53 protein-coding genes, 1 tRNA gene and 1 other RNA gene (2 of these 55 only partly in view) are annotated in these 56,086 nt (G+C 67.7%); 33 read left to right on the top strand and 22 right to left on the bottom strand.

The annotated features are described in order from the left end of the window. On the bottom strand, positions 1–1,025 hold the 5' portion of the coding sequence (locus BHE75_RS19265; protein WP_070936160.1) for an SAM-dependent methyltransferase. The gene continues 208 nt to the left of window position 1, outside the view; 1,025 of the gene's 1,233 nt are visible here — the first part of the coding sequence; it begins with the start codon at positions 1,023–1,025; the stop codon falls past the left edge of the window. 206 nt (positions 1,026–1,231) lie between these two features. On the opposite strand from BHE75_RS19265, the gene rimP reads away from it, so the two are divergent. The 12 genes from rimP to pnp all read left to right on the top strand — a co-directional run bounded on the left by rimP (position 1,232) and on the right by pnp (position 13,034). After that, a complete protein-coding gene (rimP, locus tag BHE75_RS19260) occupies positions 1,232–1,762 on the top strand; it encodes a ribosome maturation protein RimP (protein WP_070934882.1) in 531 nt (176 codons plus the stop codon). Positions 1,763–1,771: 9 nt separating this feature from the next. Next, positions 1,772–3,379, top strand: coding sequence for a transcription termination factor NusA (gene nusA, locus BHE75_RS19255; protein WP_015458265.1), 1,608 nt, complete (start codon positions 1,772–1,774; stop codon positions 3,377–3,379). Next, positions 3,366–4,169 (top strand): DUF448 domain-containing protein, encoded by an 804-nt coding sequence (locus tag BHE75_RS19250; protein ID WP_070934880.1) that lies wholly within the window; start codon positions 3,366–3,368, stop codon positions 4,167–4,169. Before nusA ends, BHE75_RS19250 begins: the two co-directional genes overlap by 14 nt. Positions 4,170–4,190: 21 nt before the next feature. Beyond that, the gene (infB, locus tag BHE75_RS19245) at positions 4,191–6,905 is read left to right on the top strand and encodes a translation initiation factor IF-2 (protein ID WP_070934878.1); all 2,715 of its coding nucleotides are present in this window, start codon (positions 4,191–4,193) and stop codon (positions 6,903–6,905) included. A 59-nt stretch (positions 6,906–6,964) separates the two neighbouring features. Continuing rightward, on the top strand, positions 6,965–7,393 hold the full coding sequence (gene rbfA / locus BHE75_RS19240) for a 30S ribosome-binding factor RbfA (RefSeq protein ID WP_070934877.1): 429 nt from the start codon (positions 6,965–6,967) through the stop codon (positions 7,391–7,393). A gap of 64 nt (positions 7,394–7,457) precedes the next feature. Beyond that, entirely contained in the window at positions 7,458–7,667 is a 210-nt protein-coding gene (locus tag BHE75_RS24205) for a hypothetical protein (protein WP_139181776.1), read from the top strand. Positions 7,668–7,677: 10 nt separating this feature from the next. Continuing rightward, complete coding sequence (locus BHE75_RS19235) at positions 7,678–8,259, top strand: thymidine kinase (protein WP_070934875.1); 582 nt, start codon at positions 7,678–7,680, stop codon at positions 8,257–8,259. Further along, positions 8,252–8,812, top strand: a complete 561-nt coding sequence (locus BHE75_RS19230; RefSeq protein WP_070934873.1) for a GNAT family N-acetyltransferase — start codon at positions 8,252–8,254, stop codon at positions 8,810–8,812. The genes BHE75_RS19235 and BHE75_RS19230 overlap by 8 nt, the downstream gene beginning before the upstream one ends. Before the next feature lie 33 nt (positions 8,813–8,845). Next, positions 8,846–9,283 carry a DUF6491 family protein gene (locus BHE75_RS19225; RefSeq protein WP_015458259.1) on the top strand — a complete coding sequence of 146 codons (438 nt, stop codon included), beginning with the start codon at positions 8,846–8,848 and terminating at the stop codon, positions 9,281–9,283. A 57-nt stretch (positions 9,284–9,340) separates the two neighbouring features. Then, on the top strand, positions 9,341–10,237 hold the full coding sequence (gene truB, locus BHE75_RS19220) for a tRNA pseudouridine(55) synthase TruB (protein WP_070934871.1): 897 nt from the start codon (positions 9,341–9,343) through the stop codon (positions 10,235–10,237). A gap of 5 nt (positions 10,238–10,242) precedes the next feature. Then, positions 10,243–10,512, top strand: a complete 270-nt coding sequence (gene rpsO, locus BHE75_RS19215; RefSeq protein WP_015458257.1) for a 30S ribosomal protein S15 — start codon at positions 10,243–10,245, stop codon at positions 10,510–10,512. A gap of 197 nt (positions 10,513–10,709) precedes the next feature. After that, entirely contained in the window at positions 10,710–13,034 is a 2,325-nt protein-coding gene (pnp, locus tag BHE75_RS19210; protein ID WP_070934870.1) for a polyribonucleotide nucleotidyltransferase, read from the top strand. 88 nt (positions 13,035–13,122) lie between these two features. On the opposite strand, the gene BHE75_RS19205 is transcribed toward pnp, so the two are convergent. The 3 genes from BHE75_RS19205 to mscL form a co-directional block, all read right to left on the bottom strand. After that, entirely contained in the window at positions 13,123–13,395 is a 273-nt protein-coding gene (locus tag BHE75_RS19205) for a hypothetical protein (protein ID WP_070936158.1), read from the bottom strand. Between the two features lie 318 nt (positions 13,396–13,713). Further along, positions 13,714–14,063: a transfer-messenger RNA gene (ssrA, locus tag BHE75_RS19200) on the bottom strand. Between the two features lie 35 nt (positions 14,064–14,098). Beyond that, positions 14,099–14,518 (bottom strand): large conductance mechanosensitive channel protein MscL, encoded by a 420-nt coding sequence (mscL, locus tag BHE75_RS19195; protein WP_015458254.1) that lies wholly within the window; start codon positions 14,516–14,518, stop codon positions 14,099–14,101. 99 nt (positions 14,519–14,617) lie between these two features. On the opposite strand from mscL, the gene BHE75_RS19190 reads away from it, so the two are divergent. The 4 genes from BHE75_RS19190 (at position 14,618) to purH (ending at position 19,350) form a co-directional block, all read left to right on the top strand. After that, positions 14,618–15,253, top strand: a complete 636-nt coding sequence (locus BHE75_RS19190) for an NUDIX hydrolase (protein ID WP_070934868.1) — start codon at positions 14,618–14,620, stop codon at positions 15,251–15,253. Between the two features lie 12 nt (positions 15,254–15,265). Then, positions 15,266–15,928 (top strand): ribulose-phosphate 3-epimerase, encoded by a 663-nt coding sequence (gene rpe, locus BHE75_RS19185; RefSeq protein ID WP_015458252.1) that lies wholly within the window; start codon positions 15,266–15,268, stop codon positions 15,926–15,928. Further along, positions 15,925–17,670 carry a heparinase II/III family protein gene (locus BHE75_RS19180; protein WP_070934866.1) on the top strand — a complete coding sequence of 582 codons (1,746 nt, stop codon included), beginning with the start codon at positions 15,925–15,927 and terminating at the stop codon, positions 17,668–17,670. Before rpe ends, BHE75_RS19180 begins: the two co-directional genes overlap by 4 nt. Before the next feature lie 90 nt (positions 17,671–17,760). Beyond that, positions 17,761–19,350, top strand: coding sequence for a bifunctional phosphoribosylaminoimidazolecarboxamide formyltransferase/IMP cyclohydrolase (gene purH / locus BHE75_RS19175; protein WP_015458250.1), 1,590 nt, complete (start codon positions 17,761–17,763; stop codon positions 19,348–19,350). A 116-nt stretch (positions 19,351–19,466) separates the two neighbouring features. Here the strand turns inward: purH and BHE75_RS19170 are convergent, their stop codons facing one another. From BHE75_RS19170 to ychF, 3 genes are all read right to left on the bottom strand, one after another. Then, a complete protein-coding gene (locus BHE75_RS19170; RefSeq protein ID WP_070934864.1) occupies positions 19,467–19,898 on the bottom strand; it encodes an OsmC family protein in 432 nt (143 codons plus the stop codon). A gap of 81 nt (positions 19,899–19,979) precedes the next feature. Continuing rightward, the gene (locus BHE75_RS19165; protein WP_070936156.1) at positions 19,980–21,233 is read right to left on the bottom strand and encodes an ectonucleotide pyrophosphatase/phosphodiesterase; all 1,254 of its coding nucleotides are present in this window, start codon (positions 21,231–21,233) and stop codon (positions 19,980–19,982) included. Positions 21,234–21,319: 86 nt separating this feature from the next. Next, a complete protein-coding gene (ychF, locus tag BHE75_RS19160) occupies positions 21,320–22,420 on the bottom strand; it encodes a redox-regulated ATPase YchF (RefSeq protein WP_070934862.1) in 1,101 nt (366 codons plus the stop codon). Between the two features lie 173 nt (positions 22,421–22,593). On the opposite strand from ychF, the gene BHE75_RS19155 reads away from it, so the two are divergent. Continuing rightward, positions 22,594–22,776, top strand: a complete 183-nt coding sequence (locus BHE75_RS19155; protein ID WP_139181775.1) for a hypothetical protein — start codon at positions 22,594–22,596, stop codon at positions 22,774–22,776. Between the two features lie 36 nt (positions 22,777–22,812). Here BHE75_RS19155 and BHE75_RS19150 read toward each other — a convergent pair whose 3' ends face one another. From BHE75_RS19150 to BHE75_RS19130, 5 genes are all read right to left on the bottom strand, one after another. Next, on the bottom strand, positions 22,813–23,415 hold the full coding sequence (locus tag BHE75_RS19150; protein ID WP_070934858.1) for a TIGR02466 family protein: 603 nt from the start codon (positions 23,413–23,415) through the stop codon (positions 22,813–22,815). Between the two features lie 10 nt (positions 23,416–23,425). Continuing rightward, on the bottom strand, positions 23,426–23,998 hold the full coding sequence (pth, locus tag BHE75_RS19145) for an aminoacyl-tRNA hydrolase (RefSeq protein WP_070934856.1): 573 nt from the start codon (positions 23,996–23,998) through the stop codon (positions 23,426–23,428). Between the two features lie 39 nt (positions 23,999–24,037). Continuing rightward, positions 24,038–24,478 (bottom strand): hypothetical protein, encoded by a 441-nt coding sequence (locus tag BHE75_RS19140; protein ID WP_015458243.1) that lies wholly within the window; start codon positions 24,476–24,478, stop codon positions 24,038–24,040. A gap of 134 nt (positions 24,479–24,612) precedes the next feature. Continuing rightward, positions 24,613–25,233: a 50S ribosomal protein L25/general stress protein Ctc gene (locus BHE75_RS19135; protein ID WP_015458242.1), complete on the bottom strand. Its 621-nt coding sequence runs from the start codon at positions 25,231–25,233 to the stop codon at positions 24,613–24,615. Positions 25,234–25,355: 122 nt separating this feature from the next. Further along, positions 25,356–26,264, bottom strand: coding sequence for a TraB/GumN family protein (locus BHE75_RS19130; RefSeq protein WP_070934854.1), 909 nt, complete (start codon positions 26,262–26,264; stop codon positions 25,356–25,358). A 122-nt stretch (positions 26,265–26,386) separates the two neighbouring features. On the opposite strand from BHE75_RS19130, the gene BHE75_RS19125 reads away from it, so the two are divergent. The 3 genes from BHE75_RS19125 to ppdK all read left to right on the top strand — a co-directional run bounded on the left by BHE75_RS19125 (position 26,387) and on the right by ppdK (position 32,256). Next, a complete protein-coding gene (locus tag BHE75_RS19125; protein ID WP_015458240.1) occupies positions 26,387–27,259 on the top strand; it encodes a glycine--tRNA ligase subunit alpha in 873 nt (290 codons plus the stop codon). Positions 27,260–27,377: 118 nt separating this feature from the next. Continuing rightward, positions 27,378–29,501, top strand: coding sequence for a glycine--tRNA ligase subunit beta (glyS, locus tag BHE75_RS19120; protein ID WP_070934852.1), 2,124 nt, complete (start codon positions 27,378–27,380; stop codon positions 29,499–29,501). Positions 29,502–29,589: 88 nt separating this feature from the next. Continuing rightward, positions 29,590–32,256 carry a pyruvate, phosphate dikinase gene (gene ppdK, locus BHE75_RS19115; protein WP_070934850.1) on the top strand — a complete coding sequence of 889 codons (2,667 nt, stop codon included), beginning with the start codon at positions 29,590–29,592 and terminating at the stop codon, positions 32,254–32,256. 48 nt (positions 32,257–32,304) lie between these two features. Here the strand turns inward: ppdK and BHE75_RS19110 are convergent, their stop codons facing one another. From BHE75_RS19110 to BHE75_RS19070, 9 genes are all read right to left on the bottom strand, one after another. Continuing rightward, the gene (locus BHE75_RS19110; protein WP_254684509.1) at positions 32,305–32,796 is read right to left on the bottom strand and encodes a hypothetical protein; all 492 of its coding nucleotides are present in this window, start codon (positions 32,794–32,796) and stop codon (positions 32,305–32,307) included. 57 nt (positions 32,797–32,853) lie between these two features. Beyond that, on the bottom strand, positions 32,854–33,621 hold the full coding sequence (locus BHE75_RS19105) for a class I SAM-dependent methyltransferase (RefSeq protein WP_070934848.1): 768 nt from the start codon (positions 33,619–33,621) through the stop codon (positions 32,854–32,856). 67 nt (positions 33,622–33,688) lie between these two features. Next, positions 33,689–34,681 carry a type II secretion system F family protein gene (locus BHE75_RS19100; RefSeq protein WP_015458235.1) on the bottom strand — a complete coding sequence of 331 codons (993 nt, stop codon included), beginning with the start codon at positions 34,679–34,681 and terminating at the stop codon, positions 33,689–33,691. Positions 34,682–34,697: 16 nt separating this feature from the next. Further along, positions 34,698–35,672, bottom strand: a complete 975-nt coding sequence (locus tag BHE75_RS19095) for a type II secretion system F family protein (RefSeq protein ID WP_015458234.1) — start codon at positions 35,670–35,672, stop codon at positions 34,698–34,700. A gap of 5 nt (positions 35,673–35,677) precedes the next feature. Further along, positions 35,678–36,952: an AAA family ATPase gene (locus BHE75_RS19090; protein ID WP_070934846.1), complete on the bottom strand. Its 1,275-nt coding sequence runs from the start codon at positions 36,950–36,952 to the stop codon at positions 35,678–35,680. After that, positions 36,952–37,581, bottom strand: a complete 630-nt coding sequence (locus tag BHE75_RS19085; RefSeq protein WP_015458232.1) for a CpaD family pilus assembly protein — start codon at positions 37,579–37,581, stop codon at positions 36,952–36,954. Before BHE75_RS19085 ends, BHE75_RS19090 begins: the two co-directional genes overlap by 1 nt. Before the next feature lie 23 nt (positions 37,582–37,604). Then, on the bottom strand, positions 37,605–39,158 hold the full coding sequence (locus BHE75_RS19080; protein ID WP_070934844.1) for a type II and III secretion system protein family protein: 1,554 nt from the start codon (positions 39,156–39,158) through the stop codon (positions 37,605–37,607). 1 nt (position 39,159) lies between these two features. Then, a complete protein-coding gene (gene cpaB, locus BHE75_RS19075; RefSeq protein ID WP_070934843.1) occupies positions 39,160–40,173 on the bottom strand; it encodes a Flp pilus assembly protein CpaB in 1,014 nt (337 codons plus the stop codon). 37 nt (positions 40,174–40,210) lie between these two features. Continuing rightward, the gene (locus BHE75_RS19070) at positions 40,211–40,681 is read right to left on the bottom strand and encodes an A24 family peptidase (protein ID WP_015458229.1); all 471 of its coding nucleotides are present in this window, start codon (positions 40,679–40,681) and stop codon (positions 40,211–40,213) included. A gap of 47 nt (positions 40,682–40,728) precedes the next feature. Here BHE75_RS19070 and BHE75_RS19065 point away from each other — a divergent pair, with 47 nt between their 5' ends. Continuing rightward, on the top strand, positions 40,729–41,688 hold the full coding sequence (locus tag BHE75_RS19065; protein ID WP_070934841.1) for an alpha/beta fold hydrolase: 960 nt from the start codon (positions 40,729–40,731) through the stop codon (positions 41,686–41,688). After that, positions 41,685–42,782, top strand: coding sequence for an NAD(P)/FAD-dependent oxidoreductase (locus tag BHE75_RS19060; protein ID WP_070934839.1), 1,098 nt, complete (start codon positions 41,685–41,687; stop codon positions 42,780–42,782). The genes BHE75_RS19065 and BHE75_RS19060 overlap by 4 nt, the downstream gene beginning before the upstream one ends. 3 nt (positions 42,783–42,785) lie before the next feature. Here the strand turns inward: BHE75_RS19060 and BHE75_RS19055 are convergent, their stop codons facing one another. Beyond that, a complete protein-coding gene (locus BHE75_RS19055; protein WP_015458226.1) occupies positions 42,786–42,959 on the bottom strand; it encodes a YegP family protein in 174 nt (57 codons plus the stop codon). A 153-nt stretch (positions 42,960–43,112) separates the two neighbouring features. Here BHE75_RS19055 and BHE75_RS19050 point away from each other — a divergent pair, with 153 nt between their 5' ends. The 11 genes from BHE75_RS19050 to BHE75_RS19000 form a co-directional block, all read left to right on the top strand. Further along, entirely contained in the window at positions 43,113–44,111 is a 999-nt protein-coding gene (locus tag BHE75_RS19050) for an NAD-dependent epimerase/dehydratase family protein (RefSeq protein ID WP_070934837.1), read from the top strand. A 104-nt stretch (positions 44,112–44,215) separates the two neighbouring features. Then, positions 44,216–44,662 carry a nuclear transport factor 2 family protein gene (locus tag BHE75_RS19045; protein ID WP_070936152.1) on the top strand — a complete coding sequence of 149 codons (447 nt, stop codon included), beginning with the start codon at positions 44,216–44,218 and terminating at the stop codon, positions 44,660–44,662. A gap of 225 nt (positions 44,663–44,887) precedes the next feature. After that, positions 44,888–45,784, top strand: coding sequence for a TIGR03619 family F420-dependent LLM class oxidoreductase (locus BHE75_RS19040; RefSeq protein ID WP_070934835.1), 897 nt, complete (start codon positions 44,888–44,890; stop codon positions 45,782–45,784). A 22-nt stretch (positions 45,785–45,806) separates the two neighbouring features. After that, a complete protein-coding gene (locus BHE75_RS19035) occupies positions 45,807–46,577 on the top strand; it encodes an SDR family NAD(P)-dependent oxidoreductase (protein ID WP_070934833.1) in 771 nt (256 codons plus the stop codon). Between the two features lie 5 nt (positions 46,578–46,582). Then, positions 46,583–48,292 (top strand): FAD-binding protein, encoded by a 1,710-nt coding sequence (locus BHE75_RS19030; protein ID WP_070934832.1) that lies wholly within the window; start codon positions 46,583–46,585, stop codon positions 48,290–48,292. Beyond that, on the top strand, positions 48,289–49,200 hold the full coding sequence (locus BHE75_RS19025; RefSeq protein WP_070934830.1) for a TIGR03619 family F420-dependent LLM class oxidoreductase: 912 nt from the start codon (positions 48,289–48,291) through the stop codon (positions 49,198–49,200). The genes BHE75_RS19030 and BHE75_RS19025 overlap by 4 nt, the downstream gene beginning before the upstream one ends. Positions 49,201–49,254: 54 nt before the next feature. Then, a tRNA-Gln gene (locus BHE75_RS19020) sits at positions 49,255–49,329 on the top strand. Positions 49,330–49,777: 448 nt separating this feature from the next. Next, complete coding sequence (locus tag BHE75_RS19015; RefSeq protein WP_070934828.1) at positions 49,778–52,105, top strand: TonB-dependent receptor; 2,328 nt, start codon at positions 49,778–49,780, stop codon at positions 52,103–52,105. 5 nt (positions 52,106–52,110) lie between these two features. Beyond that, on the top strand, positions 52,111–53,442 hold the full coding sequence (locus BHE75_RS19010; RefSeq protein ID WP_070934826.1) for a spinster family MFS transporter: 1,332 nt from the start codon (positions 52,111–52,113) through the stop codon (positions 53,440–53,442). Continuing rightward, positions 53,442–55,076 (top strand): carboxylesterase/lipase family protein, encoded by a 1,635-nt coding sequence (locus tag BHE75_RS19005; protein WP_070934824.1) that lies wholly within the window; start codon positions 53,442–53,444, stop codon positions 55,074–55,076. Before BHE75_RS19010 ends, BHE75_RS19005 begins: the two co-directional genes overlap by 1 nt. A gap of 11 nt (positions 55,077–55,087) precedes the next feature. Next, positions 55,088–56,086: the 5' portion of an AMP-binding protein gene (locus BHE75_RS19000; RefSeq protein ID WP_070934823.1), read on the top strand. It continues 561 nt past the right edge of the window; only the first 999 of its 1,560 coding nucleotides appear in the window; the start codon lies at positions 55,088–55,090; the stop codon falls past the right edge of the window.

The following is a 56,086-nucleotide window of genomic DNA, read 5'->3' as shown; positions in this document are numbered from 1 at the left end:
CGATCATACCAGATGTCGAGCGTCCAGGCATAATGGACGCGCAGCGTTTCGAGGTCGGAGAGGATCAGCTTGCTCCGCTCGCTGGCCGAAACCACTTCGGACAGGGCCGGGATATAGCCGCCGGGGAAGATATATTTGGCGGTGAAGGCATTGGTGGTCGAAGGCTTGCCCATCCGGCCGATGGTGTGGATCAGCATCACCCCGTCCTCGGCCAGCAGCGTGCGGCACTTGTCGAAGAAGGTGCGGTAGTGCGGCGGGCCGACATGCTCGAACATGCCGACCGAGACGATGCGATCGAACTGGCCCTGCACCTCGCGATAGTCGATCAGCTCGAACTTTACCCGATCGGCGACGCCGGCTTCCTGGGCGCGGCGGCGGGCGACGGCGAGCTGTTCCTCGGACAGGGTGATGCCGAGCACGTCGACGTCGGCGACGCGATGGAGGTAGAGCGCCATGCCGCCCCAGCCGCAGCCGATGTCCAGCACCTTCTGGCCGGGCTTCAGGTCCAGCTTGGCGGCGATATGGGCCTTCTTGTCGGCCTGCGCCTGTTCCAGCGAGTTGCCGGGATCGGTGAAATAGGCGCAGCTATATTGGCGGTCCTTGTCGAGGAAGAGGTCGTAGAGCCGGCCGTTCAGGTCATAATGATGGGCGACGTTGCGCCGGGACCGGCGTTCCCAGTTGATCCGGTCGAGCCGCGCGAGAATGCTTTGCAGCTGTTCGCGCCAGAAGCTGGCCTTCAGCTTGTCGCCGCCTTTCTCCCACGGCGCATTGCCGCGCAGCAGATCGATGAGGCCGCGGACATCGTCGCCCTCCACGGTGAGGCGGCCGTCCATCCAGGCCTCGGCGGCGCCCAGGCGCGGATTGCGGGCGATGAAGTTGGGCGCGCCCTTGTCGGTGAAGCGAATCCGAATCTCCGCCCAGCCGGGCGTGGCCGTGCCATAGGCCTTTTCAGTGCCGTCGGCGTAGGTGACGTGGAGCACCCCCCGCTTGACGATGCCGGAGAGCATCCGATCGAGTAACCACATCGGCAACCAGCCTCCTTCGCGGACCTTGGTAGGCGAATAGAGCCGCAAAACAGCCGATTATCAAGCGCGCGCAGGCATTGCCGACTCCGCTTGCCGAACGGTGGGCGATCGCCTATATCGCAGTCTCTCTCGACATTGGTGGCATTGGCGAGGTCGGCTCCGCTCCGGGGCCGGCGCCAGGGTCGCATGCTCGACGAAGGAGGCATATGGCGGACGCGGACATCGCCGCATTGACGAAGCTGATCGAACCCGAGGCGCAGGCGCTCGGGCTCGCGCTCGTGCGCGTCGCGATGTTCGGCGGCAAGTCCGATCCGACCCTGCAGGTGATGGCGGAGCGGCCCGACACCCGCCAGCTCGACCTTGCCGATTGCGAGGCCCTGTCGCGCCGGATTTCCGACGTGCTCGACGCCGCCGATCCGATCGAGGAGGCCTATCGGCTGGAGGTCAGCTCGCCGGGCATCGATCGGCCGCTCACCCGCCTCAAGGATTTCGAGGATTGGGCCGGGTTCGATGCGCGGATCAAGGTTGCGCCGCCGCTCGACGGCCGCAAGCAGTTCGACGCGCGCCTCGACGGACTCGAAGGTGAAACCGTGAAGGTGTATGCCGAACGGGTCGGCGAAATCGCGATCCCGTTCGGCCGGATCGCCAGCGCCAAGCTCATTCTGACCGATGCACTGTTAAAGGCCACCGCGCCGCTTTCGACCGAAGGCGCGGACAGGATTTCGAAGGAAGGATAGGACCAAGCCATGGCCACCGCCATTTCCGCCAACCGGGCCGAGCTGCTCGCCATCGCCGACGCCGTCGCGCGCGAGAAGCTGATCGATCGCGAAATCGTGATCGAGGCGATGGAGGACGCGATCCAGCGCGCGGCCCGCGCCCGTTACGGCGCCGAAAACGATATCCGCGCGAAGATCGATCCGCGCTCCGGCGACATGCGCCTGTGGCGCGTCGTCGAGGTGGTCGAGCAGGTCGACGACTATTTCAAGCAGGTCTCCGTCGCCGACGCGCAGAAGCTGCAGCCGGGCGCCGCGGTGGGCGACTTCATCGTCGATCCGCTGCCGCCGATCGAATTCGGCCGCATCGCCGCGCAGGCCGCCAAGCAGGTGATCTTCCAGAAGGTCCGCGATGCCGAGCGCGAGCGGCAGTATGACGAGTTCAAGGACCGCGCCGGCGAGATCATCACCGGCGTCGTCAAGCGCGTCGAGTTCGGCCATGTCGTCGTCGATCTCGGCCGCGCCGAAGGCGTCATCCGCCGCGACCAGCAGATCCCGCGCGAGGTGCTGCGCGTCGGCGATCGCGTCCGTTCGCTGATCCTGTCGGTGCGCCGCGAGAATCGCGGGCCGCAGATCTTCCTCAGCCGCGCGCATCCGGACTTCATGAAGAAGCTGTTCGCGCAGGAAGTGCCCGAAATCTACGACGGCATCATCGAGATCAAGGCCGCCGCCCGCGATCCGGGCAGCCGCGCCAAGATCGGCGTCATCAGCCATGACGGCTCGATCGATCCGGTCGGCGCCTGCGTCGGCATGAAGGGCAGCCGCGTCCAGGCCGTCGTGCAGGAAATGCAGGGCGAGAAGATCGACATCATCCCCTGGTCGCCCGACACCGCCACCTTCGTCGTCAACGCGCTGCAGCCCGCGCAGGTCGCCCGCGTCGTCATCGACGAGGAGGAGGAGCGGATCGAGGTGGTCGTGCCCGATGACCAGCTTTCGCTCGCCATCGGCCGCCGTGGCCAGAATGTCCGCCTCGCCAGCCAGCTGACCGGCAAGGCCATCGACATCTTGACCGAGGCCGACGCCAGCGAGAAGCGGCAGAAGGAATTCGTCCAGAACAGCGAGATGTTCCAGAACGAGCTGGACGTGGACGAGACGCTGGCCCAGCTGCTCGTCGCCGAAGGCTTCGGTAGCCTCGAGGAAGTGGCCTATGTCGAGGCGGACGAGATCGCCTCGATCGAGGGCTTCGACGAGGAACTGGCCGCCGAGCTGCAGAGCCGTGCGCAGGAAGCGCTGGACCGCCGCGAGCAGGCCAATCGCGACGAGCGCCGCGCGCTCGGCGTCGAGGACGATCTGGCCGATCTGCCCTACCTCACCGAAGCCATGCTGGTGACGCTGGGCAAGGCGGGCATCAAGACGCTCGACGACCTGGCCGATCTCGCCACCGACGAGCTCGTGCAGAAGAAGCGCGCCGAGCCGCGCCGCCGCAACGAGAATGCGCCCAAGCGCGCCGAGGACAAGGGCGGCGTGCTCGCCGAATACAACCTGACCGAAGAGCAGGGCAACGAGATCATCATGGCCGCGCGTGCCCACTGGTTCGCCGACGAAGCGCAGGAGGACGCGGCTGCGGATGGCGAGCAATGAGCATCCTAGCGCGATAGCGCCGACGCACCGTCCATCCCGCGCGAAGCCGAAGGGCGGGCCGCGGGCGGGCGGGAAGCATGTCGAGTCCGCACCGGACGCGGGCGGCGAGGACGTGGTCGATACCGGCCACGGCCCCGAGCGCCGCTGCGTCCTTTCGGGCGATCACGGGCCGCGCGACGGGCTGATCCGCCTCGCGCTCGGCCCCGACGGCACCGTCGCCCCCGATGTCCGCGCCAAGGCGGGCGGGCGGGGCGCCTGGATCGCGGTCGACCGGGTGGCGCTGGAAACGGCGATCGCCAAGGGCAAGCTGAAGGGCGCGCTGGCGCGTGCCTTCAAGACGGCCAGCTTCCTGATCCCGGACGATCTTCCCGCCCAGATCGAACGCGCGCTGGAACGCGCGGCGCTCGATCGCCTGGGGCTGGAGGCCAGGGCCGGCAACCTCGTTACCGGCAGCGAACGGATCGTCGATGCCGCGCGCAAGGGGACGGTGGCGCTGCTGCTCCACGCCCGCGACGCGGCAGCGGACGGCACCCGCAAGCTGGATCAGGCGCTGCGAGTCGGCCTCGACATGGAAGGCACGGACACGCGGGGACTCGTAATTCCCGCGAGCCGCGCCATATTGTCGATGGCCTTGGGACGCGAAAATGTGGTACATATCGCGCTTGTCGCGCCGGCTGCCGCCGCGCGCGTTTCCGATGCACTTGGCCGCTGGCGCGGTTTTATTGGACGGAATGGCAGCGCCGAGCCTTGCGATACACCTTCGCAAGGCCCATCGGCGCTACGGAATTGAAGTGAGGGGTTCGGGTACTCGATGAGCGATAACGACAAGCCGAAACTGGGTATGCGCGCGCCCCTGGGTCTCAAGCGCACGGTCGAGACGGGCAAGGTGAAGCAGAGCTTCAGCCATGGCCGCTCGAACACCGTGGTGGTTGAGGTCAAGCGCCGCCGTATCCTCGGCAAGCCCGGCGAGGCGGAAGCCCCGGTGCAGGAGGCGGCAACCACGCCGCCGCCCGCGCCCGCGGCTGCACCCGCCCCGGCGGAAGCGGCGCCCGTGGCCGAGGCTCCCGCCGCCGCGCCCGCGCCCACCCCGGCTCCCGCCCCCACGCCGGCCCCGGTGGCGGAGGCGCCCGCGCCTGCGCCCACCCCCGCGCCGGCCGCCAAGCCAGCGCCTGCCCCGAAGCCGGCCGCGCCGCGCGCCGCCGCGCCTGCGCCGACGCCGCGCCCGGCCTCGATGCGGCCGATGACGCCGCTCGAACGGCGCGAGATGCAGGAACGCCTACTGCGCGAGGCCGAGGAAGCGCGGATGACCGCGCTCGAGGAAGCGCGCCGCCGCGAGGAGCGCGAGAAGCAGGAGGCGACCGAAGAGGAGCGCCGCCGCGCCGAGGAGAATCGCCGCGCCGAGGAGGAGGCCGCCAAGGCCGCCGCCAGGGAGGCCGAGGAGGCCGCCGCGCGCGCCGCCAGGGAAACCGAGGAGGCCGCCCAGGCCGCGACTGCGGCGCCCGCCGCGGAAGCCCCGGCCGGCGAACGGGCGCCCGCTTCGTCCACCCCGCCGCCGCGTCGCTTCACGCCCGTCGTCGCGCCCAAGCGGCCCGAGCCAGCCAAGCCCTCGCGCGATCGCAAGGGCGATGACCGCCGCCAGTCGGGCAAGCTCACCGTCACCCGCGCGCTGGACGACGGCGACGGCGGCGCGCGTGCGCGCAGCCTCGCCGCGCTGAAGCGCGCCCGCGAGAAGGAAAAGCGTGCCCACCAGATGGGCGGCCCCGCCGCCAAGCAGGTGCGCGACGTGATCGTGCCGGAAACCATCACGGTGGGCGAGCTTGCCAACCGCATGGCCGAACGCGGCGCGGACCTGGTGAAAGCGCTGTTCAAGATGGGCATGCCCGTCACCGTCAACCAGTCGATCGACCAGGATACGGCCGAGCTGCTGGTCACGGAATTCGGCCATAACATCAAGCGCGTATCCGAAAGCGACGTCGACATCGTCACCGCCGACGATGTGGACGCGCCCGATACGCTGAAGCCGCGCCCGCCGGTCGTGACGATCATGGGCCATGTCGATCACGGCAAGACGAGCCTGCTCGATGCCCTGCGCGGCACCGACGTGGCCTCGGGCGAGGCCGGCGGCATCACCCAGCATATCGGCGCCTATCAGGTGACGGTGAAGGACGGATCGAAGATCACCTTCCTCGATACGCCCGGCCACGAGGCGTTCAGCGAGATGCGCGCCCGCGGCGCCAACATCACCGATATCGTGGTGATCGTGGTCGCCGCCGACGACGGCATCCGCCCGCAGTCGATCGAGGCGATCAACCACACCAAGGCGGCCGGCGTGCCGATGATCATCGCGATCAACAAGGTCGACAAGCCGGGCGGCAATCCGCAGCGCGTGCGCGAGGCCCTGCTGCAATATGACGTCCAGGTCGAAAGCATGGGCGGCGACGTGCAGGAGGTGGAAGTCTCCGCGCTCAAGCGCACCGGCCTCGACGAGCTGATCGAGAAGATCCAGCTCCAGGCCGAGGTGATGGAGCTGAAGGCCAATCCCGATCGCCCGGCCGAAGGCACGGTGGTGGAAGCCAAGCTGGACAAGGGCCGCGGCCCCGTCGCCACGATCCTCGTTGGCCGCGGCACGCTGAAGGTGGGCGACATCTTCGTCGTCGGCGCCGAAAGCGGCAAGGTCCGCGCGCTGGTCAACGACAAGGGCCAGCAGGTGAAGGAAGCCGGTCCCTCGACCCCGGTCGAGGTGCTGGGCCTTTCCGGCGTGCCGGGCGCGGGCGATCCGCTCTCGGTGGTCGAGAATGAGGCGCGCGCCCGCGAGGTCGCGGCCTATCGCGCCAGCGTCATCCACCAGAAGCGGACGACGGCGGCCCCGGCCAGCCTGGAATCGATGTTCTCGGCGCTGCGCGACAAGCAGGCCCAGCAATATCCGGTGGTGGTGAAGGCCGACACGCAAGGGTCGGTCGAAGCGATCATCGGCTCGCTCAACAAGATCTCGACCGACGATATCCAGGTGCGCATCCTGCACTCGGGCGTCGGCGGCATCACGGAAAGCGATGTCACGCTGGCCGCCGCCTCCAAGGCGCCGATCATCGGCTTCAACGTCCGCGCCAACGCCAAGGCGCGGGAAATCGCCACGCGGGATGGGGTCGCGCTCAAATATTATGACGTGATCTACGATCTGCTGGACGAGATCCGCGCCGCGATGGCGGGCCAGCTCGGGCCGGAATATTTCGAGACTGTCGTCGGCCGCGCCGAGGTCCGCGNGGTGTTCTCCGCCGGCAAGCATGGCAAGGCGGCGGGCCTGCTCGTCGTGGAAGGCTATATCCGCAAGGCGCTCCGCGCCCGCCTCACCCGCGACGACGTCATTATCTACAACGGCTCGATCGCCTCGCTGCGTCGCTTCAAGGACGACGTGCCGGAGGTCCGCGCCGGCCTGGAGTGCGGCGTCACGCTGGAAGGATCGACCGACATCAAGCCGGGCGACTTCCTCGAGACGTTCGAGGTCGAGGAACGCGCGCGCACCCTGTGATCGTTCGCGCCGGCCCGGTTCGCGCCGGGCCGGCGCCCAGCTTGTGAAAAGGCCGCGCCATGCGCCGCAACGAAACCCCCGAAGGCAAGTCCGTCCGCGTGCTCCGGGTCGGCGAGCAGGTGCGCCATGCGCTTGCCGACATCCTGATGCGCGGCGACGTGCATGACGATGTGCTCGCCAGCCACACCGTATCGGTGACGGAGGTGCGCATGTCGCCCGACCTGCGCCACGCCACCGCCTTCGTGAAGCCGCTGCTGGGCGCGGACGAGGAAAAGGTGCTGAAGGCGCTGCGCACCAACACCGCCTATCTCCAGAGCGAGGTGGCGCGCCGGGTGAACACCAAATATGCCGCGAAGCTCAAATTCCTGGCGGACGAGAGCTTCGACGAGGGCAGCCACATCGATGCGCTGCTGCGCCGGCCGGAAATCGCCCGCGATCTCGACCCGGACGATGCCGGCGGTGACGGCGAGGCCGACCGGGACGGCTGACCCGGCCCTTGCCCGGCCCCGTGCCCGGCGGTCAGCCGGTCACTGCGCGCCGGCGGCCCAGCCGATGACCACGCCGGTCGCGGTGATGATGAGCCGGATGCGGCGCGCAAGCTCCAACAACATCATGTCCCTTGCCTCCCTGTTCTTCGTCCCCGCGCCCTTCTGCCATGGCGGAAGGATAAGGATGATGACGGCGGGGTTGCAGTTTTGCGACGGACGGGCCGGGGCGGGACAGACCATCTGGCCGGTTTCGCAGGGGCGTAAACCGCTTTAAGGGCAGCGCGATGGCCAAGCTCTATTTCTACTACGCCTCGATGAATGCGGGGAAATCCGCCACGCTGCTGCAGGCCGATTTCAACTATCGCGAGCGCGGCATGGAAACCATGCTGTTCACCGCCGCGATCGACGATCGCTATGCGCTGGGCCGGATCAGCTCGCGGATCGGGCTGGAGGCGGAAGCCTTCCCCTTCGATGTCGCGACCGACCTGCGCGGCGAGGTGGAAAGCGAGCTGGCGCGCCGCCCGCTCGCCTGCGTGCTGGTGGACGAGGCGCAGTTCCTGACTCGCGATCAGGTGTTCCAGCTCGCCTCGATCTGCGACGATCTGGGCATTCCCGTGCTGGCTTACGGCCTGCGCACCGATTTCCGGGCGGAGCTGTTCGAAGGCAGCGCCCATCTGCTCGCGCTGGCCGATGCGCTGGTGGAGATCAAGGCGATCTGCGAGTGCGGCGCCAAGGCGACGATGAACCTGCGCACCGACGCCATGGGCCGCGCGGTGCGCGAGGGCGCGCAGACCGAGATCGGCGGGAACGACCGTTATGTCGCGCTCTGCCGCCGCCACTTCATGGAAAGGATGCGCAATGGCTGACGCCGCCCGCCTGCTGGTTCCCCTCGTCGAGGGCGATGCGCGGCTGGTGCCGCTGGAGGAACGCCACCGCGAGGCGCTGCGCGCGGCCTGCGCGGCCGATGCGGACATCTGGGCGATCTACAACGTCTCCTACGATCCCGATCATTTCGATGCGAGCTTCGATGCGTTGATGGCCAATCCGGCGCGGCTGGGCTTCGCCATCCTGCAGGACGATGCGGTGATCGGCATGACCGCCTATCTGGGCGTCGACGCGGGCAAGGGCCTGCTGGAGATCGGCAACAGCTATATCGCGCCCGCCGCGCGCGGCACCGGCCTCAACGGCCGGATCAAGCGGCTGATGATCGATCATGCGATCGCCTGCGGCTTCCGCCGCATCGAATTCCGCATCGATGCGCGCAACGGCCGGTCGATGGCGGCGGTGGAGAAGCTGGGCGGGGTGAAGGAAGGCGTGCTGCGCCAGGAACGAATCACCTGGAACGGCCATTTGCGTGATACCGTCCTCTACTCGATCCTCGCGGACGAATGGCGCGCCCGTTTCACCGCCGGTTCATGACGGCCGCGATAAGCGGGGCGCCGGAGGAAGGATATGACACGGCATCCTTGCACCGTCGCCCTGCTCGCGCTGATGCTGGCGTCCCCCGCCATGGCGGGGCAGGCGCCCGATCCGGAGGCGGCGCCTGCCGCGCGTGAGGCTGCCATCCCGTTCCTGGGATCGGAATCGATCAACGATTATCGGGTGGAAGGGCGCGATACGCTCTACATCCAGGATATACGGGGCCGCTGGTATAAGGCCGAGCTGATGGGCAATTGCCTCGATCTCGATCTGGCGGAGGTGATCGGCTTCGACACCGGCGGCACGAGCAGCTTCGATCGCTTCTCCACCATCGTCGTCCGTGGCCGGCGCTGTCCGCTGAAGAGCCTCGTCGCCAGCCCGGCGCCCCCGCCGGCGCGCGGGAAGACCCATGCGCACCATCATGGCGGCAAGGCGCCGCAAAGCGATCCGCCCGAGGACGATCAGGGCTGACGGCGCCAACCGCATTTTCCGGTCCCCGCGCGCGGAAAATGGTCTAGACGCCCGCCGATGGACGGATGGATCATAATCGACAAGCCGGTGGGCATCGGCTCCACGCAGGTGGTATCGGCGGTGAAGCGGGTGCTGCGCCAGGGCGGCTATGGCAAGCACAAGGTCGGCCATGGCGGCACGCTCGATCCGCTTGCCTCCGGCGTGCTCCCCATCGCGGTGGGCGAGGCGACCAAGCTTTCGGGGCGGATGCTGGACGCCGACAAGGCCTATGACTTCACCATCGGCTTCGGCACGGAGACCGACACGCTGGATGCCGAGGGCAAGGCGATCGCCACCTCTGACGTCCGGCCGCCGCGCGCGGCGGTGGAGGCGGTGCTGCCGCGCTTCACCGGCCCGATCGATCAGGTGCCGCCCGCTTTCTCCGCGCTGAAGGTGGATGGCGCGCGGGCCTATGATCTGGCGCGCGCCGGCGAGGAGGTGGTGCTGAAATCCCGCGCCGTCACGATCCACGATCTCCGGCTTTCGGCATGGGACGGGACGGGCGCCACGCTCTCGGCGCGCGTCTCCAAGGGCACCTATATCCGCAGCCTCGCCCGCGATATCGCTTATGCCCTTGATACCGTTGGCCACGTCACCATGTTGCGGCGGACCAAGGCGGGGCCATTCACCCTGGATCAGGCGATTTCGCTGGACAAGCTGGAGGAATCCGCTAAGGGCCACGCGCTTGAAGACATACTCCTGCCATTGACGGCGGGGCTGGACGACATCCCGGCTCTCGCGGTCAGTCCCGATCAGGCAAGGGCGCTCCGCGAGGGGCGGAAGTTGATCGGGATCGCCAAGCACCAAGGCCTTCATCTGGCGGTATCGGGCCAAGTCCCCGTCGCCCTCGTGGAGGTTTCCGGCCCGGAGATACGGGTGGTGCGCGGCTTCAACATTCGCGATGTCGAAGGATGAATTGAATGACGATTACCGCTGCACGCAAGGCCGAGCTGATTGCCACCCACGCCCGTGGCGAAGGCGATACCGGCAGCCCCGAAGTCCAGGTCGCGATCCTTTCGGAGCGCATCGCCAACCTGACCGAGCACTTCAAGACCCACGCCAAGGACAACCATTCGCGTCGTGGTCTGCTGATGCTGGTCAACAAGCGTCGCAGCCTTCTCGACTACCTCAAGCGGGAAGATGCGGGCCGCTACGCGGACATCGTCGCCAAGCTCGGGCTTCGCAAGTGAGCTGAAGCCACTGACCGGAACGGCCCCCTCGCGGGGCCGTTTCTCGTTTCGGGGATCAGGATTTCGCCCCGGAACATCCTCCCGGATCCGGCATACGGCCGTGATCCGGTTTCGGGCAGGACGCCCGACCATGGGGCCGGATGCCGGCCCCGCTACAGGCCCCGCCGGCATAGGGCCGGCGGCAGGAAGGAAAAGAGATGTTCGACATCAAGAAGCAGGAAATCCAGTGGGGCGGCCAGACGCTCACTCTGGAAACGGGCCGTGTCGCCCGCCAGGCCGACGGCGCGGTGGTCGCGACCCTCGGCGAAACCGTTGTGCTCTGCGCCGTCACGGCTGCGCGCAGCGTGAAGGAAGGGCAGGATTTCTTCCCGCTCACCGTCCATTATCAGGAGAAGTATTTCTCGTCGGGCCGCATCCCCGGCGGCTTCTTCAAGCGTGAACGCGGCGCGACCGAGAAGGAGACGCTGGTCTCCCGCCTGATCGACCGCCCGGTCCGCCCGCTGTTCCCGGAAGGGTTCTACAACGAGATCAACGTCATCGCCCAGGTGCTGAGCTATGACGGCGAGAACGAGCCCGATATCCTGGCGATGATCGCCGCGTCGGCCGCGCTCACCCTTTCCGGCGTGCCCTTCATGGGCCCGATCGGCGCCGCCCGCGTCGGTTACAAGGATGGCGAATATATCCTGAACCCGACCGACGCGCAGGTCGCCGAGGGCGATCTGGACCTCGTCGTCGCCGGCACCCACGATGCGGTGATGATGGTCGAATCCGAAGCCAAGGAGCTTTCGGAAGACGTGATGCTCGGCGCCGTCATGTTCGGCCATCGCGAGATGCAGAAGGTGATCGACGCGATCATCGATCTCGCCGAAGCCGCCGCCAAGGACCCGTGGGAACTGGCCGCCCAGCCCGATACCAGCGCCATGAAGGCGAAGCTCAAGAAGCTCGTCGGTAAGGATATCGCGGCCGCCTACAAGCTGATCAACAAGTCCGATCGCTCGAACGCGCTCAACGCGGCGCGCGCCAAGGCCAAGGAAGCCTTCGCCGATGCGAGCCCGCAGGACCAGATGGTCGCTTCCAAGCTCGTCAAGAAGCTGGAGGCGGAGATCGTCCGCACCGCGATCCTCAAGGATGGCCGCCGCATCGACGGCCGCGACACGAAGACCGTCCGCCCGATCGTGGCGGAAGCGCACTTCCTGCCGCGCGCCCATGGCTCGGCGCTGTTCACCCGCGGCGAAACCCAGTCGATCTCGACCTGCACCCTGGGCACCAAGGATGCGGAGCAGATGATCGACGGGCTGAACGGCCTGCGCTACGAGCATTTCATGCTCCACTACAACTTCCCGCCTTATTCGGTGGGTGAGGTGGGCCGCTTCGGCGCGCCGGGCCGTCGCGAAGTCGGCCATGGCAAGCTGGCGTGGCGCGCGCTGCACGGCGTGCTGCCGACCAAGGAGGAATTCCCCTACACGATCCGCCTGACGTCCGACATCACCGAGTCCAACGGCTCGTCGTCGATGGCCACCGTCTGCGGCGGATCGCTGGCGCTGATGGATGCCGGCGTGCCGATCAAGCGCCCGGTGTCCGGCATCGCCATGGGCCTGATCCTGGAAGGCAAGGACTTCGCCGTCCTGTCCGACATCCTGGGTGACGAGGATCATCTGGGCGACATGGACTTCAAGGTGGCCGGCACGTCCGAGGGCATCACCAGCCTGCAGATGGACATCAAGATCGCCGGCATCACCGAGGAGATCATGAAGGTCGCGCTCCACCAGGCGAGCGACGGCCGCGCCCACATCCTGGGCGAGATGGCGAAGGCGCTGGATCACACCCGCACCGAGCTTTCGGCCCATGCCCCGCGCATCGAGACGATGACCGTGCCGAAGGAAAAGATCCGCGACGTGATCGGCACCGGCGGCAAGGTGATCCGCGAGATCGTCGCCCAGACCGGCGCGAAGGTCGACATCGAGGATGACGGCACCGTCAAGATCAGCTCGTCCGACCTCGACAAGATCGAGGCCGCGAAGAACTGGATCATCGGCATCGTCGCCGAGCCGGAAGTGGGCAAGGTCTACACCGGCAAGGTGGTGAACCTCGTCGATTTCGGTGCTTTCGTGAACTTCATGGGCGGCCGCGACGGCCTGGTCCACGTCTCGGAAATCAAGAACGAGCGCGTGGCCAAGGTGTCGGACGTCCTGTCCGAAGGCCAGGAAGTGAAGGTCAAGGTGCTGGAAGTCGACCAGCGCGGCAAGGTGCGCCTGTCGATGCGCGTCGTCGATCAGGAAACCGGCGCCGAGCTGGAAGATACCCGCCCCGCGCGCGAGCCGCGCGAAGGCGGCGATCGCGGTCCGCGTGGCGACCGGGGTGATCGCGGCGATCGGGGTGATCGTGGCGACCGCCGCCGCGAGGGTGGCGATCGCGGCCCGCGCCGTGATCGCGGCGATCGCGGTCCGCGCCGCGAGCGGGACAATGATGACGGCCCCGCGCCGGAATTCGCGCCCGCTTTCCTGAAGCGCGACGACGACTGATCCACTTTCCCGGATCGGAATATGGAAAAGGGGGCCATCGGCCCCCTTTTCTGTTTCCGCCGGTCCGTTCCCGGAATTGCGGGGAAGGTTACAGCCCGTTGTGGGTGGCGGCCGCGTTCACATCGGCCGCGTCGATCGCGTCGGCCCGGTTATCGCCTTCCCGGCGAAGCGTGTCGGCCTGATCCTCGATGGCATCGGCCTGCGCGTCGTTGGTGGTGTTGTCCGCGATCGCATCGAGCTGGTCGGCCTGGTTGTCATAGGCCTGCTCGACATTGGCGGCCAACGAGTCATCGCCCTTGCCACCGCAGGCGGCAAGCGCGGCGAAAGCCGCGATGGCGGTGAGCTTGATCATGCGATTCATGCAAATCCCCTGCTTCGTCCCAGCGCGATTCCGGTTGCGCCTCCTGCAACGCGCAATCGCGACACCAAAAGTCCGAACGGGGCCGTCGGCCGCCGTTCGTTTCGCCGCGGCATCGTTGCGCGACGAAAGGATGTAAGCGTTGAAAGCGCGCGCAGTTCCCAGAATCGCGACGAAGCGTTGCGGAAAGCCGGATGGGGCGTTGACGAGCGCCAGCGAAAGCGCCGGGAGAGCCGCTGAAATATAAAGGGGAATCGGCGCGAGGAATGCCGCCGGATGGGAAGTGGGGAGCTTCTGTTGCCCGGCGCTCCCCGTGCCGCTGGATTCCGCTTCTGTTGCCCGGTGCGGACCGAACCGCGCTAAAGCTTTGTAACTTCGTCCGTGAGGACTAGGTTACGCGGCAATCGCGAGCGCCTCGTTGTCGTTGGCACTTGTAGGTTTGAACGGTTTTACGGCGCATTCAGGCCGGGCAAAAACATCGTCTTTGAACACACGTCGATCCTAGTTCGGCCCCGTCAGGAGCCCCTTGCCGGATCGGCGAGGGGTTTCTGGTGGAGCCGCCGGGTACCGCCCCCGGGTCCGCTGCATCTATTCCACGACATCATTTATCGCCATAGCCGGGCGAACCCGGCACCACCCATATAGTGCGGCGCGATGGCGTTGAGAAGGCCCGGCGGGCGGCAGGACTGGATTGTGCCGGCAGGCTTCAGGGCCGCTTCTTCAGCTCGTCGCGGATCTCCTTCAGCACCGCCACGTCGGGCGTGTCGGCGGGGCCTTCCAGCGGGATGGCGCGGTTCACGGCGCGCACGATCAGGAAGATGATGAAGGCGACGATCAGGAAATTGACGGCGACGGTGATGAACTCGCCATAGCCGAGCAGCGGCACGCCAGCCTTCTTGAGATCGGCATAGCTGTTGGCCGATCCGGCGAAATTGGCGGGAATCTCACCAAGGCGGATGAAATAGCCCGAAAAATCGAGCCCGCCGAAGAGCTTGCCGACGACCGGCATGATGATGTCGTCGGTCAGCGACGATACGATCTTGCTGAACGCGGCACCGATGATCACCGCGACCGCGAGGTCGAGCACGTTTCCGCGATTGATGAATGCCTTGAATTCCTTGAGCATGAACCCGTCTCCCTGCTGGTCGATCGACTTTCCCGTTTCGGTGCCGTCATGGCAAGGCCGCCGTTGCGACGGCATGGCCGCTCGCCTAACGATCGAAGCATGAATCACGATCCTGTCCAAAAACATTCTGCTGCCGGACATCCGCTGCCGGACGATGCCGATCAGCCCGCGGAAATCCTGTGGCAGGGCCGCTTCATCGAGGCGCGCCGCAAGGGAAAATGGGAATATGTCGGCCGCGCGCGGGGCATCGGCGCCGCGGTGATCCTGGCCGTGGACGACGGCCATGTGCTGCTGGTGGAGCAATATCGCGTGCCGCTGGGCGCGCCCTGCCTCGAACTGCCCGCCGGGCTGGTGGGTGACGATGTGGCCGGCGAGCCGATCGAGGCCGCCGCCGGGCGGGAACTGGAGGAGGAGACGGGCTATCGCGCCGGCCGGCTGGAGAATGCGGGCTGCTTCGCCGCCTCGCCGGGCATGGTTTCCGAAACCTTCACCCTGATTGTCGCGCGCGATCTGGTGCGCGTCGGCCCCGGCGGCGGGGTGGAGGGCGAGAATATCGTCGTCCACCGCGTGCCGCTGGACGAGGTCGCGGATTTCGTGAACGAACGCCGCCGCGCGGGGGTGATGATGGACGTGAAGCTGCTGTTGCTGCTTGGCGCCGGGCTGATCGGGTCAACCTTGCCGGATGGGCGGCAGGCGCCAGCGACGCCGCTTGCCCCGATGCTCCGGGGTCATTAAGCGAATATGCCCATGACCGCGCCTGTCCGTATCGCTCCGTCCATCCTGTCCGCCGACTTCGCGAAGCTTGGCGAGGAGGTCCGCGCCATTGACGCGGCCGGGGCGGACTGGATCCATGTCGACGTGATGGACGGGCATTTCGTGCCCAACATCACCATCGGCCCGGCGGTGGTGAAGGCGCTGCGCCCCCATTCGGCCAAGCCGTTCGACGTCCACCTGATGATCTCTCCGGTCGATGCCTATCTGGATGCCTTTGCCGAGGCGGGCGCCGATATCATCACCGTCCATCCCGAAGCCGGCCCGCACACGCACCGCACCGTCCAGCGGATCAAGGCGCTCGGCAAGAAAGCGGGCGTTTCGCTCAATCCCGCGACGCCGGCCAAGATGCTCGATTATCTGCTGGAGGAGATCGATCTCGTCCTGGTGATGAGCGTCAATCCCGGCTTCGGCGGGCAGAGCTTCATTTCCAGCCAGCTCCGCAAGATCGAGGCGATCCGCAAGATGATCGACAAGCTGGGCAAGCCGATCGACCTGGAGGTGGACGGCGGCATCGACGTCGGCACCATCCGGTCGGCGCGCGATGCTGGGGCCGATGTCTTCGTGGCCGGCACCGCCACCTTCCGGGGCGGGCCATCGGCCTACGCCTCCAACATCGCGGCGCTGAAGGCGGCGTGAGCAGGGCCGGCCCGATCGATCCGCCCGCGATCGACGGGCAGGACGGGATCGAACCCGGCAAGCGGCTGATCCGCGTGGCCGGTGATCAGGGGCTTTCCTTGGCAGAACGTCTCGCAAATCGCCTGCACAAGCTGGCGTGGCGCACGCCGCTCCACGCGCTCCGCCTGCGCGGCCGCTATCCGCTGAAGCTGCTGGCCGTGCCCGCCGATCCGATCGTGGGCGATGCCCATGCGGGCCAGGCGATCCTGGAAGGCGGCATCCTCCATCGCGGCGAGGCGATCGCGCTCGCCTCGCTCGATTTCTCCAACCTTGGCGTGTCGGCCGATTTCGCCGATCACATCCACAGCTTCGCCTGGCTGCGCGATCTGGCCGCCGCCGCCCCGCGCGAACGCGGCGCGCCGGTTGCGGAGCAGTTGCTGAAGCAGTGGCTGGCCGCCTTCGGCAACCATGTCGCCGAGCCCGCCTGGCGCGCGGACCTGTGGGGGCGGCGCATCCTGTTCTGGGCGTCCTACGCGCCCTTCATCCTTTCCAGCGGCGATCTGGTCTATCGATCGGCGGTGCTGAACAGCCTGGCGCGCGGCGCCCGCCACCTCGATCGCGGGGCGGACAAGGCGCCGCAGGGGCCGGCGCGGATCGCCGCCTGGTGCGGCGTCGTCGCGGCGGGCCTCCTCATTCCCGGCGGCGAGCAGCGGCTCGCGCATGGCGAGGCGGGGCTGGGCCGCGCGCTGGCGCAGGCGCTCTATGGCGACGGCGGCCTCGCCAACCGCTCGCCGGTCGCCCAGCTCGAACTGATCGAGCTGCTTTCCCACCTGCGCAGCGTCTATCTCGCCCGCAGGCGGGATGTATCGCCTCTGGTGGAGGATGCGCTGGCACGCGCGGTGCCGGCGCTGCTCGGCGTCGTCATGGGCGATGGCGCGCTTTCCAGCTGGCAGGGCGGCGCCCCCGTTTCCGCCGAGCGCATTTCCGCCGCGGTCGAAGCCTCCACGGTGCGTGCCCGCCCGCTTCGCCAGGCGCGCGACTGGGGCTATCAGCGGCTCGCCTGCGGCCAGGCGGTGGTGGTGATCGATGCCGCGCCGCCGCCGGTGTCGCGGCTGGCGCAGGGCGGCTGCGCCTCCACGCTGGGCTTCGAATTTTCCGATGCCGGCCAGCGGCTGATCGTCAATTGCGGCGGCGGCCGGGGCGGCCAGCGCCTGCCGGATGCGCTGGCCGAGGCGCTGCGGTCCACCGCCGCCCATTCCACGCTGGTGATGGCGGACAGCAATTCCACCGCCATCCACGCCGATGGCTCGCTGGGACGCGGGGTCGGCGAGGTGGAGCTCGACCGGCAGGAGAATGACGGCGGCAGCCGGGTGGAGGCCAGCCATGACGGCTATGTCCGCCGCTTCGGCTTCGTCCACCAGCGCCAGCTTGCGCTGGCCGCCGACGGGCGCGAATTGCGCGGCGAGGACGTGCTGCTGCCCGCCGGCCGGCGGCGGCGCGGGGCGGCCGCCCATTTCGCCGTCCGCTTCCACCTCGCGCCGGGGATAGAGGTGACGCAGACGGCCGATGGCCTCGGCGCCCTGCTGCGGGTGGGCGATGGCCGCCCGTGGCAATTCCGCTGCCGGGGCGGCACGCTGACGCTGGAGGAGAGCCTGTGGATCGATCCCACCGGCCAGCCCTGCCCGACGCACCAGCTGGTGATCGAAGGGCAGGCCGCCGCCGGCGGCTCCACGGTGAGCTGGCAGTTCAAGCGCGCGGGCTGATTCAGCCCCGCCGGGGCAAGACTCGGGTGGAATCGCGGGCGCCATTGCCGTAACGGGTGCGCCAAATTCCCCATCAGGATTCTTGGCCCCATGACCGACGTGAAGATCACCCGCGCCCTCCTATCCGTATCGGACAAGACCGGCCTCGCCGATCTGGGCCGCGCGCTCGCCCGCCACGGCGTGGAGCTGGTTTCGACCGGCGGCACCGCCAAGGCGCTGCGCGAGGCGGGGCTGGAGGTGCGCGACATTTCCGACCTCACCGGCTTCCCGGAGATGATGGACGGCCGCGTCAAGACGCTGCACCCCAAGGTCCATGGCGGCCTGCTGGCGGTGCGCGACGATGCCGCGCACATGGCCGCCGCCGCCGACCATGCGATCGGCATGATCGATCTGGTCGTCGTCAACCTCTACCCCTTCGCGCAGACCGTGGCGAAGGGCGCGGAACGCGACGAGGTGATCGAGAATATCGATATCGGCGGCCCGTCCATGGTCCGTTCGGCGGCCAAGAACCATGCCTTCGTCGCGATCGTCACCGATCCGGCCGATTATGGCGCGCTGATCGCCGAGATGGACGAGAAGGCCGGCGCCACCTCCTTCGCGCTGCGCCGCCGCCTCGCCGCGACCGCCTTCGCCGCGACCGCCAATTATGACGCGACGATCGCCTCCTGGTTCGCCTTCGCCGATCTGGGCGAATCCTTCCCGCAGGCGCTGTCGGTGCCGCTGAAGAAGGGCGCGGAGCTGCGCTATGGCGAGAATCCGCACCAGTCGGCGGCGCTCTACCTCCCCACCGGCCCGTCCGCGCGCGGCATCGCCCAGGCCGAGCAGGTGCAGGGCAAGGAGCTGAGCTACAACAATTACAACGATGCCGATGCCGCGCTGGAGCTGGTGAGCGAATTCCGCGACGGCCCGCCGACCGTGGTGATCGTGAAGCATGCCAATCCCTGCGGCGTCGCATCGGCCGATACGCTGATCGAGGCCTATGAAGCCGCGCTCGCCTGCGACAGCGTGTCCGCCTTCGGCGGCATCATCGCCGTCAACCGCCCGCTGGACGGTCCGACGGCGGAGGCGATTTCCGGCATCTTCACCGAAGTGGTGGCCGCGCCCGCCGCCGACGAGGCCGCCCGCGCCGTCTTCGCCAGGAAGAAGAATCTCCGCCTGCTCATCACCGGCGAGCTGCCCGATCCCGCGCGCCCCGGCCTGACGATGAAGTCGATCGCGGGCGGCATGCTCGTCCAGTCGCGCGACAATGGCCGCGTGACGCGCGACATGCTGAAGGTGGTGACCAAGCGCCAGCCGACCGCGCAGGAGCTGGAGGATTGCCTGTTCGCCTGGACGGTGGCCAAGCATGTGAAGTCGAACGCGATCGTCTATGCCAAGGGCGGCTCCACCGCCGGTGTTGGCGCGGGCCAGATGAACCGCCTCGAATCCGCGCGCATCGCCGCGTGGAAGGCCAGGGACGCGGCCGAGAAGGCCGGCTGGGCGGAACCGCGCACCATCGGCTCGGCCGTCGCCTCCGACGCTTTCTTCCCCTTCGCCGATGGCCTGCTGGCGGCGGTGGAGGCGGGCGCCACCGCCGTGATCCAGCCGGGTGGATCGATCCGCGACGCGGAGGTGATCGCGGCGGCCGACGAAGCCGGCCTCGCCATGGTCTTCACCGGCATGCGCCACTTCCGCCACTGAGGCCGGTTCAGGTCAGGCGGAAGCGCCTGACCTGACAGCCGCATCGTCGCGAGCGCAGTCGAGGGGGGCACCACCGCGAGCGGCGCGCCATCCCGACTCCGCCCGGCGATCCGGGATCACCCCTCCAGCGTCGCCTCCAGGCTGATATCCGCCTTCAGCAGCTTGGAGACCGGGCAATTGGCCTTGGCGGCGGCGGCGAGCTCCTGGAACTGCGCGTCGCTGGCGCCGGGAATCTTCGCCTTGAGCGTCAGCGCGCTCGCCGTGATGGCGAAGCCCTGATCCTGCTTCTCCAGCGTCACCTTGGCGCTGGTCTCCATCTTCTCGGCCGTCAGCCCGGCCTCGCCCAGGATCAGCGACAGCGCCATGGTGAAGCAGGCGGCGTGGGCGGCGCCGATCAGCTCCTCCGGATTCGATCCCTTCTGCCCTTCGAAGCGGGAGGCGAAACCATAGGGATAGGCATCCAGCGCGCCGCTTTCGGTGCTGATCGCGCCGCGCCCGTCCTTCAATCCGCCCGACCAGGCGGCCGAACCCTGCCTTACGATCTTCATCGCTTGTCTCCTCGCATCGATCGATGGAGGCGGCATCATGCGGGCGATGCGTTACGGAGGAAAGTCCCCCCGGAAGGGACGTCAGCGCCCGGCCACGATCCCGGCCAGCGTCGCGGGATCGCCGTCCGTCTCGCGCGGGCGGATGCCGGCGAGGCGGGCGAGAAGGGGATAGACATCGACATTGTCGAAAACGGGCAGCGTGCCGCGCCCGCCGATGCCGGGGCCTGCGGCGATGAAGGTGGCGCGCATGTCCGGCGCGTCATTGTCATAGCCGTGATTGCCGCCCTTGGCCGGCCATGCGGGCTGGGCGGCGAAGATCAGCCAGCCCGGATCGGCCAGGCACAGATAGGCCGGCACGCGCGGATTGGCGCCGAAGTGGAAACGGGCCGGAATCTCCGATTTCCGCCAGCATTGCATATGATCGTGGGGCTTCAGCAGTTCGCCCGCCAACCGGGCGTCGCTGCCGGCCACCGGATCGATCGCGGCATAGGGGCCGTCCGCCACCAGCCGGATCGTGGCGGGATCGACGATGCGGTCGATGCGGATCACCCGGTCGTCGCTGGTCGCGGCCATGCCGTGATCGGAAACCACGACGATATTGGCCGGCTGGCCGATAGCGGCGAGATTGGCCACGAGATCGCCGATCCGCCGGTCCACCTCGGCGATCGCCCCGTCGGTCTCCGCCGCCGCCGGCCCATATGCGTGGCCGGTGGTGTCGACCGTGTCGAAATAGAGCGTCAGCAGGCGCGGCCGCTTCGCCGCCGGGCGGCGCAGCCAGTCGATCACCGCATCCACCCGCTGGCTGTTGGGGATATTCTCGTCATAGCGCCACCAGTCGTCCGGCCGGCGGCCGTGAATGGCCACTTCCGATCCCGGCCAGAACAGGGTGGCGGTGCGCACGCCCTGCGCGCCGGCCGTCACCCAGATCGGCTCGGCCTCGTCCCACCAGAAGGGATCGAGCGCCTGCTTGGCGTCGCCCAGCGTGAAGGTCACGCCCGGCCGGCGCGGGTCTTCCATTTTGTTGCCGACGATGCCGTTGCGATCGGGGCGCAGCCCGGTGACGATCGCATAATGGTTGGGGAAGGTCTTGGACGGGAAGGACGGCCGCATCGCCGCCTTCACCCCGCCCGCCGCGAGCGCGTTCAGATTCGGGGTCAGCCCGCGATCGAGATAGTCCGGCCGGAACCCGTCGATCGAAACCAGGATGGTGACGGGCGCTTGTTCCTCGATCGCGGCGGCAACCGGCGCCGGCCCGGCCGCGACATGGGCGCAGGCCGAAAGCAGGCCGAAGGCGAGGGAGGCGGCGAGGGCGGGCAGGAAACGAACGGATTTCATGGACATGGGCTGGGCTGTGACGCGTCAATGCGACGCGATGATGACGGCGCCGGCGGCCGCCATCATCGCGATATGCCCGTTCGGGATCAGACGTTGAAGCGGAACAGCATGATATCGCCGTCCTGCACTACATATTCCTTGCCTTCGGAACGGAGCTTGCCGGCCTCGCGGGCGCCGGCCTCGCCCTTGTAGGCGACGTAATCGGCATAGGCGATGGTTTCGGCGCGGATGAAGCCGCGTTCGAAATCGGTGTGGATCACGCCGGCCGCCTGCGGGGCCTTGGCGCCCTTCTCCACGGTCCAGGCACGGGTTTCCTTGGGGCCGGCGGTGAAGAAGGTGATGAGGTGGAGCAGATCGTAGCCCGCGCGGATCACGCGGGCGAGGCCGGTTTCCTGGAGGCCGAGGTCGGACAGGAAATCGGCCCGGTCGGCGGGGTCGAGGCCGACGATCTCCGCCTCGATCGCGGCGGATACGATCACCGCCCTGGCGCCTTCGGCGGCCGCCTTCTCGAACACGCGGGCGGAATGCGCGTTGCCGTTGGCGGCGGATGCTTCCTCGACATTGCAGACGTAGAGCACGGGTTTGGCGGTCAGCAGCTGCGCGGTCTCGAAGATGCGCTTCTCATCCTCGTCCTTCGGCTCGGTCAGCCGCGCGGGCTTGCCGTCGCGCAGCAGGTCCAGCGCCTGGCCCAGCACCGAGGCCGCGGCCTTGGCTTCCTTGTCGCCCTGCGCGGCCTTCTTGGCGAAGGCGGGCACCCGCTTTTCCAGCGATTCGAGATCGGCGAGCATCAGCTCGGTCTCGACCGTCTCGGCATCGGCGATGGGATCGACCTTGCCTTCGACATGGGTGATGTCCCCATCCTCGAAGCAGCGCAGCACATGGACGATGGCGTCCACCTCGCGGATATTGGCGAGGAACTGGTTGCCCAGCCCTTCGCCCTTGGATGCGCCGCGCACCAGGCCGGCAATGTCGACGAAGGCGAGCTGCGTCTCCAGGATCTTGGCCGATCCGGCGATCCTGGCGATTTCCGCCATGCGCGGATCGGGCACGGCGACCTGGCCGACATTGGGCTCGATCGTGCAGAACGGATAATTGGCCGCCTGCGCCGCCGCCGTCTCGGTCAGCGCGTTGAACAGGGTGGACTTGCCGACGTTCGGGAGGCCGACGATGCCGCAGCGGAAACCCATGGAGATACCTTGTGTCTTGGAAGGGGCCGGGATCGGCCCGAGGATCGCGACAGCCGATAGGCGGTTCGCGGCGCGAAATCCAGCTTCCGTCACCGTTCGCCGCATCGCCGGAACGGGCCGGACCCTGTTTCGTTGGTCGTCCGAGGGGCGTTCCAGCCATGCAGGAGCATGAAATGGGTGAAAGCAGGAAGCCGGCCAGCGCCGAAGAGGAACTGATCGAGGAACGGGTGGAAGCGGAACGCGCCGCCATCCGCCGCAGGACCGGGGCTGGCGCCGTGGACGGCGGCGAGGCCAGCCATGAAGGCGGCGCCGGCGCCCAGGGCGGGGCCACCGATTTCGGCAATCCCCGGCGCTAGCCTCGCGCGCCCGCCAGGGCCGGCGGCGATCGGCGCTCAGCGATAGTTGAAGCTGATGCTGATCCGGTCGGGCTTGCCGTCGCCGGCCAGCACCTCGTGCCGCAACCAGCTTTCCCAGAGGAAGATGGTGCCCGGCGCGGGGACGGCGCGCACGAAGGTGTGCAGATCCTCGGGCGCATCGGCCGTGCGCTGCGGGGCGGCCATCATCATCGGCAGGCGCGGGTCTTCCAGCTTCAGCGCGCCCGCGCCGGGCGGGATGGCGATATAGACGGTGCCGGAAACCACGCTGTGCGGGTGGATATGGCCCGAATGCATGCCGCCGGGCTTCAGCAGGTTCACCCACAGGCTGTCCAGCTTCAGCTTGCGCCCGCCGAGATCGAAGGCGCAATCCAGGGCGAAGCGGGCGACGTGGCGATTGAGGATGCGCACCAGATCGGCGAAGCGCGGATCGCGCAGCGGCAGATCGGCGAGCGAGGCGTAGCTCGTATAGCCGCGATAGCCATGCTCGCGGGACCAGCGGCGCCCCGCCGCATCCTCCGCCGCCAGCGCGCGCACGGCATCCTCCAGCTCGGCGACGAGCGCGTCGTCGCCGATATTGTCCTCGTAGAAGCGGGTCGCGAACAGCGAACGGCTGGGCATCGATATTTCCTCACTCCTGCTGGCGCAGCGCGATCTCGCTCATGAAGCGGGCGTCGTCGCCATCGGCCAGCCAGCGCGCCTCGCCGGCGATGGCGCCCAGCATCCCGGCCAGGTCGTCCATCTCGGCCTTGGCATAATTGCCCAGCACATGGCCCGTCACCCGATCCTTGTGGCCGGGGTGGCCGATGCCGATGCGCACGCGGCGGAAGGGGTTGCCGATATGCGCCTCGGTCGATCGCAGGCCGTTATGCCCGGCGGTGCCGCCGCCGGTCTTCACCTTCACCTTGAAGGGCGCGAGGTCGAGCTCGTCATGGAATACGGTGACGTCGCCGGTGTCCAGCTTGTAGAAGCGCATCGCCTCGCCCACGGCGCGGCCGCTTTCGTTCATGAAGGTGGCGGGCTTCAGCAGCAGGATCTTGTGCGATCCGATCCGCCCTTCGCGCACCCAGCCCTGGAAGCCCTTTTTTTCCGGGCCGAAGCCGTGGGTTTCGGCGATGGCGTCCGCCGCCATGAAGCCCACATTGTGGCGATGCATCGCATATTGCGCGCCGGGATTGCCCAGGCCGACCCATAATTGTGGCATCAGTGGAATTCCGCGATCGTCGGCCGCGCGGGGCGGCCGTTACTTCTTTTGCGCTGGCGCGGGGGAAGCCTTGGTGGCGCCGGGCTGGGTCGCCTCGATGATCGTCTTCATGCCGCTGCTGAAGATGTTGAGGCAGTTCACCGCCTCCACGCCGCGATTGCTGGCGCGGAAGGTGGCTTCCTCGTCGCGCAGCACCTTGGTGAGGGCATCGCCCGAAACCCGCTTGGTCACGCGGCCGGCGAAGAAGGGCACGGCCTGCACCAGGGCGGGCAGCGCTTTCTTGTTGTCCTCGGTCAGCTTGGCTTCATTCTGGCGCATCGCCGCAAGGCTGGCGGCGGTGGCGATGAAGCAGAAGGCGTCGCGATCGCCGGGCTTGGCGGCGGGCGCGGGCTTGGCCTGGGCCAATGCGGTTCCGCTCAGCAGCGTCTGGGGCAGGAGGGCGAGGCACGCGGCCCCCAAAGCAATCCTGGCACCGCGCATGCTGTTCTCCCGCTTCCTGAAAGGATCATTTTCCGGTCGGATCGCATCATCCGACGGGCAGGAAAATGTCGCAAGCCGATTTGCCGGCGCGGCTCGCCCGATGCGATCGGACGAAGGCCGCGCCGGCTCGATCGTTATTCGCCTTCGCCTTCGGCGGGCGTCTCGTTGTCGCCTTCCTGGCTCTTCAGCGCGGACGGCGCGACGATCGTCGCGACGGTGAAGTCGCGATCGGCGATCGCCGGCTTCGCGCCCTTGGGCAGCGCGACTTCGGAGATGTGGATCGAGGCGCCGACATCGAGGCCCTTGAGCGAGATCGAAATCTCGTCGGGGATCTCGGCCGCGTCGACGATCAGCTCGATCTCGTGCTGGACGATGTTGAGCACGCCGCCGCGCTTGATGCCGGGGGCGGCATCTTCATCGGTGAACGTCACCGGCACGTTGACGTGCACGGTGGTGTGCTCGCCGATGCGCAGGAAATCGACGTGGAGCGGACGGTCCGTGACCGGGTGGAACTGGATGTCCTTCGGCAGGGTGCGGATCTGCTGGCCGCCGGCGTCGATCAGCACGACGCTGTTCATGAAGTGGCCGGTATGCAGGGCCTTCACCAGCACCTTCTCTTCCAGATGGATCGAGAGCGGTTCCTGCTTGTTGCCGTAGATAACGGCGGGGACGCGGCCTTCACGACGGATGGCGCGGGAGGCTCCCTTGCCTGCCCGGTCGCGCGTCTCGGCCGACAGCGTGAGCGTGTCGCTCATATCATGTCTCCAGTTCGCTTGGGTTGAATCTGCCCGAACCGCCTCCAGGGATGACCGGAACGGGAGGCGCGCGCATAGCCGAGCGGGGGGCAAGAGTCAAAAGCGGACGGGACGGCCGGCCTTTATTGCACGCGCTCCACCTTCAGCCCCTTCGCCTCCAGCATCCGCACCACCGAAGCCGGGCCGGCGAGGTGGCCGGCGCCCACCGCGACGAAGATCGTGCCCGGCCGGTCCAGCCGCGCCTTCAGCCAATCCGCCCAAGCCGCGTTGCGGCGGACCAGCAGGGCTGCGCGCAGCTCGGGCGATACGCGCACGTCCTTGTCGAAGGTCGCCGCGATCGCCGCCTCGTCCCCGCGCGACCAGGCGGCCAGCATCGCATCGAACTCCGCCTTCTGGGCGGTGCCGTCGTCGATCATCGCGACCAGGAACTGGCGCTGCACGTCCTCCGGCAGGCCATCGAGCACGCGGAGCTGCTGCTCGGCCGTCTCCAGCCCCTCGATCGGCCGCCCGTCCGCCTTGAAACGCGCCTCGAGCTGCTCCTCCACGCCCATGCCCCCGTCGAGGCCCAGGTCGCTCATCAGCACCGGCATCAGCATCAGCGCGCCGCTCCACGTCTCCATCCCGTCGAGGAAGGGCTGGGGCAGGCGGCTGCGCGCGATCAGCGCGGCAAGCTGCTCGCGCTTGTCGGCGGGCACGCGGTCCAGCAGCGGCGGCAGGCCGGGCGTCGTCCCCAGCCGGCTGAGCAGCGCGAAGGCCTTGGCCGGATCGGTCCGGTCGATCACCGCCTCGATCACCAGCGCGTCCGACCGGTCGATCGCCGCGTCGATTGCTGCATCGCGCCATTCATAGCCGGCCGGCAGCACATGGATGGTGCCGAACAGGTAGATGGTCGTATCCTCGTCGGCGAGCTTCCACAGCGCCGGATGGCCTTCCTGCGCCACCCGCGCGGCTGCGGGTGGGCTGGCGGCGGGGCCGCAGGCGGCGAGCGTGATGGCGAGGACGGCGGAGAGCAGCCTGGAGATGAGCGTCATGGCCCGCCTTATCCGGTGTCGGCGGGCCGCCCGCAAGCCGGGGTCAAGCAGCTTGCCGCTATGCCTTCGCGCCGCTAGGGTCCGCCGCGATTTTTGCAGATGCGAAGAAATATCGGGGATCAATGCCGGAAAAACTTTCCTTTCAAGGGCTTATTCTGACGCTCCATGATTATTGGAGCAAGCAGGGCTGCGTGATTCTCCAGCCCTACGATGTCGAAATGGGCGCCGGCACCTTCCATCCCGCAACAACATTGCGCGCGCTCGGCCCCAATCCGTGGAAGGCGGCCTATGTGCAGCCCTCCCGCCGGCCCACCGACGGCCGCTATGGCGAAAACCCCAATCGGCTGGGTCATTATTACCAGTATCAGGTGATCCTGAAGCCCAGCCCGCCCAACCTGCAGGAGCTGTATCTGGGATCGCTGGCGGCGATCGGCATCGATCCCCTGCTGCACGACATCCGCTTCGTCGAGGATGACTGGGAAAGCCCGACGCTCGGCGCCTGGGGGCTGGGCTGGGAAGTCTGGTGCGACGGCATGGAAGTGACGCAGTTCACCTATTTCCAGCAGGTCGGCGGTTTCGACTGCAAGCCGGTGGCCGGCGAGCTGACCTACGGGCTCGAGCGGCTGGCCATGTATATCCAGGGCGTCGACCGGGTCTATGACCTCGCCTTCAACGACGACGGCGTCACCTATGGCGACGTGTTCCTGGAGAATGAACGGCAATTCTCCGCCTATAATTTCGAGGCGGCGAACACCGAGGTGCTGTTCCGCCAGTTCACCCAGGCGGCGGACGAATGCCGCGCGCTGCTGGACCGGGAAAAGCCGCTGCCGCTGCCGGCCTACGACCAGGCGATCAAGGCCAGTCACATCTTCAACACGCTGCAGGCGCGGGGCGTGATCTCGGTCGCGGAACGGCAGGCCTATATCGGCCGGGTGCGCGATCTGGCGAAGGGCTGCTGCGAGGCGTGGATGCGCCACAACGGGTGGGAGGCGTGAGGATGGCTTTCCACAATCGCGCCATGCCAGCGCCGGCTGGCCTCTCCCTCCGCGTCCCGGAGCACGGGCCGCACGAGGCCCCGGCCTTCGCCGGGGTGGCAGAAAAGGGAGTTCGGGCATGATGGACTTCCTGCTTGAGCTTCGTTCCGAGGAAATCCCCGCGCGGATGCAGGAAAAGGCCTGCGCCGATCTCGCCCGCCTGTTCGAGGGCGAGATCGCCAGGGCCGGCCTCAAGGCCGATGGGATCGAAACCTATGCCACGCCGCGCCGGCTCGCGCTGATCGCGCGCGGCCTGCCCGTGGAAACGGCGGCGGTGAGCGAGGAGCTGAAGGGCCCCCGCGCCGATGCGCCGGCGCAGGCGCTGGAAGGCTTCCTCAAGAAGACGGGCCTCACCCGCGACCAGCTGGTCGAGCGCACCGATCCCAAGGGCAATGCCGTGCTGTTCGCGGTGATCGACAAGCCCGGCCGCGCGACCGCCGAGGTTCTGGCCGAGGCGATCCCCGCGATCGTCGCCGCCTTCCCCTGGCCCAAGTCGATGCGCTGGGGCGCGGCATCGGCCAGCAGCGGATCGCTGCGCTGGGTGCGGCCGCTGCAGGGCATCGTCGCCCTGTTCGGCAACGACGTGGTGGATTGCGCGGTCGATGGCATCCGTTCGGGCGCCGCGACGCTCGGCCACCGCTTCCACCATCCGGGCGAGATCACGATCGGCAATGCCGGCGATTATGCCGCCAAGCTGCGCGCCGCCCATGTCATCCTGGACCCGAAGGAACGGCAGGCGATCATCCGCGATCGCGCCGCCGCGCTGGCGGCGGAGGCCGGCCTCGCCGTGGTGCCGGACGAAGGGCTGGTGGCGGAAAATGCCGGCCTCACCGAATGGCCGGTGCCGCTGCTCGGCCGGTTCGACGCGGCCTTCCTGGAAGTCCCGCGCGAGGTGATCCAGCTCACGCTGCGCACCAACCAGAAATATTTCGTGCTGAACGATCAGACCGGCCGGCTCGCCGCCGCCTTCATCTGCGTCGCCAATATCGATGCGAAGGATGGCGGCGCCGCGATCACCGCCGGCAACGGCAAGGTGCTCGCCGCGCGGCTTTCCGACGCCCGCTTCTTCTGGGAACAGGACCTCAAGGTCCCGCTCGCCGAAAATGCGAAGAAGCTCGACCAGATCGTCTTCCACGAAAAGCTCGGCACCGTCGCCGACAAGGTCGATCGCGTGGCGAAGCTGGCGCGCTGGCTGGTGGAATCCGGTGTCGTCATGCCAGCCTCCGCTGGCATGACGAAAGAGGCGCTGGCCGACCTCGCCGAACAGGCCGCGCGCCTCGCCAAGGCCGATCTCGTCACCGGCATGGTCGGCGAGTTTCCCGAGCTTCAGGGCATCATGGGCGGCTATTACGCCCGCGCCGAGGGGCTGCCCGATGCGGTGGCCGATGCGATCCGCGACCATTACAAGCCGGTCGGGCAGGGCGACGAAGTGCCCACCGCGCCGGTGACGGTGGCCGTCAGCCTTGCGGACAAGCTGGACAGCCTGGAGCAGTTCTTCGCCATCGGCGAAACGCCGACCGGCTCCAAGGACCCGTTCGCGCTGCGGCGCTCCGCGCTCGGCATCATCCGCCTGCTGATGGACAACGGCCTGCGCTTCGCCATTCCGGCCGACCTGCTCGATTTCTTCGCCGACCGCCTCAAGGTCCAGCAGCGTGAGGCCGGCGTTCGGCATGACCTGATCGACGCGGTGTTCGCGCTCGGCGGGGAGGATGATCTCGTCCGCCTGCTCGCCCGGGTGAAGGCGCTGCAGGCGTTCGTTTCCACCGAAGATGGGCGCAACCTGCTGGCCGGCTACAAGCGCGCGGCCAACATCCTGAAGAAGGAGGGGGTTGAATCCCTGCCCGTCACCCCAGCGAAGGCTGGGGCCTCGGGCGAAGGCGCGGGCGTTCGGCCGCACGAGATGCCAGCCTTCGCTGGCATGACGGATGAGAAGGGGCTGTCCTACACGCCCGAAAAGGAAGAGGCTGATCTGGTCGCCGCGCTCGACGTGGCCGAGCCGAAGGCGGCGGCCGCGATCGCGGCCGAGGATTTCGAGGGCGCGATGCAGGCGCTGGCCGGCCTGCGCGGGCCGATCGACGCCTTCTTTGACAAGGTGACGGTGAACGATGCCGACCCCGCCAAACGGACGGCACGGTTGGGGCTGCTCTCACGCATCCGCGCGGCGGTGCATGAAGTGGCTGATTTCTCGAGGATCGAGGGCTGAAGCGCCTCCGCCGGGGGAGGTTGAGGAAGCGCAATCGCAATCCTCAACTTCCTCAACTTCGGCGGCGGCTCAACGAGGGTGAGAGTTGATGACGCAATACGTCTACCGTTTCGGCGGCGGTGTTTCGGATGGCGGCAAGGGGGATCGCAACCTCCTGGGCGGCAAGGGCGCGAACCTGGCGGAAATGGCCTCGATCGGCCTGCCGGTGCCCCCGGGCTTCACCATCTCGACGGAGATGTGCACGCGTTATTATGAGGAGGGCCAGTCCTTCCCCGAAAGCCTGAAGGCCGAAGTCGCGAACGGCATCGCCCATATCGAGGCGGTGACGGGCAAGAAGTTCGGCGTCGCCGCCGATCCGCTGCTGGTGTCGGTCCGCTCGGGCGCGCGGGCTTCCATGCCGGGGATGATGGACACGGTGCTCAACCTCGGTCTTAATGACGAGACCGTGGCCGGGCTCGCCGCGATTTCCGGCGACGATCGCTTCGCCTGGGACAGCTATCGCCGCTTCATCCAGATGTATTCGGACGTGGTGCTGGAGCTGGACCACGGCGCGTTCGAGGAAGCGCTGGAGATCGCCAAGGAGGACAAGGGCTACAGCCTCGATACCGAGCTTTCGGCCGCCGACTGGCAGGCGCTGGTCAAGCGTTACAAGGCGATCGTCGAGGAGCAATGGGGCAAGCCCTTCCCGCAGGACGTGCATGAGCAGCTGTGGGGCGCGGTGGGCGCGGTGTTCGGTTCCTGGCAGTCGGAACGCGCCAAGGTCTATCGCCGGCTGAACGACATCCCGGCCGACTGGGGCACCGCCGTCAACGTGCAGGCGATGGTGTTCGGCAATATGGGCGACACGTCGGCCACCGGCGTCGCCTTCACCCGCGATCCTTCCAAGGGCGACCGGGCTTATTATGGCGAATTCCTGATCAACGCGCAGGGCGAGGACGTGGTGGCGGGCATCCGCACCCCGCAATATCTGACCCGGGCCGCGCGCGAGGCCGCCGGCGCCAAGCCGCTGTCGATGGAAGAGGCGATGCCGGAGGTCTACGGCCAGCTCGCCAAGGTGTTCGACCTGCTGGAAACGCATTATCGCGACATGCAGGATATCGAGTTCACCGTGGAGCGCGGGCACCTCTGGATGCTCCAGACCCGCAACGGCAAGCGCACCGCCAAGGCCGCGCTGAAGATCGCGGTGGACATGGCCAATGAAGGGCTGATCAGCGAGGAGGAGGCCGTCGCCCGCGTCGATCCGGCCGCGCTCGACCAGCTTCTCCACCCGACGCTCGATCCCAACGCCCCGCGCGACGTGATCGCCAAGGGCCTGCCCGCCTCGCCGGGCGCGGCATCCGGCATCGCCGTGTTCGACAGCGACACCGCCGAGCATCGCGCCGAGCTGGGCGATGCGGTGATCCTCGTCCGTGTCGAAACCTCGCCGGAGGATATCCACGGCATGCACGCCGCCAAGGGCATCCTGACGGCGCGCGGCGGCATGACCAGCCACGCCGCCGTGGTGGCGCGCGGCATGGGCCGCCCCTGCGTGTCGGGCGTGGGCAGCCTCGCCATCGACGCCAAGGCGCGGCTGTTCCGCGTCGGCGGGCGCGAGGTGAAGGAAGGCGACGTCATCACCATCGACGGATCGACCGGCGAGGTGATGGTGGGCAAGGTCGCGACCGTGGAGCCGGAGCTGGCCGGCGATTTCGGCGTGCTGATGGGCTGGGCGGACAAGGTGCGCCGCCTCAAGGTCCGCGCCAATGCGGAAACGCCGCTGGACTGCAAGACCGCGCGCACCTTCGGCGCGGAAGGCGTGGGCCTGTGCCGCACCGAGCATATGTTCTTCGATGCCGCGCGCATCACCGCGGTGCGCCAGATGATCCTGGCCGAGGACGAGAAGGGCCGCCGCGTCGCGCTGGAGAAGCTGCTGCCCGAACAGCGCGGCGACTTCGTCCAGATCTTCGAGATCATGGCCGGCCTGCCGGTGACGATCCGCCTGCTCGATCCGCCGCTGCACGAATTCCTGCCCCATGCGGAGGAGGAGTTCAGCGAGGTGGCCGAGGCGGCCGGCGTCGGCGTCGAGGCGCTCAAGCGGCGCGCGGCGGAGCTGCATGAATTCAACCCGATGCTCGGCCATCGCGGCTGCCGCCTCGGCGTCACCTACCCCGAAATCTACGAGATGCAGGCCCGCGCCATCTTCGAGGCGGCCGTCGCCGTCGCGGAGAAGAGCGGCGCGGCGCCGATCCCGGAGGTGATGGTCCCGCTCGTCGCCACGAAGCGCGAGCTGGAGCTGATGAAGGACGTGATCGACAGCACCGCCAAGGCGGTGTTCGCCGAGAAGGGCCGGACCATCGACTATCTGGTCGGCACGATGATCGAGCTGCCGCGCGCCGCGCTCAAGGCCGGCGAGATCGCCGAGGTCGCCGAATTCTTCTCCTTCGGCACCAACGATCTGACGCAGACGACGCTGGGCGTCAGCCGCGACGATGCCGGCCGCTTCCTCACCACCTATGTCGACAAGGGTATCTATGCCCGCGATCCGTTCGTGAGCCTGGATGTCGAAGGCGTGGGCGAGCTGATCGAGCTGGCGGCGGAGCGCGGCCGCAAGACGCGCCCCGGCATCAAGCTGGGCATCTGCGGCGAGCATGGCGGCGATCCGGCCTCGATCGCCTTCTGCGAGGAAACCGGCCTCGATTACGTGTCGGCCTCGCCCTATCGCGTGCCGATCGCAAGGCTTGCCGCCGCGCAGGCGGCGCTGAAGAAGAAGGGCTGAGATGCGCCGCCCCTCTCCGTCCGATCGGCAGGCGGGGAGGGGCGGTCCTCAGGCCTGGCGATATTCCGGCGCCCGGCCCTCCGCGAGGGCGGCGGCCTGCCCGCGCCAGTTTTCGCGGGCGATGCGGCCGGGCTCATAGCCCATCCGGCCTTCGAGCGTGGCTTCGTCGCCATCGCTCATCCGTGCGATGTCCCGGAAGCGGGCATAGCCTTCCTCGTTCAGGCGGACTTCCTCGTTGCGGTCGATGCCGTGGATGCGGGTGAGGTCGTCCACGCCGCCGCGCGCGGCGGCCGCGATGGCGCCGGCCGTGCCCGCGCCGATGGCGGGCGCCGTCCGTTCCAGCTCGGCGATCCGGGCGTTGGCCGCCGCGATCCGGGCATCGCGATCGGCGATCGTCGCCTGATGATCGCTGCGCTCCTGTTCGTAGAGATGGCGCCATTTCGCGCCGCCGGATCGCGACAGCAGCCCCAGCAGCCAGCCGAGCACCAGCACCAGCGCGAGCACCGCCCATTGATTTGGCGAAAAGCTGAGCATCGTCATCGCCTCTCCTGATCGTGTGGAGGCCAACGGCTGCCGCCGTCCGACGTTCCGTCGCGATCAGTCCGTCTTGCGGAAGGCGAAGGCGGCGGTCTCATAGGGGAAGGCGGTTTCTTCTCCCGCCAGGGCCGGCGTCGAGGCGATGAGTGCGCGGACCCGGGCGGCCACCGCCTCCTGCCCGGCGGGCGGCAAGGCGGCGATGAAGCTGGTAGAAAGCGTGCGGTCCAGCACCACCTGATCGGCGGGGCCGATATGCGCGTGGCGGAAATGCGCCTCGCCGACGGCGGCGAATCCCTCGGCCGGGAAAAGGCTGCGCCACGCGCCCGATTTGTAGCGGGGGGCATCGCCCTGATGGGCATCGGTGATCGCGCTTAGCCGCGCCACCCAGTCCACGCTTTCGTCGCGCGCGTTCCAGATCAGCCCCAGCATGCCGCCGGGCGCCAGCACGCGGCGTATCTCGGCCAGGGCGGCGGCATTGGCGAACCAGTGGAAGGATTGCGCGCAGATCACCGCATCGGCCGACGCGGGCGGCAGGGGAATGGCCTCGGCGGTGCCGGCGAGGCATTCGATGTCGGGATTGTCGGCGGCCAGCTTGTCCCGCATCGCCGCCACGGGCTCGACCGCGATGGTCCGTGCCCCGGTCCCGCGCAGCCATGGCAGGAACTTGCCCGTGCCCGCGCCCAGATCGACGACGACACGGCCGGGTGCGAGGCCGATCACGTCGCGGAGCCAGCCGGCGACCTCCGCGGGATAATCGGGCCGGCCGCTCCGATAGGTTTCCGCCCGCGCCGAATAGCCACGGGCGGCGGCGTCATGGATCGATGGCACGGGATGCGCTCCGCCTGGTCTGGTTCCCGGCGGCAGAGCGCATGGCCCCGCCGCCGGGTTCCCCATATCAGCGGTTGATGAGGTTGTCCGAGATCGAGCAGGCCGCCGGGCCGAGGATGACGACGAACAGCACCGGCAGGATGAAGCAGATCAGCGGCACCGTCATGATCGCGGGCAGGCGGGCGGCCTTTTCCTCGGCGCGCATCATCCGTTCGTTGCGGAATTCGGCGGAAAGCACGCGGAGCGCGGAGGCCAGCGGCGTGCCGTATTTCTCCGTCTGGATCATGGTGGTGACGACGCCGCGGATCGAATCCAGATCGACGCGCATCGCGAGATTCTCGAAGGCGGCGCGCCGTTCGGTGAGGAAGCCGAGCTCGATCGCCGTGAGCGCGAATTCGTCGCCCAGCTCGGGATAGGCCTTGCCCAGCTCCTTGGCGACGCGGTGGAAGGCGGCGTCCACGGTAAGGCCGGCCTCGGCGCAGATCACCAGCAGGTCGAGCGCGTCGGGCAGGCCCTTGCGGATCGCGGCCGTACGCTTGGAAATCTTGTTCTGGACGTAGAGATCGGGCGCCTTGTAGCTGAGCAGCAGCGATCCCGCCGCCATCAGCGATTTCTTGAACGGGCTCCAGTCGCCCAGCCAGCCGAAGACGTAGATCGCCAGGAACACGCCGCCGCCGATCACCACCGGCAGCACCAGCCGGCCGAAGATCACCGCGATCGCCGCATCCTTGGATCGGATGCCGGCCTGCATCAGCTTGATCTGCGCCTGCTTGAGCTGCTCGTCCTGCAGCACCTTCATCGAATTGAGGAAGCTGCGCATGCGATCGGCGGTTTCGTTGGTGGCGTTCAGCTTCACCCGGCGCTTGCCGGTGGAAGCGGTGATGCCGGCCTTCAGCTGCTCCCGCCGCTCGTTCAGCGCCTTGACGCGCTTGGCCATCGGATCGCGCACCGTGGTGGCGGCATAGATGGCGACGAGCAGCGCGAAGGTGGCCACGGCGGCGAGCAGGGTCGCCACCATGTAGACATCCACCCCCATCAGCGTCGGGCCTTGCGCTTCCATGTCCCCGCTTCCCCGATCAGATTTCGAAATTGATCATCTGGCGCATGATGAAGGCGCCGATGCTCATCCAGATAAGGCCGCCGCCGCCCGCGATCATCAGCCGCTCGTCGACGAAGAACTTGCCCATATAATCGTAATTTATGTAGCAGATCAGGGCAAAGACGATGAAGGGCAGCGCGCCGATGATATAGGCCGATGCCTTGGATTCCGACGACATCGCCTTGATCTTCAGCTTCATCTGCGCCCGCTTGCGCAGCACATCCGCCAGATTGGCGAGCGTTTCGGCAAGGTTGCCGCCCGTTTCGCGCTGGATCTGCAGCGTGATGGTGAAGAACTGGAATTCGGGCGTGCCCAGCCGGTCAGCGGTTTCCTGAAGGGCGGCGTCCATCGTCCGGCCGATCTTCATCTTGTCGGAAACCGAACGGAATTCGATGCCCACCGGCCCCGGCACCTCGCTGGCGACCACGCCCAGCGTTTCGGAGATGGGCAGGCCCGAGCGCAGGCCGCGCACCAGAAGCTCGATCGCGTCGGGGAACTTGGCGTTGAAAGCGGCGACGCGCTTGTTGATCTGCATGCCCACCAGCATGTGCGGCACGCCCAGGCCCACCACCAGCCCGACGAAGATGGCGAGCAGGATCGGCGCGCCGCGCGTGAGGATCAGCAGCGCGACCACGCAGGCGATGGCGAGCGAGGTCAGCGCATATTTGCCGACGGTCCACGCCTTGCCCGTCATGTCCAGCCGCTTCTGAAGCTGGGCCGGATTGGGGATGAAGCGGCTGAAGGCCAGGTCCAGCCTGGTTTCGCGCTGGGCGATGATGCGCCGCATCTGGGCTTCGACCGCGCCGGCGCCGCTCTTGTTGTGGCGATCGCGGATCTCGGCCAGCCGGCGGGTCTGCGCCTTGGCCGTCGACGGGCCGGAAAAGGCCGCGAAGAGCAGCAGCAGCACGCCGGCGATGCCGGCCGCGAAGATCAGGATCGGCGCCAGCGCCATCGGGCTCAGCCCTGCTTCTGCTTCTTGGCGGGCAGCAGCGACTTGATGTCGCCCAGCTTGCCGAGCAGCGACTTGCCGGATGGCTGGTCGGCGGCTTCCTTGCCGTCGACCACCGCGATCAGGCGCGTGGCGATCTCGTTCACCATCGGGCCGATCTTGGCGGTCTTGCCGACCTCGGCGAGCGGTTTGCCCAGCTTGGCGGCCTGCGCGGCCGTCTTCTGGTCGTAAGGCAGCACGAAATCCACGGCGCGCTCGATCGAGCTTTCGAAATCCTTGCGCGCGATTTCCGGCACGCCGACCGTGGGCACCCGATTGGCGACGAGGATGACCCGCGCCTGCGGGGCGTTGGACTTCAGCCAGGCGAGGATGCGGATCGTATCCCGCGTCGCGGCGAGGGTGAATTCCGTCACCACCAGCACCGCCTGCAGATCGTGGATCAGGTGCGGATGCTGGATCAGCATGGCGCGCGGCAGATCGACCACGGTGCATTCGAAGGCGGCGCGCAATTCCTCCTGCAACTGGTGGAAGGCCGATCCGTCGGACAGCAGCGGCTGGGTGATCGGCGCTTCGGCCGACAGCACGGCCAGTTTGTCATTGGCCTTCACCATCGCGCGTTCGATGAACAGGCCGTCGATGCGGCTGGGATTTTCGATGGCGTCGGTCAGGCCCCGGCCCGGTTCCAGATCGAGCGCGAGCGCGCCGGTGCCGAAATGGACGTCGAGATCGAGGAGCGCGGTGGTGCGGCCGGAGCGTTCGCCGAACAGCCAGGCGATCGAGGAGGCGAGGGTGGAGGCGCCGACGCCGCCGCGCACGCCGATCACGGCGGCCGAAAGATGCGGGCGATCGACCACCTGCTCGCCGCCGCGCGGGCCGGCCAGCGTCATCTGCGCCTGCGCGAAGGCATCGCGCAGCTGATCCGGATTGAACGGCTTCAGCAGATAATCCTGGATGCCGGAGGCGACGAGATCGCGATAGAGGCGGACATCGTTCACCTGGCCGGCGGCGATCACCACCGTGCCGGGCTCGCACACCTCGGCCAGCGAATTGATGTCGTTCAGCGGATCGCCCGATTCCGTCATGTCGACGAAGAGGATGCCGGGGCTGGCCGATACGGAGAGCGACTGGACGGCATTGCGCAGCCCGCCCTTGTTCACCTTTTCGGGCGCCCAGCCCATTTCGGCGACGACGAGGCGCAGCAGCTCGGCCGTGGCCTCGTCGCAGACGAAGGCGGAGAAGGGATCGCGTAGCGCGCTGCCGCGGGCGTGGAAGGGCGCGTTCATTATTTGCTGCCTTTCGTCGTCGATTCGGACTTGAGACCTTCGGCTCCCGTCGGGGCCTTCTGGCGGTAGGACTGGATCGCCTTGGTGACGCTGCGGGCATCGGAGCCGAACGCTTCCTGGCCGCGCACCAGATCCTCCGGATTGGCGACCATCGCCGCGAGGTTGGCGTTCACCGCGCAGCCATAGTTGGACATGGTGGACGCGGCGAATTCCGGCTGGGAGGGACGGCTCCAGTTCGGGCAGCCCTGCACCTCGGCGCGGGACCGGCTGACGACGACGCGGATGGAGCCGGCGACGGGCGATCCCGGCATCACCGGTGCGGCATTGCCCAGCAGCATGCCATGATCCGCGAGGATGGCGGCGATCGTCGCGCGGGCGCCCTCATGCCCATAAGGGGCCGGGTCGTCGAGCGCGATGCTGTCGCCATAGCCCAGCCGGAGCGCGGCGAACCAGGCGTCCAGCCGGCGCCCTTCGGCGCTATCGGGCGACGCCAGCCCATCGGCGTTCACGTCGAACACGTAATCGGCGCGGCTCACGACCGGCTGGTTCACCGATTCGACGCCGCGATTGACCGGTCCGCAGCCGGCGATCGCCAGCGAGAGCAGGCCGGTGGCAAGGATGTGACGCATGGTTCTGCCTTCCATCGCGGGCCTCAATTGAACGAGAAGCCGGGCGCGGGGGCCGCGGCGCTCTTGCGGGAGGAGCCGGTTGCCGAAGCGCCGGGGCGGACGGAGACGGCCGGGGCGGCGGGGTTGCCGCCGACGCCGGGCGCCACGGTGACGGGCGGCGTCTGCACCGGCCCCGGCCGCGGCTCGCCGCTCTTGCCCATGAAGGTCTGCGAGCCGAGCAGCCGTTCGGCATCGGTGGGCGCCTTGTGGCCGTCGGTCGGCAACCGCGCCTCGCTGGCGGAGGTCGGGCGCACCAGATAGGGGGTGACGATGATCACCAGCTCGGTCTCGTTGCGTTTGAACGAGTTGGAACGGAACAGCGCGCCCAGGATCGGCAGGTCACCCAGGAAGGGCGCCTTGTCGATGGAATTGTTGCTGGTGTTGGACAGCAGGCCGCCGATCATGAAGGCCTGGCCGGAGCCGAGCTCGACCGTGGTTTCCGCCCGCCGGGTGGTGAAGCCCGGAATGCTGAAATTGTTGAGCATCACCGAACCCGCCGCCGAAAGCTGCGACACTTCCGGCCGCACGCGCAACGATATGCGCCCGTCGGACAGCACGGTGGGCGTGAAGGCCAGGCTCACGCCATATTGCTTATATTCCACCGATACGGTGCCCAGCGCCTGGCTGATCGGGATCGGCACCTCGCCGCCCGCCAGGAAGCTGGCCGTCTCGCCCGAAAGCGCCGTCAGGTTGGGATTGGCGAGCGTGGTGACGAAGCCGTCATTTTCCGCAAGATCCAGCGTGCCCAGCAGGTCCATGCCCAGCAGGTGGCCGGCGAAGCCGAGCGTGGTGCCCGTGTCCTTGTAATTGAAGGTGTAAGATGTGCTGCCGATTGGAAGCCCGGAGGGATCGTCCGGCTTGGTGATGGTCGTGATCGTCCCCGGCTTGCCCTGGCCGATGCCGAACAGGAACCCGCCGGAGCTGTCGCGGCTCAGCAGGTTCATGCCCACGCTCTTCGCGAATTCGCGATTCACCTCGGCGATGCGGACCTGCAGGTTCACCTGCATCGGCGTGGCCGTCTTCAGCCGGCTGAAGACCTGCGTGTCCTTGCCGACGAAGGCCTGGACGAGCTGTTGCGCCTCCTCGACATCGCCCGGCGTGGCGACTGTGCCGGTCAGCAGCACCATCCCGTTCATCGGCATGGCGGCGATCTGCGCGTCGGGCATCGCCACCTTCAGCATCTGGCCGACGTTGGAGAAGTTCGCGCCGACGCGGACATTGGTGGAATATACCACCTGGCCCGCCTTGTTGGTGGCGTAGACCGTGGTTTCGCCCGCGCCCTTGCCGAAGATGTAGAGCTGGGTGGGCGAGCGCACCTGCACGTCGGCGATGGAGTCATTGGCGACGAACAGGTCGGTCATCGGACCGGCGAGCTTCACCATTTGCCCGGTGCCGACCGAAAGCGTGATCCGATCGGTGGGCGCGGTGGCGGACGGTGCGGCCGCCAGCGGCGTCGCGTCGGCCAGCGCCAGCCCTGCGGCCAGCATGGCGGCCAGCGCCAGCCCCACCGCGTGGTGGCTGCTCTTCGAAATTAGCATCTTATTTCCCCCCCACGGGAACTTCGGTGACGGTGTTGCCGCGTGCGACGCGCACGACCGGCCCCGCGACGCGCGGCGCATAATTGCCGCCGGCGGAAGGCTGGCCGCCGGACTGCTGGCCGGAATCGGCCTTGGCGGGCACGGTGCGGCGCTGGAAGCGCGACACGTCTGCGCCGACGGTGACGGTGGTGTCGGTATCGATCGGCCGGTTGGCGATGGCGAGCAGCATCTGCTTTTCCGCCTTCGGATCGGCATTTTCGGGCACGCTTACCTCGCCCGCGGCGATGGCGCGCTCCAGTTCGGAGGTGTTGTCCGCGATCGAGCGGAGCGACAGCGAGAGCTGGCCGATCGTCTGCGCGACGGCAATCTTCTCGGCGATCTTGGGCGTCGCCTCGAGCGTGACGGTGGAGAAAGTGACGACCACCGTCTTGCCGTCATCGCCCACCTGATTGTCGGTGCGCTGGTCGGTCGCCAGCACCCGCAGGTTGCGGATGATCGTTTCGGAGGCCTTGAGCGGCGGCCCGTCGCCCCCGCCCGTCACGTCCTGGGTCAGCACCAGATCGACGCGGTCGCCGGGGAAGACGAAGCCGGCGACGCCGGAGGAGGCGGAGACCGAGACGGTCACGGCGCGCATGCCCGGCCCCAGCGCGGCGGCCAGGAAGCCGCGATCGCCGGGCTTGACCAGCGATCCCTGGGTGATCGGCGCGCCGGCCGTGATCGGCACCCGCACCACCGTTCCGGTCAGCGAGGCGAGGTCGCTCTGCCCCTTGATGAAATAGGCTTTCTCCACCAGGTCCTTCGGCCAGGGCTGGTAGCGGAAGCTGTCCGGTTCGATGATCGTGCCCACCGGCAGCGCGCGGGTGGCGACCAGCACTTCCGGGCCGGTCGGCTGCGGAGCGATGGCCGCAGCGGCTTGCGGCGCGGCGGCGCCGGTGAACATGGTCTTGGCCGCGAAGGCCGAAACACCTGCCAGGAGGAGCGCACCGATCAGCAGTGCAAGCTTCTTCACATCCATGACGCCCGTGATCCCTTCGGCCCTTTACGGTGCCCCGTCATGCAACGGGGGTGGTTAAGATATCGTTGGCCATCACCCACAGCGCCGCGAGGGAGATCGCGACGCCATAGGGGATTTCCGGCTGGCCTTCCGCGCGGCGGGCGCGGTGGAGGACGACCATCGCGATCGTCAGCACCCCGCCGATCAGCGCCATCGCCACCAGCATGCGCACCAGCGGCAGTGGCGGCAGCCACAGCGCCAGCGCCCCCAGCAGCTTCACGTCGCCCCCGCCCATCATGTTGAGCGCGAAGCAGCCCGCGAAGACGATGAAGACCAGCAGGGCGAGCCCCAGCTGGATTGCCATGCCCGGCCAGAGCGGCAGGCCCTGGGCCAGCCACCAGGCCGGCGCGCCGATGGCGATCGCGGCATTCAGCCAATTGGGGATGGTGCGCGCGGCGATGTCGCCCCACGCGGCGTAGAGCAGCCCTGCGGCCAGCGCGCCAAGGATGATGATTCCCGTTACCCCCATGGCCAAGAGGCTAGACGCGGACCCTTGCCAAACCGTAACCAGCGCCGATGGATGCGCCCCGGAATATCGACAGCGGCGGCCGGCGGAGCCTGCCCGTGGGGATGAGGATCGATTCCTGGCGGGCATCGGACGGCTGGGCGCTGCGCCGCTTCGACTGGCCGGTGCCCGCCGGTGGGGCCGCGCGCGGCAGCCTGCTGTTCCAGTCCGGCCGGGGCGACTTCATCGAGAAATATCTGCAGGCGATCGGCCACTGGCACGATCGCGGCTGGGCCGTCACCGGCTTCGACTGGCGCGGCCAGGGCGGATCTGGGCGATTCCTTGCCGATCCGGCCGTCGGCCATGCCGAAAGCTTCGATGGCTGGGTGGAGGATCTGGACGGATTCGTGGCGGCATGGCTTGCCGGCACGCCCGGCCCGCATGTGCTGGTCGGCCATTCGATGGGCGGGCATCTCCTCCTCAGGCTGCTGGCGGAACGGCATCCGCAGGTCGATGCCGCCGTGCTGCTGGCGCCGATGCTGGGCTATGTCGCCGGGCCGCTGCCGGCCTGGGCCGTCCGCTGGATCGCGGGCGCGGCCTGCCGGCTGGGCCTTGCCGGGCGTGCGGCATGGACGGAAAGGCTGGGTGACGGCGACGGCCCCTCCCACCGGCAGCGCAACCTTACCCATGATCTTGCGCAATATGCGGACGAACTCTGGTGGCGGGATCGGCATCCCGAGCTTGCGCTGGGCGCGCCGAGCTGGGGGTGGCTGCGCGCCGGGGCCGAATCGATGGCGGCGCTGGCCGCGCCCGGCATGCTGGAAGGCGTGGCGACGCCGACGCTGATCCTGGCGACTCCCACGGACCGGCTGGTCGATGCGCGCGCGATCGCCAGGGCCGCCGCCCGCATGCCGGATACCGAGCTGCGCTGGTTCCCGGCGGCCGCGCACGAGCTGCTGCGCGAGCGGGACGATATCCGCCGGGCCGCGNTGGGGATGATCGACGCTTTCCTCGCGGAGCATGCGCGATGATCCGGGCCGATATCGCCATCGTCGGCGCGGGCATGGCGGGCGCGTCGCTCGCCGCCGAAGTCGGCGGTGGGGGAAGGCGGGTGGCGCTGATCGAGGCGGAAAGCCGCCCGGGCTATCATGCGACCGGCCGGTCGGCCGCCTTCTGGTCGGAAACCTATGGCGGGCCGGCGGTGCAGCCGCTGACCACGGCATCGGGCGCCTACCTCTGGAACGGCGGTTTTCTCCGGGATCGCGGCGCGCTGCATATCGCCGACGGGGAGGGCGCGGCCGAGCTTGCGCGCATGGCGGCGGCGTTCGCGGGCACCGGCGTCGCGCTGGACCCGGTGGATCGCGCCGGGCTCGCGGCCGTCCTGCCCGGCCTCGCGCCCGGCTGGGACGCGGGGCTTGCCGAACCGACCTGCGCCGATATCGACGTGGCGGCGCTGCATGCCGATTATCTGGCGCGCGCGCGCTGCGCGGGCACAATCTTGCTGGCCGATGCCGCCGTCCAGGCGATGGATCGGGAGCAGGGCGGCTGGCGGATCGAAACCCGCGCCGGGCCCGTGCTGGCCGATATCGTCGTCAATGCGGCGGGCGCCTGGGCGACGGACGTGGCGGCGATGGCCGGCGCCCGGCGAATCGCGATCACGCCCTTCCGGCGCACCATGGTGCAGATCGCGATCGATCCGCCGGCCTCCGCCGATCCGCCGCTGGTGATCGACGCGCTCGGCCGATTCTATTTCAAGCCGGAAGCGGGCGGGCGGCTATGGCTCTCGCCGCATGACGAGGTGCCGAGCGCGCCCTGCGACGCCGCGCCGGAGGAGATCGACGTCGCGGTGGCGATCGATCGCTTCGAGCGGTTGGGCATCGGCCGCGTGCTGGCGCGCGAGCATGCCTGGGCGGGCCTGCGCAGCTTCGCGCCCGATCGCGCGCCGGTCTACGGCTTCGATGATCGCGCGCCCGGTTTCTTCTGGTTCGCGGGGCAGGGCGGGTTCGGCATCCAGACGGCACCGGCGGCGGCATGGCTGGGTGCGGCGCTGCTCACCGGCGGCGCCGTTCCCGATGCCGTGCACGCTATCGATGCGGAGCGTTATTCCCCCGCCCGGTTCGGCTGAGGATCAGGATTCCTCGACCACTTCGGCGCTGGCCGAATTCTTCACATTCTCGATGCATTTGAGCGCGGAGGCCTTGGCGGAATAGCCCTCGCTCGCGGTCGCCAGGATGTTGCCGTTGGCATGCACGAGCCGCCAGCGATATTCGCCGGCCTTGTCCTTGTAGACGGTGAACTTCATGGATTTCGTCCTCCCGAAGTCTATGGCCGAGGCCATCGGCCGGATCGTTACGGCGCGGGCACAGTATCGCGAATATCCCGCCTGTCCAACCGGCTGGTTGCGCCCGCGCCCGTCCCGTCCCTAGAAGGGGCGAAGCTTTGGGACGGAGCGGCGATGACGATATTGATCACGGGTGCGGCGGGCTTCATCGGCCAGCAGGTGGCGGCCCGGCTGCTAGCGCGCGGCGATCGCGTGATCGGCATCGACAATCTCAACGATTATTATCCGGTCGCCCTGAAGCGCGATCGGATCGCCGATCTCGAAACCCGCTTCGGCGATGCCTTTCGTTTCGCCCAGATCGACTTCGCCGATCATGAGGCGCTGGCGGGCGCGCTGGCGGGGGCGGCGATATCGGGCATCGTCCATCTCGGCGCGCAGGCGGGTGTGCGCTATTCGATCGAAAATCCGCGCGCTTATGCCCAGTCCAATCTGGTCGGCCACCTCAACATGCTGGAGGTGGCGCGCGAGCGGCCCGGCGTGCCGATGGTCTATGCCTCCTCCTCCTCGGTCTATGGCGCGAACGAAAGCCTGCCCTTCCGGGTCGAGGACCGGGTGGACCACCCCGTCTCGCTCTATGCCGCGACCAAGAAGGCGGACGAGCTGATGAGCGAGACCTACGCCCATCTCTATCGCATCCCGCTCACGGGCCTGCGCTTCTTCACCGTTTACGGGCCGTGGGGGCGGCCGGACATGGCGGTGTGGCTGTTCACCCGCGCCATTCTGGCGGGCGATCCGATCCGCGTGTTCAACGGCGGCGATATGCGGCGCGACTTCACCTATATCGACGATATCGTGACCGGGGTGGTCGCCTCGCTGGACAATCCGCCGCCCGACGATGGCCAGGCCAAGGCCGGGGGCAGCCGCGCGCCGCACCGCCTCTACAATATCGGCAATCACCGTTCGGAGGAATTGGGCCGCCTGATCGACGTGATCGAGGCGGCATGCGGCCGCCCCGCGATCCGCGATTACCAGTCGATGCAGCCGGGCGACGTCAAGGAAACCTATGCGGACATCTCGGCCATCCGCGACGATCTCGGCTATGCGCCGACCACGCCGATCGATGTCGGCGTGCCGCGCTTCGTCGATTGGTATCGCGCCTATCACTCTATCTGATTAGGGCCATTCATTCGGCGGCGATCGGGCCATATGCGGCCCGGGGCGCTTGCCTTGGCGGGCATCGGCCGGAAGATGGCGGGAAACGAAAAGGGATGCCCGCCATGACCGATACGCAGGAACAGGATCGCGCCGCGATCCGCGCGCTCGTCGAAAACTACACCATCTTCGGCGATGCCGGTGACGAGGCGGGCTTCGCCGGCCTGTTCACCGAGGATGCGGTGATCGTCACCCCGTTCAACCGGATGGAAGGGCTGGCGAACATCCGCACCATTCCCGCGATGCTGGGCCAGATGTTCGCGCGCACGCTGCATCAGGTCACGTCCCAGGCCGTGACGATCGTGGGCGACAGCGCATCCGGCGAGACCAAGAGCTACGCCAACCACATCACCGTCAATGCCGACGGCACGGCCACCAACGACATGTGGGCGATCCGCTATCAGGATGCGTTCCGCCGCGAGGACGGCCGCTGGAAGATCGCGGCGCGCACGCTGCTGATCGACTGGACGGAGCTGAAGGCGGTGAAGCCCGGCAACGGCATCACCGGCTGATCCCGCGGGGCTTGGCGGGGATGCCCGAATTGACGGATCGGGCCATCGCTTTCCGCAAACTGGCGTCCCTTCTTTTTCGCAAGCCGCCTCTCCTCTAGACCCTCGGCGACAAAAGCCGCATCGTTCGGATGTCGGAAGTGCGCAAAGGCGCATGCCGGGGGAGAGGCGCATGGAAAAGATCGGAAGTCCGCTGACGCGATCCCGCGATGCGGGCGGGGTGCGGCCATGAAGTTCTGGCTGGTGCTGATGGGCGTGGCCGAGGTGGACCAGCTCGTGCCGCTCGCCCAGCATGCGGAGGCCTGCGGCTTCCACGGCGTCACGGTTGCGGACCATCTCGTCATGCCGACGAAGTTCGCGACCAAATATCCCTATTCGGAAAATGGCGAATGGTTCTGGCCGATCGAGACGCCCTGGCCCGATCCCTGGGTCACGCTGGGCGTGATCGGCGGGGCCACATCGCGGATCAAGCTCGCCACCAATATCTATCTCGCGGCGTTGCGCGATCCCTTCACCGCCGCGCGCGCCATATCGGCCGTGGATGCCTTCGCGCCCGGCCGCGTGCTGTGCGGCGTATCGGCCGGCTGGCTGAAGGAGGAATATGATGCGGTCGGCGTGCCGTTCGAGACGCGCGGCAAGCGGCTGGACGAGCTGATCGCGGTGATGCGCAAGCTGTGGACCGGCGAAAGCGTGAGCCACGCGGGGGATATCTTCCAGTTCAGCGACGTGCTGATGCGGCCCGCGCCGGCATCGCCCATCCCCGTGCTGTGCGGCGGTTCCTCGCCGCCCGCATTGCGCCGCGCCGCGCGCAACGACGGCTGGCTCGGCCTGCCGATGACGCTGGCGGACAATGTCGCCATCGTTGAACGGATGCTCGCGCTTCGCGCCGAGCAGGGCCTGCCGCGCGAAGGCTTCACGCCGATCCTGTCGCTGGCCGAACCGCTGACCCCGGACGCGGTGGCGGCGCTGGATGCGGTGGGCGGCCATCTTTCGGCCATGCCCTGGCTGCCGACGCCGTGGGATGTCGAACGCTTCACTGACGACGGCGCCGACTTCCGCGAGCTGCGGGTCAAGAAGGATGCGATCAGCCGCTATGCCGAGCGCGTGATCGCCCGGGCGAATTGAAACGAACGCAGGAGAAACAAGGATGAGCAAGGATTTTCCCGAAGGCGCGGTGATGGTGTTCGGCGGCAGCGGCGGCATCGGCCAAGGCGTCGCCGTGGAATTCGCGAAGTCGGGCACGGACGTCGCGATCTGCTACCGGTCCAAGAAGGACGTGGCGGAAAAGACGGCGGAGGCGATCCGCGCGCATGGCGTGAAGGCGTCGATCCACCAGGTCGACGTGCGGGACAAGGCGCAGGTCGAGGCCGCCGTGGCCGCCGCCGCCAAGGAACATGGCCGCGTCCATTCGATGGTGTGGGGTGCCGGGCCGCTGGTGCCGCAGATCCACATCGCCGAATGGACCCAGGATCATTATCGCAACGCCATCGAAGTCGAGGTGTTCGGCTTCTTCACCGCATCGCAGGTGCTGATCGAGCATTTCCGCGCGAATGGCGGCGGCTCCTTCGTCCATCTCGGTTCGGCCGGCCATGATTGGTGGCCGGCGATGGACGGGCTTTCGGTGGCGCCCAAGGCGGCCAACGAGGCGCTGATCAAGGGCATCGCCAAGGAAGAAGGCAAATATGAGATCCGCGCCAATTCGGTGCTGGTCGGCGTGATCGACGCGGGCATGTTCCACGAACTGACCAAGCAGGGGGTGTTCGACGAAGCCTGGGTGAAGGAGACCCACAAGCTGCTGGCGCTGAAGCGCTGGGGCCAGCCGGAGGATATCGGCCAGGCGGCGGTGTTCTTCGCATCGAACCGCGCCCGCTACGTCACCGGGCAGACGATCTCGGTTTCGGGCGGCTTCGGGGTCTGATCGGAATGGCGGTCGCGGCGAAGGCGCAGGAAGTCGGCCTGGATGTCGAGGATCCGTTGATCCTCGACGACGTCTCCTCCCACGCATGGGATGAGGAGGCCGATCTGGTGATCGCCGGCCTCGGCGGGGCCGGCGTCGCCGCCGCGGTGGAGGCGCTGGAACGCGGCGTCTCCGTCATCGCCGTCGATCGCTATGAAGGCGGCGGGTCCACCGCCGCCAATGGCGGCATCTTCTATGCGGGCGGCGGCACCGTGATCCAGAAGGAAGCCGGCGAGGACGACAGCCCCGAGGAGATGTACAAATATCTCAAGATGGAGGCGGGCGAGGTCGTCGCCGATTCCACGCTGCGCAAGTTCGTCGACGAAAGCGTCTCCACGGTCGACTGGCTGCTCCACCATGGCGGCAAGCTCAACAGCGCGGTGTGGAAGAAGAAGGCGAGCTATCCGCCGCTCGATCGCTTCCTCTACCACCCCGATAATTCGCTGGTCGCCCGCTACCGCAAGGTGGCGAAGCCCGCCGCGCGCGGCCACCGCGCCCATATCGCCAACGGCAAGAAGGCATGGGGCGTCGGCATCGGCATCTACAATCCCCTGCGCGATTCCGCGCTCCGGCTGGGACTGAAGTTCCGCCCGCTCACCGAGGCGCGGCAGCTCGCCATCGATGCCTCGGGCCGGGTCGTTGGCCTCAAGGTGCTCTCGATCCCGCCGGGATCGAAGGATGCGGCCGCCTTCACCAAATATATCCGCCGGGCCAACCATTTCCTGGCGATGCTGCCGCCGTCCATCCCCTTTGCCGCGATCACCATCGGCATCGGCAACCATTATCTGAAGAAGGCGATGCGCATCGAGACGCATGGCCGCGAAACCCGCTGGATCCGGGCGAGGGAAGGCGTGCTGCTTTCCACCGGCGGCTTCATCATGAACCCGAAGATGGTGCAGCGTTATGCCCCGGCCTATGCGGCGGGCATGCCCAACGGCACGCTGGGCGATCAGGGATCGGGCATCGTCATGGGGATGACGGCCGGCGGATCGACCGCGCTGATGGGCAAGGTTTCCGCCTGGCGCTTCATCAACCCGCCCAAGGCCTGGTCCGACGCGATCGTCGTCAATGCCAAGGGCGAACGCTTCGTCGACGAGACCGTCTATGGCGCGACGATGGGCGAGCATATCGTCGATCATCATGGCGGCACCGGCTGGCTGATCTATGATGCCGCCGCGCGCAAACAGGCCTTCCGCCAGGCCTTCGATCCGGTGCTGGTGCCCTTCCAGCGCGATGTGACGCTGCTCAACCTGCTGTTCAACTACAAGAAGGCGCCGACGCTGGCGGCGCTGGCCGATCGCATCGGCGTGGATCGCGATGCGCTGGCGACGACGGTCGCGCGCTACAACCGCGCGGCGGCGGGCCAGGAGCCGGACCCCTTCGAAAAGGAGCCGGAGGACATGCAGCCGATCGCCACCGGGCCGTTCTACGCGATGGACATCTCGATCGCGAGCCGCTTCCTGCCGCTGCCCGTCATCACTTTCGGCGGCCTGCGCGTGGAGGAGAATACGGGGCAGGTGCTGGATGGCGAGGGCAGGCCGATCCCCGGCCTCTACGCCGCCGGCCGCACGGCGGTGGGCATCGCCTCGCAGACCTATGTCTCCGGCCTGTCCTATGCGGATTGCGTATTTTCCGGCCGCCGCGCGGCGCGCCACATCGCGAAGGCAAATATATGAAGCGCGACATCCGCGTCAGCCTGGGTCTGATCGGCCTCGAAACCCTGTTCGGCGGCGATATCCGCGCCGCGATCGATTGGCTGGCGGTGGCCGAGGAGATCGGCATCGACGGGGTGACGCTGACCGACCATGTCGTGATGGGCGAGGCGCTGGAAAATTATCCCTATGGCCCCTTTCCCATGCCGCTCGACTGGCCGTGGTGGGAACCGATCGCGCTGCTTTCCGCCATCGCCCAGGCGACCAAGAGGGTGCGGCTGCAGACGGCGATCCTCATCTCGCCGCTGCGCCCGGCTGTGCTGCTGGCCAAGCAGCTCGCCACGCTGGACGTGCTGTCGGGCGGGCGCGTCTCGATCGGCCTCGGCGTCGGCTGGCAGAAGGAGGAATATGAGGCGAGCGGCGTGCCGTGGGAGGGGCGCTTCGGCCTGATGATCGAGCAGATCGAGGTGGCCCGCGCGCTGTGGCGCGATGCGCCGGCCGCCTATCATGGCAGGACGGTCAGCTTCGATCGCATCCACAGCCGGCCCTTCCCGGTGCAGCAGCGCATTCCGATCATGCTCGGCATCGCGCCCAGCGAACGCAACGTCGCGCGCATCGCCGACCATGCCGATGGCTGGCTGCCGATCCAGGCGGACGTGCCCTCGATCGCCGAAGGCATTGCCAGGCTGCGCGATGCCTTCGCGGAACGCGGCCGCGATCCCGCCAGCCTGATGGTCCGCGCCGTGCCCCGCGCGGCGAAGGGCGACAACGGCCGTCCCAACATGGACCGCACGCTCGATAATGCCCGCGCGATGGTGGAAGCCGGCGTCACCGAGATCGAGCTCTTCCCCCTCCACTTCGCCCGCGACCGCGCCGGAGCGGAGGCGCTGGTCGAAAAACTGGCCGCCTTCAAGGCATCGCTCACCCCCTGATCGAACCCTCTTCCCAGACCGCGATCGCCCGCTATAAGGGCGCGCTTGTGATGCTGGGGCGTCGCCAAGTGGTAAGGCACCGGTTTTTGGTACCGGCATTCGCAGGTTCGAATCCTGCCGCCCCAGCCAGATTGATCATCGCCTTATTTCAGGGTGATAGGCCTCGAAAATGATCGGTTGCGGGCATGTGCCCTAGCCTCGCCCATGCGCCCCTAAGCGGTTTCATTTCCGGTCCGAGCGTCATACTCACCACGCCGAAGCCCAGGGCCGCTGATCTTCCGGCAGGCCCTTACGCGGCGTGTTTCCGCGTCAACCTTTCCGAATCGCGTTGCCGGAACCGTGTTGGGTTCCTCGCTTGCCCGGATGGCCTTGCGTCTCCTTCGGTGAGCTTCCTGCCTCGCACGCCGAACGCCGGCTCCTGCACCTATTGGCCGGTGCGTGGATAGGGATTCACACCGTCAGCCTGTCAATATTCACACGCGAGAGAGTGAATATTGACAGGCTGACGGTCGCAACGCATAGTGCCTCCCATCGAAAGCCGTCCGGCAAGCGACGGCATCAAGGGGAGGGGAAAAGCATGTACACCAGAAGCTTAGTGTCGGTTTCCGCGGTCGCCGTCGCGCTGCTTGCGTCTCCGGCATGGGCGCAGGATGCGTTGCCCGAGGCGGAGCGTGCCGCGTCGGGATCGGCGCATGACAACGGCGATCAGGCTATCCGGGCCGAGGATATCGTCGTCACCGCAACCCGCCGCGAAGAGCGCCTCCAGGACGTTCCGGTCAGCGTCACCGCCTTCCAGCAGCGCCAGCTGACGGAAAAGGGGATCGTCGGCTTCGAAGGCATCGCCCGCGAGACGCCCGGCGTCATCCTCAACCGCCCGACCCAGAATTTCAACAATTTCACCGCGCGTGGCATCGCCACCAACGGCTATAACGCCAACCTGCAAAGCTCGGTCGCGGTCTATATCGACGAGCTGCCGGTGTCGACGATCGGCAACACCACCGTGGTCGATCCCAATCTTTTCGACGTGGAGCGCGTCGAGTTCCTACGCGGCCCGCAGGGCACGCTTTTCGGATCGGGCTCATTGTCGGGCGCGATGCGGATCCTCACCAAGAGCCCCGACCTCGGGGATTTCGAGACCTCGGCGCTGGTCGATCTCGGCCTGACCGGATCGGATTCCATCCGGCAGCGCTATAACATGATGCTCAACGTGCCGGTGGTGAGCGACAAGCTCGCCGTCCGCGCGGTCGGCTTCTACCGGCACGAGGAAGGCTATCTCGACAATGTCGGGACGGGCGTCCACAACTCCAACACGCTGGTCGATTATGGCGGTCGCATGATCGTGCTGTGGAGGCCGGACGATCGCCTCTCCATCCGCCTGCTGGGTTCCTACGAGAATAGCGATCCCAAGGATTCGTCGCTCACCGATCCGACGCTGGGCCGGGAGAAGCGCTATTCCGATCAGCCGGATCGCTTTACCGGCAAGCAGACGATCCTCAACGCGACGATCGACTATGAGTTCGATTTCGCCAAGCTGACCAGTTCCAGCACCTATTCGGATTTCGACCAGCGCTTCTACGCCGACCTGTCCGGGTCGTTCCCGGCGGGCAGCTATCCGGGCGCGCCGATCGCCTTCGGCCTCGATGCCAATGCCTATGACAAGGTGTTCGTCCAGGAAACGCGCCTCGCCTCGACCCTCGACGGCCCGTTCCAGTTCGTCCTCGGCGGCTTCTACCTCCACCGTCGCCGCGACGTAGACTATCTGTATCGCTCGTCGCTCGAGTTTCTCGCGGAGCGCAACCTGACGGGGCTGCCGGACCAATATTATCAGAAACAGTATACGCACCAGATCAGCGAGGAGCTCGCAGGCTTCGGCGAGCTGACCTATCGCTTCTCCGATCGCTTCTGGCTGACCGGGGGAATGCGTTACGGCCGCATTTCGGCCCAGGGCTTCACCGAGGCTGGGGGCTATCTCGCCACGGCGGCCGGCTACAACTATTTCACCTATGCGCTCTACAATATTCCGGGGCATTTCGACACGTTCACGCCTTATGAAGCGGTCGCCGGGGTCAAGGCCAAGGGATCGAAACCCTCCTGGAAGGCCAGCGCCACCTTCAAGCCGGTCGAGACGCTGACGACCTACGCCACATTCTCGACCGGCTTCCGCGCGCCGATCGTCAATGCCTTCGCGGGCCGGCCGAGCCTGGTGGACCCCAACGACATCATCATTCCCTACGGCGCGACTTCGGACGATCTCAAAAGCTATGAGCTTGGCGCCAAGGGCCGCTGGCTGGACGGCCGCGTCACCATCAACGCGGCCTTCTACCTGATCGAATGGAGCAACATCCAGGCGCAGGCGAACCGCGTTTCGGATTCGGTTCAGTTCGCGACGAACGTCGGCGCGGCCCGCAGCAAGGGCTTCGAGGTGGAGATGGGCATCATCCCGGCCAAGGACGTCTATCTGGGCCTGAACGCCGCCTATAACGATTCGAAGATCACCAAGCTGACGCCCGAGGAAGCCGCCATTTCCGGCGCGGTGCTGGGTCACCGCCTGTCCGCGCCGCGACTTCAGGGGGCGATCTATGGCAATTACGGCTTCGACCTTGCCGATGATATGAAGGCGAACCTGGCCGTGAACGTGCAATATGTGGGATCGTACAACAACACCTTCCCGAACACGCCGGGCAACCCCAACCTGCCGCTGGCGACCTTCGGCCAGACCGACGAATATGTGAACGTCAATATGAGCCTGGGCGTGAAGCGGCAGGCGTGGTCGGCCCAGCTTTATGTCGAGAATCTGTTCGACAACCACTCGGCCGTCTACATCCATCCCGAAGCCTTCATGGCAAGCCGGGTCGGCACGCTGCGGCCGCGAACGGTGGGCATCCGCCTCGGATACGGGCTCTGATCCCCATGCCGGCCGGCGCATCTGAATCCCTGGGGGTCGCAAACCCGGTCGGGGGCGCCGCCGGAACGCAGCCGGGCGCTCGCGCCTGGTTCGTTCTGGCGGCGCTTTGCTTCGTCTATGTCCTCAATTTCCTGGATCGGCAGCTGCTGTCGATCCTGGCGAAGCCGATAAGGGAGGAGCTGCACCTCAGCCATGGCCAGATCGGGCTGATCAGCGGGCTCTATTTCGCGCTCTTCTATTGCCTGATCTCGATCCCGGTCGCCTGGTTCGCCGATCGCTCCAACCGCGTTCGCGTCTTGTCCTTCGCCTGCGCGCTCTGGAGCGCGGCGACGATCGCCTGCGGGTTCGCGGCCACCTATCCGCAACTGGCGATTGCCCGGATGACGGTGGGCATCGGCGAGGCGGGCGGCGTGCCGCCTTCCTATGCGATCATCTCGGATTATTTCCGTCCCGGCACGCGCGGCACGGCGCTCGGCCTCTACAATCTCGGCCCGCCCTTGGGAAATGCGCTCGGCGTCGCGTTCGGCGCGTCGATCGCCGCCGCCTATAGCTGGCGCGACGCCTTCCTGGTGCTTGGCGCGGTCGGTGTCGTGACGGCTCTGATCGTGTGGCTCACGGTTCGCGAGCCGGTGCGCGGCGGTCTCGATGCTCCCGCCGCCGGGCAGGGCCCGCAATCCATGGCGCCGTTCATGGCGACCTGCCGGATGTTCTTCGCCAATCCGGTGCTGCGGCTGGTGGCGCTCGCCACGGGAGCCAACCAGTTCATCACCTATGCGACCGCCAATTTCGCCACGCTGCTCCTGATGGAGGAGAAGGGCATGACCATGGAGGAGGTGGCGTTGTGGTATTCGCTGCTCATCCTCGTCTCCATGGGGGGCGGCATCTTCCTCTCGGGCCGGCTGGTCGATCGGCTGGCGTCGCGCGACAAGCGGGCCTACGCCCTCATCCCGGCCGTCGGGCTGATCCTCGCGGTCCCGTTCTTCGTCGGTTTCGTGCTGGCGCCGGGCTGGCGGATGGCGATGCTGCTGGCGGTCATCCCGATGGCGCTCAACTATTTCTACCTCTCACCGGCCGTCGCGCTGGTGCAGGAAGAGGTGCGCCCCAACGAGCGCGTGATGGCGGGCGCGCTGCTCCTGCTCGTCATGAACCTGATCGGGCTGGGCCTCGGCCCGACCTATCTGGGCGCCGCCAGCGACTGGTTCCGCGCCGCCCATCCCGAAAATTCGCTGCAGCTCGCCTTCCTCACCCTCGTGCCATTCTACGGATTGGCGGTGCTGCTCTTTTTCATGCTGGCGCGGGCCATCCGCCGCGCCGCGCAAGAAGCCGGAGACCTTTGATGCGCATGTTTCGGCGTGCCCCCATTTTCCTTCTCGGCGCCTTTCTCCTCGCCGGCGCGGCCGATGCCGGACCCGTCGTGCGGGCGCCCGACGGCGCCGTCGAAGGGATGGAGGCCGGCAAGGTCGATGTCTTCCGCGGCATTCCCTATGCCCGCGCCCCGATCGGCGATCTGCGCTGGAAGGCGCCGGTGGCACTGCCGGCATGGCAGGGCGTGCGCGATGCGCGCGCCTTCGGCCCGGCCTGCGTGCAGCCCCGGCCCCGCGCGCAGAGCATCTATGCCAATCCGCCCGAACGGATGAGCGAAGACTGCCTGACCCTCAACATCTGGGCGCCCCAGAAGGCGCGCGGCCTCCCCGTCTTCGTGTGGATCCACGGCGGCGCGCTGACCACGGGCTACAGCCATGAGCCGATGTATGACGGCGCCCGGCTCGCGGCCAAGGGGATGATCGTCGTATCGATCAACTACCGCCTCGGCATCCTCGGCTATCTCGCCCATCCCGAACTCAGCGCCGAATCCGGCGAGGGCATTTCGGGCAATTACGGCCTGCTCGACCAGATCGCGGCATTGCAATGGGTCAGGCGCAACATCGCTTCCTTCGGCGGGGATGGCGCCAACGTCACCATCGCCGGCGAATCCGCCGGCGCGCTCAGCGTGATGTATCTGATGGCGAGCCCGCGGGCCCGGGGCCTGTTCCACAAGGCGATCGCCGAGAGCGCCTATATGATCACGACGCCCGAACTGAAGGCGGAGCGCCACGGCACCCCTTCGGCCGAGGCAGCGGGCACCCAGGTCATGCAGGCGCTCGGCGCCTCTAACCTCGCCGGGCTGCGCGCCATGGAGGCGGAGAAGCTGACCCAGGCCGCCATCCTCGCCGGCTATGGGCCGTGGGGCGTGGTGGACGGCAAGATCCTGACCCGCCAGCTCGTCGACACCTTCGATCGCGGCGAGCAGGCGCGCGTCCCGCTGATGGCGGGCTTCAACAGCGGGGAAATCCGGACGCTGCGTTTCCTGCTGCCGCCCGCGCCCGCCGATGCGGCGGCCTATGAGGAGGCGATCCGCGGCCGATATGGCGATCTCGCCGATCAGTTCCTGCGGCTCTACCCCGCGACATCGGTGGCCGAAAGCATGCTGGCCACCACGCGGGACGCGCTCTACGGCTGGACCTCGACCCGGCTCGCCATCAAGCAGGCCAGGGCCGGCACGGATTCCTACCTCTATCTGTTCGATCACGGCTATCCGGCGGCGGACGAGAACGGAATGCACGCCTTCCATGCGGCCGAGCTTCCCTATGTGTTCGGCATGGCCCGCCAGACGCCGGCTTTCTGGCCGAAGATTCCCGACACGCTGGCGGAACGCCGCCTGTCCGATGCGATGATGGCCTATTGGGCCTCCTTCGCCACGACCGGCCGCCCCACGGCGCCGGGCCAGCCGGACTGGCAGCCTTATGGCGACGGCGCGCACTATATGGCCTTTGCCGGAAAGCCGCAGCCCGGCACCTATCTGTTCCCCAGCATGTATGCCCTGCACGAGGCCACGGTCTGCCGTCGGCGCGCGGCCGGCAATCTCGCCTGGAACTGGAATACCGGCGTTGCCTCCCCCGTCCTCCCGGCTAAGAGCGGAGATTGCCAGTGAGGCAGGGGAGCATGCAGGACTATCCGCTGACGCTGGACAAGTTCCTGGACCATGCCGCCAAATGGCACCCGGAAAGCGAGATCGTCACGGCGCGCGACGACGGCACGATCGACCGGCTGAGCTATGCCGAGGTCAGGGACAGGGCCCTGGCGGTCTCCTCGATCCTGGCGGGCTTCGGCATCGGCTTCGGGGATCGGGTCGCCACGCTCGCGTGGAACAGCCGCGCGCATGTCGAGGCATGGTATGGCGTCATGGGCATGGGGGCGGTGTGCCACACGCTCAACCCGCGCCTTACCGCGCCGCAACTGGCCTCCATGGTCGCGCAATCGGAAGCGCCGTTGCTGATCGCCAGCGCGGACCTGCTGCCGCTGGCGGCCCGCATCGCCGAACGCGCGCCGGTCGTGCAGCATATCCTCGTCATCGATGGCGATGGCGGGGACGCGCCCGGAATTTCCCGCCTCGAATCCCTGATCGAGGGGGCGCCGCGCAATGTCGTTTGGGGCGGCTTCGCCGAAACGGCGCCATCGGGTCTCTGTTTCACGTCCGGCACCACCGGATCGCCGAAGGGCGTGACCTACACGCACCGTTCCAGCTTCCTGCACACGCTGCGGCTGCTGCAGGCCGATGTGATGGCGATTTCCGGGCGGGATAGCGTCCTGACCGTCGTGCCTATGTTCCATGCCAATGCCTGGGGCCTTCCCTTCGCCTTGCCGGCGACCGGCGGCAAGCTGGTCCTGCCCGGACGTCGGAACGACGGCGCCAGCCTCGCGCGGCTGATCGCGGCCGAGGATGTCACGATCGGCGTGGGCGTGCCCACGGTCTGGCTGGGATTGCTCGAGCATCTCGAGGCCGAAGGCGGCGCCTTGCCGAGCCTCGAACGGATCATCGTCGGCGGCGCGCCGATGGCGCCCGCGCTCATGGAGCGGCTCGAACGCCGGCTGGGCGTCGAAATCCAGACCAGCTGGGGCATGACGGAACTCTCTCCCTCCGGCACGGTGGCGGTGCCGGGC

It is taken from the genome of Edaphosphingomonas haloaromaticamans (genome assembly GCF_001853345.1).
Lineage (GTDB): Bacteria > Pseudomonadota > Alphaproteobacteria > Sphingomonadales > Sphingomonadaceae > Sphingomonas_E > Sphingomonas_E fennica.
Note: the sequence above shows the minus strand (reverse complement) of the source record. Positions and strands in the feature narration are given on the sequence as shown.

Excerpts from the sequence above, each read along its gene's own strand:
- rimP (WP_070934882.1), top strand. The coding sequence starts at position 1,232 with ATGGCGGACGCGGACATCGCCGCATTGACGAAGCTGATCGAACCCGAG.
- nusA (WP_015458265.1), top strand. The coding sequence starts at position 1,772 with ATGGCCACCGCCATTTCCGCCAACCGGGCCGAGCTGCTCGCCATCGCC.
- BHE75_RS19250 (WP_070934880.1), top strand. The coding sequence starts at position 3,366 with ATGGCGAGCAATGAGCATCCTAGCGCGATAGCGCCGACGCACCGTCCA.
- rbfA (WP_070934877.1), top strand. The coding sequence starts at position 6,965 with ATGCGCCGCAACGAAACCCCCGAAGGCAAGTCCGTCCGCGTGCTCCGG.
- BHE75_RS24205 (WP_139181776.1), top strand. The coding sequence starts at position 7,458 with ATGACCACGCCGGTCGCGGTGATGATGAGCCGGATGCGGCGCGCAAGC.
- BHE75_RS19235 (WP_070934875.1), top strand. The coding sequence starts at position 7,678 with ATGGCCAAGCTCTATTTCTACTACGCCTCGATGAATGCGGGGAAATCC.
- BHE75_RS19230 (WP_070934873.1), top strand. The coding sequence starts at position 8,252 with ATGGCTGACGCCGCCCGCCTGCTGGTTCCCCTCGTCGAGGGCGATGCG.
- BHE75_RS19225 (WP_015458259.1), top strand. The coding sequence starts at position 8,846 with ATGACACGGCATCCTTGCACCGTCGCCCTGCTCGCGCTGATGCTGGCG.
- truB (WP_070934871.1), top strand. The coding sequence starts at position 9,341 with ATGGACGGATGGATCATAATCGACAAGCCGGTGGGCATCGGCTCCACG.
- rpsO (WP_015458257.1), top strand. The coding sequence starts at position 10,243 with ATGACGATTACCGCTGCACGCAAGGCCGAGCTGATTGCCACCCACGCC.
- pnp (WP_070934870.1), top strand. The coding sequence starts at position 10,710 with ATGTTCGACATCAAGAAGCAGGAAATCCAGTGGGGCGGCCAGACGCTC.
- BHE75_RS19205 (WP_070936158.1), bottom strand. The coding sequence starts at position 13,395 with ATGAATCGCATGATCAAGCTCACCGCCATCGCGGCTTTCGCCGCGCTT.
- mscL (WP_015458254.1), bottom strand. The coding sequence starts at position 14,518 with ATGCTCAAGGAATTCAAGGCATTCATCAATCGCGGAAACGTGCTCGAC.
- BHE75_RS19190 (WP_070934868.1), top strand. The coding sequence starts at position 14,618 with ATGAATCACGATCCTGTCCAAAAACATTCTGCTGCCGGACATCCGCTG.
- rpe (WP_015458252.1), top strand. The coding sequence starts at position 15,266 with ATGACCGCGCCTGTCCGTATCGCTCCGTCCATCCTGTCCGCCGACTTC.
- purH (WP_015458250.1), top strand. The coding sequence starts at position 17,761 with ATGACCGACGTGAAGATCACCCGCGCCCTCCTATCCGTATCGGACAAG.
- BHE75_RS19170 (WP_070934864.1), bottom strand. The coding sequence starts at position 19,898 with ATGAAGATCGTAAGGCAGGGTTCGGCCGCCTGGTCGGGCGGATTGAAG.
- BHE75_RS19165 (WP_070936156.1), bottom strand. The coding sequence starts at position 21,233 with ATGAAATCCGTTCGTTTCCTGCCCGCCCTCGCCGCCTCCCTCGCCTTC.
- ychF (WP_070934862.1), bottom strand. The coding sequence starts at position 22,420 with ATGGGTTTCCGCTGCGGCATCGTCGGCCTCCCGAACGTCGGCAAGTCC.
- BHE75_RS19155 (WP_139181775.1), top strand. The coding sequence starts at position 22,594 with ATGGGTGAAAGCAGGAAGCCGGCCAGCGCCGAAGAGGAACTGATCGAG.
- BHE75_RS19150 (WP_070934858.1), bottom strand. The coding sequence starts at position 23,415 with ATGCCCAGCCGTTCGCTGTTCGCGACCCGCTTCTACGAGGACAATATC.
- pth (WP_070934856.1), bottom strand. The coding sequence starts at position 23,998 with ATGCCACAATTATGGGTCGGCCTGGGCAATCCCGGCGCGCAATATGCG.
- BHE75_RS19140 (WP_015458243.1), bottom strand. The coding sequence starts at position 24,478 with ATGCGCGGTGCCAGGATTGCTTTGGGGGCCGCGTGCCTCGCCCTCCTG.
- BHE75_RS19135 (WP_015458242.1), bottom strand. The coding sequence starts at position 25,233 with ATGAGCGACACGCTCACGCTGTCGGCCGAGACGCGCGACCGGGCAGGC.
- BHE75_RS19130 (WP_070934854.1), bottom strand. The coding sequence starts at position 26,264 with ATGACGCTCATCTCCAGGCTGCTCTCCGCCGTCCTCGCCATCACGCTC.
- BHE75_RS19125 (WP_015458240.1), top strand. The coding sequence starts at position 26,387 with ATGCCGGAAAAACTTTCCTTTCAAGGGCTTATTCTGACGCTCCATGAT.
- glyS (WP_070934852.1), top strand. The coding sequence starts at position 27,378 with ATGATGGACTTCCTGCTTGAGCTTCGTTCCGAGGAAATCCCCGCGCGG.
- ppdK (WP_070934850.1), top strand. The coding sequence starts at position 29,590 with ATGACGCAATACGTCTACCGTTTCGGCGGCGGTGTTTCGGATGGCGGC.
- BHE75_RS19110 (WP_254684509.1), bottom strand. The coding sequence starts at position 32,796 with ATGACGATGCTCAGCTTTTCGCCAAATCAATGGGCGGTGCTCGCGCTG.
- BHE75_RS19100 (WP_015458235.1), bottom strand. The coding sequence starts at position 34,681 with ATGGAAGCGCAAGGCCCGACGCTGATGGGGGTGGATGTCTACATGGTG.
- BHE75_RS19095 (WP_015458234.1), bottom strand. The coding sequence starts at position 35,672 with ATGGCGCTGGCGCCGATCCTGATCTTCGCGGCCGGCATCGCCGGCGTG.
- BHE75_RS19090 (WP_070934846.1), bottom strand. The coding sequence starts at position 36,952 with ATGAACGCGCCCTTCCACGCCCGCGGCAGCGCGCTACGCGATCCCTTC.
- BHE75_RS19085 (WP_015458232.1), bottom strand. The coding sequence starts at position 37,581 with ATGCGTCACATCCTTGCCACCGGCCTGCTCTCGCTGGCGATCGCCGGC.
- BHE75_RS19080 (WP_070934844.1), bottom strand. The coding sequence starts at position 39,158 with ATGCTAATTTCGAAGAGCAGCCACCACGCGGTGGGGCTGGCGCTGGCC.
- cpaB (WP_070934843.1), bottom strand. The coding sequence starts at position 40,173 with ATGGATGTGAAGAAGCTTGCACTGCTGATCGGTGCGCTCCTCCTGGCA.
- BHE75_RS19070 (WP_015458229.1), bottom strand. The coding sequence starts at position 40,681 with ATGGGGGTAACGGGAATCATCATCCTTGGCGCGCTGGCCGCAGGGCTG.
- BHE75_RS19060 (WP_070934839.1), top strand. The coding sequence starts at position 41,685 with ATGATCCGGGCCGATATCGCCATCGTCGGCGCGGGCATGGCGGGCGCG.
- BHE75_RS19055 (WP_015458226.1), bottom strand. The coding sequence starts at position 42,959 with ATGAAGTTCACCGTCTACAAGGACAAGGCCGGCGAATATCGCTGGCGG.
- BHE75_RS19050 (WP_070934837.1), top strand. The coding sequence starts at position 43,113 with ATGACGATATTGATCACGGGTGCGGCGGGCTTCATCGGCCAGCAGGTG.
- BHE75_RS19045 (WP_070936152.1), top strand. The coding sequence starts at position 44,216 with ATGACCGATACGCAGGAACAGGATCGCGCCGCGATCCGCGCGCTCGTC.
- BHE75_RS19040 (WP_070934835.1), top strand. The coding sequence starts at position 44,888 with ATGAAGTTCTGGCTGGTGCTGATGGGCGTGGCCGAGGTGGACCAGCTC.
- BHE75_RS19035 (WP_070934833.1), top strand. The coding sequence starts at position 45,807 with ATGAGCAAGGATTTTCCCGAAGGCGCGGTGATGGTGTTCGGCGGCAGC.
- BHE75_RS19030 (WP_070934832.1), top strand. The coding sequence starts at position 46,583 with ATGGCGGTCGCGGCGAAGGCGCAGGAAGTCGGCCTGGATGTCGAGGAT.
- BHE75_RS19025 (WP_070934830.1), top strand. The coding sequence starts at position 48,289 with ATGAAGCGCGACATCCGCGTCAGCCTGGGTCTGATCGGCCTCGAAACC.
- BHE75_RS19015 (WP_070934828.1), top strand. The coding sequence starts at position 49,778 with ATGTACACCAGAAGCTTAGTGTCGGTTTCCGCGGTCGCCGTCGCGCTG.
- BHE75_RS19010 (WP_070934826.1), top strand. The coding sequence starts at position 52,111 with ATGCCGGCCGGCGCATCTGAATCCCTGGGGGTCGCAAACCCGGTCGGG.
- BHE75_RS19005 (WP_070934824.1), top strand. The coding sequence starts at position 53,442 with ATGCGCATGTTTCGGCGTGCCCCCATTTTCCTTCTCGGCGCCTTTCTC.